This window comes from Aminobacter niigataensis (assembly GCF_014200015.1).
GTDB lineage: Bacteria > Pseudomonadota > Alphaproteobacteria > Rhizobiales > Rhizobiaceae > Aminobacter > Aminobacter niigataensis.
Window position 1 is genome coordinate 667930 of record NZ_JACHOT010000001.1, and the last position, 55522, is coordinate 723451.

General features: G+C 63.2%; 59 protein-coding genes and 1 pseudogene (2 of these 60 running past the window's edge). 31 read left to right on the top strand and 29 right to left on the bottom strand.

Annotated features, from left to right (window positions below; all coding sequences use genetic code 11):
- The 5 genes from GGQ99_RS03325 to GGQ99_RS03345 all read left to right on the top strand — a co-directional run.
- Positions 1-152, top strand: partial view of a L,D-transpeptidase gene (locus GGQ99_RS03325; RefSeq protein WP_108607833.1) — the end only. It extends 274 nt beyond the left edge of the window; the window shows 152 of its 426 coding nt (coding positions 275-426); its start codon lies beyond the left edge, outside the window; its stop codon occupies positions 150-152.
- Between the two features lie 155 nt (positions 153-307).
- Positions 308-1135, top strand: coding sequence for a hypothetical protein (locus GGQ99_RS03330; RefSeq protein WP_183260643.1), 828 nt, complete (start codon positions 308-310; stop codon positions 1133-1135).
- A gap of 194 nt (positions 1136-1329) precedes the next feature.
- Positions 1330-4170, top strand: a complete 2841-nt coding sequence (locus GGQ99_RS03335; RefSeq protein ID WP_183260645.1) for a molybdopterin oxidoreductase family protein — start codon at positions 1330-1332, stop codon at positions 4168-4170.
- Positions 4167-4934 carry a 4Fe-4S dicluster domain-containing protein gene (locus tag GGQ99_RS03340; protein ID WP_183260647.1) on the top strand — a complete coding sequence of 256 codons (768 nt, stop codon included), beginning with the start codon at positions 4167-4169 and terminating at the stop codon, positions 4932-4934. Before GGQ99_RS03335 ends, GGQ99_RS03340 begins: the two co-directional genes overlap by 4 nt.
- Positions 4935-4937: 3 nt before the next feature.
- A complete protein-coding gene (locus GGQ99_RS03345) occupies positions 4938-5858 on the top strand; it encodes a dimethyl sulfoxide reductase anchor subunit family protein (protein ID WP_183260649.1) in 921 nt (306 codons plus the stop codon).
- 14 nt (positions 5859-5872) lie between these two features.
- Here GGQ99_RS03345 and GGQ99_RS03350 read toward each other — a convergent pair whose 3' ends face one another.
- The 6 genes from GGQ99_RS03350 to GGQ99_RS03375 form a co-directional block, all read right to left on the bottom strand.
- Positions 5873-6820: a lipid A biosynthesis lauroyl acyltransferase gene (locus GGQ99_RS03350; protein WP_183262343.1), complete on the bottom strand. Its 948-nt coding sequence runs from the start codon at positions 6818-6820 to the stop codon at positions 5873-5875.
- A 64-nt stretch (positions 6821-6884) separates the two neighbouring features.
- Entirely contained in the window at positions 6885-7913 is a 1029-nt protein-coding gene (locus GGQ99_RS03355) for a zinc-binding dehydrogenase (RefSeq protein ID WP_183260650.1), read from the bottom strand.
- 42 nt (positions 7914-7955) lie between these two features.
- On the bottom strand, positions 7956-9227 hold the full coding sequence (locus GGQ99_RS03360; protein ID WP_183260652.1) for a beta-ketoacyl-ACP synthase: 1272 nt from the start codon (positions 9225-9227) through the stop codon (positions 7956-7958).
- 18 nt (positions 9228-9245) lie between these two features.
- Entirely contained in the window at positions 9246-10433 is a 1188-nt protein-coding gene (locus GGQ99_RS03365; RefSeq protein ID WP_183260654.1) for a beta-ketoacyl-ACP synthase, read from the bottom strand.
- A 17-nt stretch (positions 10434-10450) separates the two neighbouring features.
- A complete protein-coding gene (locus tag GGQ99_RS03370) occupies positions 10451-10759 on the bottom strand; it encodes an acyl carrier protein (RefSeq protein ID WP_183260656.1) in 309 nt (102 codons plus the stop codon).
- A gap of 136 nt (positions 10760-10895) precedes the next feature.
- The gene (locus tag GGQ99_RS03375; RefSeq protein WP_108609862.1) at positions 10896-11441 is read right to left on the bottom strand and encodes a histidine phosphatase family protein; all 546 of its coding nucleotides are present in this window, start codon (positions 11439-11441) and stop codon (positions 10896-10898) included.
- 167 nt (positions 11442-11608) lie between these two features.
- Here GGQ99_RS03375 and GGQ99_RS03380 point away from each other — a divergent pair, with 167 nt between their 5' ends.
- The 4 genes from GGQ99_RS03380 to GGQ99_RS03395 all read left to right on the top strand — a co-directional run bounded on the left by GGQ99_RS03380 (position 11609) and on the right by GGQ99_RS03395 (position 16091).
- Positions 11609-12559: an AEC family transporter gene (locus GGQ99_RS03380; protein ID WP_183260658.1), complete on the top strand. Its 951-nt coding sequence runs from the start codon at positions 11609-11611 to the stop codon at positions 12557-12559.
- A 165-nt stretch (positions 12560-12724) separates the two neighbouring features.
- Entirely contained in the window at positions 12725-14182 is a 1458-nt protein-coding gene (locus GGQ99_RS03385; protein ID WP_183260660.1) for an NAD-dependent succinate-semialdehyde dehydrogenase, read from the top strand.
- Between the two features lie 255 nt (positions 14183-14437).
- Positions 14438-14878 (top strand): FixH family protein, encoded by a 441-nt coding sequence (locus GGQ99_RS03390; protein WP_183260662.1) that lies wholly within the window; start codon positions 14438-14440, stop codon positions 14876-14878.
- A 4-nt stretch (positions 14879-14882) separates the two neighbouring features.
- Entirely contained in the window at positions 14883-16091 is a 1209-nt protein-coding gene (locus GGQ99_RS03395; RefSeq protein WP_183260664.1) for a cytochrome-c peroxidase, read from the top strand.
- On the opposite strand, the gene GGQ99_RS03400 is transcribed toward GGQ99_RS03395, so the two are convergent.
- On the bottom strand, positions 16092-16544 hold the full coding sequence (locus GGQ99_RS03400) for an Lrp/AsnC ligand binding domain-containing protein (RefSeq protein ID WP_183260666.1): 453 nt from the start codon (positions 16542-16544) through the stop codon (positions 16092-16094).
- A gap of 169 nt (positions 16545-16713) precedes the next feature.
- On the opposite strand from GGQ99_RS03400, the gene putA reads away from it, so the two are divergent.
- On the top strand, positions 16714-20319 hold the full coding sequence (gene putA / locus GGQ99_RS03405) for a bifunctional proline dehydrogenase/L-glutamate gamma-semialdehyde dehydrogenase PutA (protein WP_183260668.1): 3606 nt from the start codon (positions 16714-16716) through the stop codon (positions 20317-20319).
- Positions 20320-20336: 17 nt separating this feature from the next.
- On the opposite strand, the gene GGQ99_RS03410 is transcribed toward putA, so the two are convergent.
- Genes GGQ99_RS03410 through GGQ99_RS03430 form a run of 5 tightly spaced genes read right to left on the bottom strand, consistent with a single transcriptional unit; the run spans position 20337 to position 23856 of the window.
- The gene (locus GGQ99_RS03410; protein ID WP_183260670.1) at positions 20337-20708 is read right to left on the bottom strand and encodes a bleomycin resistance protein; all 372 of its coding nucleotides are present in this window, start codon (positions 20706-20708) and stop codon (positions 20337-20339) included.
- 2 nt (positions 20709-20710) lie between these two features.
- Positions 20711-21025: a heme-degrading protein HmuQ gene (gene hmuQ, locus GGQ99_RS03415; RefSeq protein ID WP_183260672.1), complete on the bottom strand. Its 315-nt coding sequence runs from the start codon at positions 21023-21025 to the stop codon at positions 20711-20713.
- Positions 21026-21036: 11 nt separating this feature from the next.
- Positions 21037-21291 carry a hypothetical protein gene (locus GGQ99_RS03420; RefSeq protein ID WP_183260674.1) on the bottom strand — a complete coding sequence of 85 codons (255 nt, stop codon included), beginning with the start codon at positions 21289-21291 and terminating at the stop codon, positions 21037-21039.
- A gap of 59 nt (positions 21292-21350) precedes the next feature.
- The gene (locus GGQ99_RS03425; protein ID WP_246389398.1) at positions 21351-21755 is read right to left on the bottom strand and encodes a hypothetical protein; all 405 of its coding nucleotides are present in this window, start codon (positions 21753-21755) and stop codon (positions 21351-21353) included.
- A 46-nt stretch (positions 21756-21801) separates the two neighbouring features.
- Positions 21802-23856 (bottom strand): TonB-dependent receptor domain-containing protein, encoded by a 2055-nt coding sequence (locus GGQ99_RS03430; protein WP_210307728.1) that lies wholly within the window; start codon positions 23854-23856, stop codon positions 21802-21804.
- Between the two features lie 205 nt (positions 23857-24061).
- Between GGQ99_RS03430 and hemP the strand changes: the two genes are divergently transcribed.
- The 7 genes from hemP (at position 24062) to ttcA (ending at position 30324) form a co-directional block, all read left to right on the top strand.
- Complete coding sequence (hemP, locus tag GGQ99_RS03435) at positions 24062-24286, top strand: hemin uptake protein HemP (protein ID WP_055969023.1); 225 nt, start codon at positions 24062-24064, stop codon at positions 24284-24286.
- Positions 24287-24295: 9 nt separating this feature from the next.
- Complete coding sequence (locus tag GGQ99_RS03440) at positions 24296-25351, top strand: hemin-degrading factor (protein WP_183260678.1); 1056 nt, start codon at positions 24296-24298, stop codon at positions 25349-25351.
- 5 nt (positions 25352-25356) lie between these two features.
- Positions 25357-26262 carry a heme/hemin ABC transporter substrate-binding protein gene (locus GGQ99_RS03445; protein ID WP_183260679.1) on the top strand — a complete coding sequence of 302 codons (906 nt, stop codon included), beginning with the start codon at positions 25357-25359 and terminating at the stop codon, positions 26260-26262.
- 10 nt (positions 26263-26272) lie between these two features.
- Positions 26273-27382: a FecCD family ABC transporter permease gene (locus tag GGQ99_RS03450; RefSeq protein WP_343061677.1), complete on the top strand. Its 1110-nt coding sequence runs from the start codon at positions 26273-26275 to the stop codon at positions 27380-27382.
- Positions 27383-27417: 35 nt separating this feature from the next.
- The gene (locus GGQ99_RS03455) at positions 27418-28209 is read left to right on the top strand and encodes a heme ABC transporter ATP-binding protein (RefSeq protein ID WP_183260682.1); all 792 of its coding nucleotides are present in this window, start codon (positions 27418-27420) and stop codon (positions 28207-28209) included.
- Positions 28210-28398: 189 nt separating this feature from the next.
- A complete protein-coding gene (locus tag GGQ99_RS03460) occupies positions 28399-29295 on the top strand; it encodes a VOC family protein (RefSeq protein WP_404801175.1) in 897 nt (298 codons plus the stop codon).
- Positions 29296-29472: 177 nt separating this feature from the next.
- Positions 29473-30324 carry a tRNA 2-thiocytidine(32) synthetase TtcA gene (gene ttcA / locus GGQ99_RS03465; RefSeq protein WP_183260684.1) on the top strand — a complete coding sequence of 284 codons (852 nt, stop codon included), beginning with the start codon at positions 29473-29475 and terminating at the stop codon, positions 30322-30324.
- Here the strand turns inward: ttcA and GGQ99_RS03470 are convergent.
- The 12 genes from GGQ99_RS03470 to purC all read right to left on the bottom strand — a co-directional run bounded on the left by GGQ99_RS03470 (position 30318) and on the right by purC (position 38862).
- Complete coding sequence (locus GGQ99_RS03470; protein WP_210307729.1) at positions 30318-31583, bottom strand: multidrug effflux MFS transporter; 1266 nt, start codon at positions 31581-31583, stop codon at positions 30318-30320. The genes ttcA and GGQ99_RS03470 overlap by 7 nt on opposite strands.
- A gap of 93 nt (positions 31584-31676) precedes the next feature.
- Entirely contained in the window at positions 31677-32012 is a 336-nt protein-coding gene (gene grxD, locus GGQ99_RS03475) for a Grx4 family monothiol glutaredoxin (RefSeq protein WP_108607855.1), read from the bottom strand.
- A 162-nt stretch (positions 32013-32174) separates the two neighbouring features.
- A complete protein-coding gene (locus GGQ99_RS03480) occupies positions 32175-32399 on the bottom strand; it encodes a hypothetical protein (protein WP_183260686.1) in 225 nt (74 codons plus the stop codon).
- A gap of 70 nt (positions 32400-32469) precedes the next feature.
- Positions 32470-33216 (bottom strand): class I SAM-dependent DNA methyltransferase, encoded by a 747-nt coding sequence (locus tag GGQ99_RS03485; protein WP_183260687.1) that lies wholly within the window; start codon positions 33214-33216, stop codon positions 32470-32472.
- A 21-nt stretch (positions 33217-33237) separates the two neighbouring features.
- On the bottom strand, positions 33238-33471 hold the full coding sequence (locus GGQ99_RS03490) for a BolA/IbaG family iron-sulfur metabolism protein (RefSeq protein ID WP_108607858.1): 234 nt from the start codon (positions 33469-33471) through the stop codon (positions 33238-33240).
- Positions 33472-33485: 14 nt separating this feature from the next.
- The gene (gene purL / locus GGQ99_RS03495; protein ID WP_183260689.1) at positions 33486-35711 is read right to left on the bottom strand and encodes a phosphoribosylformylglycinamidine synthase subunit PurL; all 2226 of its coding nucleotides are present in this window, start codon (positions 35709-35711) and stop codon (positions 33486-33488) included.
- A gap of 11 nt (positions 35712-35722) precedes the next feature.
- On the bottom strand, positions 35723-36367 hold the full coding sequence (locus tag GGQ99_RS03500) for a Pr6Pr family membrane protein (protein WP_183260691.1): 645 nt from the start codon (positions 36365-36367) through the stop codon (positions 35723-35725).
- 3 nt (positions 36368-36370) lie between these two features.
- Entirely contained in the window at positions 36371-36778 is a 408-nt protein-coding gene (locus GGQ99_RS03505; RefSeq protein WP_183260692.1) for a YajG family lipoprotein, read from the bottom strand.
- A 57-nt stretch (positions 36779-36835) separates the two neighbouring features.
- A complete protein-coding gene (gene purQ / locus GGQ99_RS03510; protein WP_108607862.1) occupies positions 36836-37510 on the bottom strand; it encodes a phosphoribosylformylglycinamidine synthase subunit PurQ in 675 nt (224 codons plus the stop codon).
- Positions 37507-37761 carry a hypothetical protein gene (locus GGQ99_RS03515; protein WP_183260695.1) on the bottom strand — a complete coding sequence of 85 codons (255 nt, stop codon included), beginning with the start codon at positions 37759-37761 and terminating at the stop codon, positions 37507-37509. The genes purQ and GGQ99_RS03515 overlap by 4 nt, the downstream gene beginning before the upstream one ends.
- A 19-nt stretch (positions 37762-37780) precedes the next feature.
- A complete protein-coding gene (gene purS / locus GGQ99_RS03520) occupies positions 37781-38023 on the bottom strand; it encodes a phosphoribosylformylglycinamidine synthase subunit PurS (protein ID WP_108609867.1) in 243 nt (80 codons plus the stop codon).
- A 71-nt stretch (positions 38024-38094) separates the two neighbouring features.
- Positions 38095-38862 carry a phosphoribosylaminoimidazolesuccinocarboxamide synthase gene (gene purC, locus GGQ99_RS03525; protein WP_108607864.1) on the bottom strand — a complete coding sequence of 256 codons (768 nt, stop codon included), beginning with the start codon at positions 38860-38862 and terminating at the stop codon, positions 38095-38097.
- Positions 38863-39148: 286 nt separating this feature from the next.
- Here purC and GGQ99_RS03530 point away from each other — a divergent pair, with 286 nt between their 5' ends.
- Both GGQ99_RS03530 and GGQ99_RS03535 read left to right on the top strand, forming a co-directional pair.
- On the top strand, positions 39149-39469 hold the full coding sequence (locus GGQ99_RS03530) for a DUF1476 domain-containing protein (protein WP_108607865.1): 321 nt from the start codon (positions 39149-39151) through the stop codon (positions 39467-39469).
- A gap of 105 nt (positions 39470-39574) precedes the next feature.
- Positions 39575-40345 carry an HpcH/HpaI aldolase family protein gene (locus GGQ99_RS03535; RefSeq protein ID WP_183260696.1) on the top strand — a complete coding sequence of 257 codons (771 nt, stop codon included), beginning with the start codon at positions 39575-39577 and terminating at the stop codon, positions 40343-40345.
- Between the two features lie 10 nt (positions 40346-40355).
- Here GGQ99_RS03535 and GGQ99_RS03540 read toward each other — a convergent pair whose 3' ends face one another.
- Together GGQ99_RS03540 and rirA are read right to left on the bottom strand one after the other, a co-directional pair.
- A complete protein-coding gene (locus tag GGQ99_RS03540) occupies positions 40356-40910 on the bottom strand; it encodes an RBBP9/YdeN family alpha/beta hydrolase (RefSeq protein ID WP_183262345.1) in 555 nt (184 codons plus the stop codon).
- 84 nt (positions 40911-40994) lie between these two features.
- Positions 40995-41456 (bottom strand): iron-responsive transcriptional regulator RirA, encoded by a 462-nt coding sequence (gene rirA, locus GGQ99_RS03545; RefSeq protein ID WP_108607867.1) that lies wholly within the window; start codon positions 41454-41456, stop codon positions 40995-40997.
- 244 nt (positions 41457-41700) lie between these two features.
- On the opposite strand from rirA, the gene GGQ99_RS03550 reads away from it, so the two are divergent.
- From GGQ99_RS03550 to GGQ99_RS03570, 5 genes are all read left to right on the top strand, one after another.
- On the top strand, positions 41701-42273 hold the full coding sequence (locus GGQ99_RS03550) for a GNAT family N-acetyltransferase (protein WP_183260698.1): 573 nt from the start codon (positions 41701-41703) through the stop codon (positions 42271-42273).
- A gap of 108 nt (positions 42274-42381) precedes the next feature.
- Entirely contained in the window at positions 42382-43653 is a 1272-nt protein-coding gene (locus tag GGQ99_RS03555; protein ID WP_246389489.1) for a DUF445 domain-containing protein, read from the top strand.
- Positions 43654-43724: 71 nt separating this feature from the next.
- The gene (locus GGQ99_RS03560; protein ID WP_108607869.1) at positions 43725-44156 is read left to right on the top strand and encodes a phasin family protein; all 432 of its coding nucleotides are present in this window, start codon (positions 43725-43727) and stop codon (positions 44154-44156) included.
- A gap of 225 nt (positions 44157-44381) precedes the next feature.
- A complete protein-coding gene (locus tag GGQ99_RS03565) occupies positions 44382-45890 on the top strand; it encodes a helicase HerA domain-containing protein (protein ID WP_183260701.1) in 1509 nt (502 codons plus the stop codon).
- An 86-nt stretch (positions 45891-45976) separates the two neighbouring features.
- Entirely contained in the window at positions 45977-46462 is a 486-nt protein-coding gene (locus GGQ99_RS03570; protein WP_183260703.1) for a MaoC/PaaZ C-terminal domain-containing protein, read from the top strand.
- Between the two features lie 8 nt (positions 46463-46470).
- Here the strand turns inward: GGQ99_RS03570 and GGQ99_RS03575 are convergent, their stop codons facing one another.
- Complete coding sequence (locus GGQ99_RS03575; protein WP_343061680.1) at positions 46471-47166, bottom strand: fumarylacetoacetate hydrolase family protein; 696 nt, start codon at positions 47164-47166, stop codon at positions 46471-46473.
- Between the two features lie 273 nt (positions 47167-47439).
- On the opposite strand from GGQ99_RS03575, the gene GGQ99_RS03580 reads away from it, so the two are divergent.
- From GGQ99_RS03580 to GGQ99_RS03605, 7 genes and pseudogenes are all read left to right on the top strand, one after another.
- Complete coding sequence (locus GGQ99_RS03580; RefSeq protein WP_108607873.1) at positions 47440-47940, top strand: (2Fe-2S)-binding protein; 501 nt, start codon at positions 47440-47442, stop codon at positions 47938-47940.
- A 122-nt stretch (positions 47941-48062) separates the two neighbouring features.
- On the top strand, positions 48063-50414 hold the full coding sequence (locus GGQ99_RS03585) for a xanthine dehydrogenase family protein molybdopterin-binding subunit (protein ID WP_183260707.1): 2352 nt from the start codon (positions 48063-48065) through the stop codon (positions 50412-50414).
- A 120-nt stretch (positions 50415-50534) separates the two neighbouring features.
- Positions 50535-51332 (top strand): FAD binding domain-containing protein, encoded by a 798-nt coding sequence (locus GGQ99_RS03590; protein ID WP_183260709.1) that lies wholly within the window; start codon positions 50535-50537, stop codon positions 51330-51332.
- Positions 51333-51400: 68 nt separating this feature from the next.
- Positions 51401-51748 (top strand): VOC family protein, encoded by a 348-nt coding sequence (locus tag GGQ99_RS03595; RefSeq protein ID WP_183260711.1) that lies wholly within the window; start codon positions 51401-51403, stop codon positions 51746-51748.
- Between the two features lie 146 nt (positions 51749-51894).
- Positions 51895-53037, top strand: coding sequence for an alpha-hydroxy acid oxidase (locus tag GGQ99_RS03600; RefSeq protein ID WP_183260713.1), 1143 nt, complete (start codon positions 51895-51897; stop codon positions 53035-53037).
- A 36-nt stretch (positions 53038-53073) separates the two neighbouring features.
- Positions 53074-53311: pseudogene (locus tag GGQ99_RS26055) on the top strand (biliverdin-producing heme oxygenase); the annotation flags it as partial.
- Between the two features lie 16 nt (positions 53312-53327).
- Positions 53328-53783 carry a YbaN family protein gene (locus tag GGQ99_RS03605; RefSeq protein ID WP_199914477.1) on the top strand — a complete coding sequence of 152 codons (456 nt, stop codon included), beginning with the start codon at positions 53328-53330 and terminating at the stop codon, positions 53781-53783.
- Positions 53784-54003: 220 nt separating this feature from the next.
- Here GGQ99_RS03605 and GGQ99_RS03610 read toward each other — a convergent pair whose 3' ends face one another.
- Both GGQ99_RS03610 and GGQ99_RS03615 read right to left on the bottom strand, forming a co-directional pair.
- Entirely contained in the window at positions 54004-55014 is a 1011-nt protein-coding gene (locus GGQ99_RS03610) for an HlyD family secretion protein (protein ID WP_183260715.1), read from the bottom strand.
- 10 nt (positions 55015-55024) lie between these two features.
- A protein-coding gene (locus GGQ99_RS03615) for a glycosyltransferase (protein WP_183260717.1) crosses the window boundary here: on the bottom strand, positions 55025-55522 show its final stretch. 780 nt of this gene lie beyond the right edge of the window; 498 of the gene's 1278 nt are visible here — the last part of the coding sequence; the start codon falls outside the window, past its right edge; the stop codon is at positions 55025-55027.

Genomic DNA, 55522 nt, shown 5'->3' on the forward strand with positions numbered 1-55522 from the left:
GCTATGCCATCCACGGCACGGGCGCTGTACGCCAACTCGGCCGGCCGGCATCGCATGGCTGCGTCCGGTTGCAGACAGCCAACGCCGCCAGGTTCTATGCCTTGGTCAAGGAAGTTGGCGCGCGCAATACGAGAATCGTCGTCACCAATTAGGATGCTGTCGTTTCAAGCAGCCTGTAGCTTATGTTGCGGATTTGCCGCACAGGAGGCCCAAATGTGCTTTGCAAGTCGGCAAGATCATACTCATTTTCTCGACTGCCTGCTAATGTGACTGCAACTCAGGCTGGAATTTCTTTCGAGGGGATTTCATGAAACGGGTTCTGGCGGCAGCTTTCCTGGCGCTCACTTCTTCCGCAGCATTCGCAGCAGACGTCGTCCAGCCGATCGTAGAGGAGCCAGTTGTTGCTGGCCCACGCGTCTCCGGACATATCGAAGCCTATCTCGGCGGGATTTGGCTCGACGCTGACGGCGGCAACCTGGATGGTTGGGTTGCCGGCGGTGCCGCAAGATTGAATTATCCGATCGATGCGCGCTGGAACATCCAGGGCGACCTCTTTGCCGACGGGCTGTGGATCGATGAAGGCGACGCGAACAGCTATGGCGGCGCGTTGCATGCCTACTGGCGCGATCCCAGCCGCTTCGCGGTAGGCGCCTTTGCCACTATCAATGGCTATGGTGGCGATACCGGACCAACAGATCTCTATAGTTTCACGGTCGGCCCGGAAGCTCAGGTCTATTTCGACAACGTGACCCTGTATGGACAGGCTTATTATGGCCAGTTGCGCCAATCCGGCTTCTCCGAGCACGCCGACATCTGGGGCGTTCGCGGTGTGGCGCGCTACTTTGCGCAGCCAAATCTGCGGTTTGATGGCGAAATCGGCTATCGGTCGGTCGATCTTCCGGGTGCGGAAGGTGACACGGTAACACTTGCCCTGCAGGGCAACTACCGCTTTGACAACACCCCCTGGACAGTGTTTGGCCGTTACCAGTTCGATCACCTCAGCACGTCCAGTGATGTCAATATTCACAAGCTGGTTCTTGGCATCCGCGCCACATTCGGTGCCGATACGCTGCTGGACGAGGACCGCAATGGCGCGACGATGGATACGCAGCGGTCGAGCTATCTGTTCTTCTAGACCCCATTTCGCAGAGACGGGCCTGCGACGGCCGGGGAGTGGGGGCTCCCCGGCCTTTTCATTTGCAGCACGACATGAGGCGCTCGAACTAAGTTGCTATCAGTAAATAGACAAATTTTGCCGTAGAGAGCCGTTTTCAAGCATTTCCTTTCGGTGTTGGCCTCGCTAGGACTCTTGCCTAGGGAGCCCGCCGAATGAAATCAGAACCGCATGTAGCGCTTTCGGAGCCCGTCTCCGATGAGGTCCGCAAGACCACATGCTACATGTGCGCCTGCCGCTGCGGCATCGACGTCCATCTCAAGGACGGCAAGGTCCGCTACATCGAAGGCAACCGCGACCATCCGGTCAATCGCGGCGTGCTCTGCGCCAAGGGCTCGGCCGGAATCATGCAGCACTACGCGCCGGCGCGGCTGCGCGCACCGCTGCTCAGGACCGGGCCGCGCGGCTCGGGTCAGTTCAAGGAAATCTCCTGGGACGAGGCCCTGGCTCTGGCCACCGACTGGCTGGACGGCGTCCGGCAGGACGATCCGAAGAAGCTCGCCTTCTTTACCGGGCGCGACCAGTCGCAGTCGCTGACCGGGTTCTGGGCGCAGCAGTTCGGCACGCCGAATTATGCCGCCCATGGCGGATTCTGCTCGGTCAACATGGCGGCGGCCGGCATCATGACCATTGGCGGGGCGTTTTGGGAATTCGGTGCGCCCGACTGGGACCGGACCAAGCTCTTCGTCATGTTCGGTGTCGCCGAGGACCACGATTCCAATCCGATCAAGATCGGCATCTCGAAGCTCAAGAAGCGCGGCGCGCGTTTCGTCTCGGTCAATCCGGTGCGAACCGGCTATTCCGCCGTCGCCGACAACTGGATCGGTATCCGGCCCGGCACCGATGGCCTGCTGATCCTTGCGGTGGTGCACGAACTGCTCAAGGCGCGGAAGATCGATGTCGACTACATCGTGCGTTATTCCAACGCGACCTGGCTGGTACTCGACGCGCCGGGAACCGCCGAACACGGGCTTTTCGTCCGCGACGACAACGGCAAGCCGCAGGTCTTCGAAACGGTGACCGAGCACGTCGTGCCACTGGGCACCAGGGGCGCGCGGGCGGCCTTGTCGGGCCGGGTAGAGCTACCGGATGGCCGCTTCGCCGTGCCGTCATTCCAGCTCCTCGCCGAAAAATACCTCGATCCACAATATGCGCCGGAAGCGGTCGCCAAGGAGACCGGCATTGCTGCCGATGTCATCCGCGGACTGGCGGCCGAGATCGCGCGCGTCGCCTTCGATGAGGCGATCAGCATCGACCAGCCCTGGACCGACATGAATGACGAGCGCCACGAGGCGTTTGTCGGCCGGCCGGTGTCGTTCCATGCCATGCGCGGGCTTTCGGCCCACTCCAATGGCTTCCAGACGGCGCGCGCGCTGCACATGCTGCAGGTGCTGATCGGCGCCGTCGACTGCCCGGGCGCATTCCGTTTCGAGCCGCCTTATCCCAAGCCGATCGAAGCGCATCCGACGCCGCACGGCAAGGCCGAGCATTTCGGCTCCAACAAGCCGCTTTCGGGCCCGCATCTCGGCTTTCCCCGGGGGCCGGAAGATCTGTTGCTCGACGCCGAAGGCAAGCCGATGCGCATCGACAAGGCGTTTTCATGGGACGCGCCGATCTCGGCTCACGGGCTGATGCACATGGTGATCGCCAATGCGCATGCCGGCGATCCGTACCCGATCGACCTGATGTTCCTCTACATGGCCAACATGGCCTGGAACTCGTCGATGAACACGGCCGGCGTCATCAAGATGCTCGAGGACAAGGATCCTGATACCGGCGAGTACCGCATCCCGAAGATCATCTATTCGGATGCCTATTCCTCCGAGATGGTGGCTTACGCCGACCTCGTGCTGCCCGACACGACCTATCTCGAACGACATGACTGCATTTCGCTGCTCGACCGGCCGATTTCCGAACCGGATGCCGTGCAGGACGCGATCCGCTGGCCGGTGGTCGAGCCAGATCGCGACGTGCGCGGTTTCCAGTCGGTGCTGATCGACCTCGGCGCGCGGCTCAGGCTGCCCGGCTTCGTCGATAGCCGCGGCAAGGCGCTCTACAAAGACTACGCCGACTATATCGTGCGCCACGAGCGGCGGCCTGGCATAGGCCCGCTGGCGGGCTTCCGCGGCAGCAATGGCGACCGCACCGGGCGAGGGGCGATCAATCCGGAGCAGCTCAATCGCTATATCGAGAACGGCTCGTTCTTCTCAGTGCACATCCCGCTCGAAGCCCAGTTCTTCAAGCATGCCAACAAGGCCTACCAGGATTTCGCCGTCCGTATGGGCTTCTTCGACGAGCCGAAGCCGGTAACCTTCCAGCTCTACCAGGAAACGCTGCAGAAATTCCGGCTCTCGGCAGAGTGCCTGCGCGAGCCGGTGGCACCTGAGACGCATCGCGAACGCATCCTCGCCACCTTCGATCCGTTGCCGGTGTGGTACCGGCCGTTCGAGGAGGCCGCCGTCAGCCGCGAGGAGTATCCCTACCACGCCATTACCCAGCGTCCGGCGGCGATGTATCATTCCTGGGGCTCGATGAACGCCTGGCTGCGCCAGATTCATACGAAAAACCCGCTCTACGTGCCGGGTTCAATCTGCGACGAGATCGGGCTGGTCGACGGCGACTGGGTCTGGGTGATTTCGCATCACGGCCGCATCAAGGTCGAGATAGCGCGGATGGAGGCGGTCAACTCAAGTACGATCTGGACCTGGAATGCCATCGGCAAGCGGGAAGGCGCATGGGCCCTCGACAAGGACGCGCCGGAAGCCAAAAAAGGCTTCCTGATGAACCACTTGATCCATGAACTTCTACCGCCGAAGGGCGACGGAATGCGCTGGTCGAACTCCGATCCGATCACCGGCCAGGCGGCTTGGTACGACCTCAGGGTTCGGATCGAGAAGGCCGAGCGAGCCGAGGTCAGCGAACCGCATTTTGGTGCGGTAGCACCGGAGCGCGCGCAAGCGGAAGAACTCCGCTACGGCCAGGAGTGGGCGAAATGACCCTGCTGCCGTCGTCGCCAACGCCTAGGAAACTCGGGCTCGTCATCGACCTCGATGTCTGTGTCGGCTGCCATGCCTGCGTCATCAGCTGCAAGGAATGGAATACCGGCGGCTATGGCGCCGCATTGTCGGATCAGGACCCCTATGGTGCTGATGTCTCCGGTACCTTCCTCAACCGCATCCACACCTTCGAGGTCCTGCCGGAGGGCGGGCAGGTGATCGGCGAGGCGGGCGAAGCGCGCATCGTGCATTTCCCAAAATCCTGCCTGCACTGCGAGGACGCGCCTTGCGTCACCGTGTGCCCGACGGGCGCCTCCTACAAGCGCGCCGAAGACGGCATCGTTCTGGTCGACGAGAGCAAATGCATCGGCTGTGGGCTGTGTGCCTGGTCCTGCGCCTATGGCGCGCGCGAAATGGACCTCGCCGCAGGGGTGATGAAGAAGTGCACGCTGTGCGTCGACCGCGTCTACAACGAGACGCTGAAGGAGGTCGACCGCATTCCGTCCTGCGTGCGTACATGCCCGGCCAATGCCCGGCACTACGGCGATCTCGGCGATCCGGGCTCGGATGTCTCCCGCATGGTGGCCGAACGCGGCGGCTACGACCTGATGCCGGAACAGGGGACACGCCCGACCAACAAATATCTGCCGCCGCGTGCGCGCAAGCCACTCGCCGCAAGTGCCGGTTCGGCGGTGCTCGCTGAAAACACCGACGGCGCCAAGGGTTTTTTTGCCTGGCTCGACGGCATGCTGGACCGAATCTGAAACATGCATCCCGCACCTTCCATCATCCTGTTCACGACGCTTTCCGGGCTCGGCTACGGCCTGGCGGCGGTGCTGGGTCTCGGCCTGCTCGACGCTTCAACCTTGTCGGTGAAAATTGCGCATCTGGCTGCGCCGGTGATGATTGCCGGCGGGCTGCTGTCGTCGACTTTGCACCTCGGCAACCCGCAGCGCGCCTGGCGGGCGCTGTCGCAATGGCGGTCAAGCTGGCTGTCGCGCGAAGGCGTGATGGCAATACTGACCTTCGTGCCACTGATGATTTCCGCCTGGTTTTCGGTAATCGAGGGGCGGTACCTTCCGGCTGCCGGTCTGATCGGCACGGCCATGTGTGGCATCACGGTCTTTTGCACAGCGATGATCTATGCCTCGCTGCGCTCGCTCCAGGCCTGGAACACCGGGTTTACGCCACTTTGCTACCTGTTGTTCGCCGCCGCAGGCGGCTTCCTGCTTGCAGCCGTCGCCGGGTACTCATCCGGCACGGGCGGCACGGTTTGCGCCGCAATCGCGGCTCTGTTTGTCGTGGCGGCGTGGATTGCCAAGCACCAATGGTGGACACGCTTGCGGACACTCGTGCCCCTGTCGACGCCCGAGAGTGCCACCGGGCTCGGCAATATCGGCCACGTTCGGCTGTTCGAGCGGCCGCACATCAACGATAACTACCTGACCCGTGAGATGGGCTTCAAGGTCGCCCGCAAGCACGCACTGAAGCTGTCGAAGATTGCGGTGATTGCCGGCGGCGCCGTGCCAGTGTTGCTGCTGGTGGTCGCGATGCTCTCAGGCGTGGGCGCCGTGACCATCGTCGCATCGGTACTTGCCGTTGGGTTCTATGCGCTTGGCCTGGTCGTTGAACGCTGGCTTTTCTTCGCCGAGGCTCGTCACGCCGTCATGAACTATTACGGCGGGTAGCGCGTCGGCGAGGCTCAGGAATCGGCAGCCAGCTTGTCGGTCTTGTTGGCCTTCCGGCGCTTTCCCTTGGAAAGCGTCCAGCGCTTGTGGAACCACATCCACTGCCCCGGATCCTCGCGAATCCAGCGTTCGACGGCATCGTTGAGCATCTGGGTGGTCGCTTGGACGTCGACCGCGCCGTCGGCGCGGCGCGGCAGCGTCAGCTTTTCCTCGACGGACAGGCGGTAGCGGTTGCCTGGAAGCCGGACGCAATGGGCGGGATAGACGTCGCACTCATAGTGGCGCGCCAGCATGGCGAGCACCGGATTGGTTTCGCATTCGCGACCAAAGAAGGTCGTCCGCAGGCCGCGGTTGAATTTCTGGTCGACAAGAACCCCAACGTTGCCGCCGCGGTCGAGGATGCCTGCCAGTGCAAATGATGCGCCGCGCTGCGAGGCCAGCAGGTCGCCCATGTTCGACGTGCGCGTCGAGAGGATGTACTCGGCGAGATAGGGATTGTTCGGAGGCCTGAACAGCGCCGTGATCTTCATGCCGAAGGTCGCGGCGGCAATCGGCAAGAGCTCGAAATTGCCGAGATGTGCGGTGAAGAGGATATGCGGCTTTTCCTCGCCGGCGATCTCGGCGAAATGCTCGTCGCCCGCCACTTCGATGCGGCCGGGCGTGCTTGCCTTGGGATCGAAATCGAAGATTTGCTCGAGGAAGATGTACTCCGCGCCTAGCCGGCCCATATTGCCCCACATGTCGAGGGCGATGGCTTCGATCTCGGCTTCGCTCTTTTCCGGGTAGGCATTGCGCAGGTTGGAGAGGGCAACCCGATGGCGGCCGAACCACGGGCCGACGGTACGTGCCGCGCGGTCGGCGAAGTTCAGCGCCTTGTCGACCGGAAAGAGGCGAAGCAGCTTGAGCACCACGAGAGCCACCTGTGCGACCAGCCAGTAGTTCAGCATGCGCAGCCGCCCCATGATCCGAACGACCGTGGGGTTGGGTATCTTGCTGGCCTTCTTGCGGGGCAACTCCGGCAAACCCTCAGTCGATACGGAGGATGATCTTGCCGAACACGTCACGACCTTCCATCCGCTTCAGTGCGGTGTCGATGGAGGTGAAGTCCACCTCGGTGTCGATGATCGGCTTGACGAGACCGGCGGCCATCTTCTGCATGGCGTCGGCCATGTTTTCCATGCGGCAGCCGAAGGAGCCGAGGATCTTCAGCTGCTGCTGGAACAGCATCATCAGGTTCATGTCGGTGGAAACGCCTGATGTCGAGCCGCAAGTCACGAGGCGGCCGCCACGCTTCAGGCTGAACATAGAGCCAGCCCAGGTGTCCTTGCCGACGTGCTCGAAGACGACGTCGACGCCCTTCTTCCTGGTCAGCTTGCGCACCACGCCTTCGAAACGGTCTTCGCGGTAGTTTATGACATGATCGGCGCCGAGAGCCTTGGCCTTCTCGATCTTGTCGTTCGAGCCGACAGTGGTGATGACGGTGCAGCCCATCTTCTTGGCTAGCTGGATCGCTGCCGAGCCGATGCCCGAACCGCCGGCGTGGATCAGGATCGTCTCGCCCGGTTCAAGCTTGGCGTTGTCGAACAGCATGTGCTCGACGGTACCAAAGGTGACCGGGGCGACTGCAGCACCAATGGCGTCGACGCCGGGAGGGGCGGGGACGAGCAGTCGTGCCGGCAGGTTGATTTTTTCCTGGGCAAAGCCGTCGAGGTGGAAGCCGTGCACGCCCGAGACGTGCTCGCAGAGATTGTCACGACCCTCGCGGCACGGGCGGCACAGGCCACAGGTGCGGGCACCGTAGATCGAGACCAACTGACCGGGTTTGAGACCGGTGACGCCGGGGCCGACCTCATCGACCTCGCCCGAGGCTTCGGCGCCGATGACCAGCGGCATCTTGCGCTTGGCAAAGGCCATGCCGCGCCAGCCCCATACGTCGATGTGGTTGAGCGCCACGGCCTTGATGCGGAGCGTGACTTCGCCGAGGCCGGGTGGCGGCGGCGGAGCGATGTCCACCTGCTCGAGCCGGCGGTCCTCGACGAGCTGCAATGCGCGCATGATGTCGCTAAATCCTTGTCTCTGGAACGTTGAGACGGTCGCTTAGACCGGTTCCCGCGCCATGACAAGGCAGGTGTTCTGGCCGCCGAAGCCGAAGGAGTTGGAAAGCACGGTGCGAACTTCGGCCTTCCGCTTCACATTCGGCACCACGTCGAGCTCGATCGAAGGATCGGGATTGTCGTAGTTGATGGTCGGTGGAATGACGCCCTCGCGCATGGTCATCAGCGAGAATGCCGCTTCGATGGCCCCTGCTGCCGACAGCGTGTGACCGATCATCGACTTGTTGGAAGAGACGGGAATCTTGCGGATGCGTTCGCCGAACACAGTCGACAGCGACAGGTGTTCCATCTTGTCGTTTTCAGGCGTCGACGTGCCATGGGCGTTGACGTAGTCGATCTCGTCTTCGCGGAGGCCTGCGTCGGCGAGGGCGGCCTTGACCGCGCCGATGGCGGGCGAACCGTCCGGCTTGGAGCGGGTACGGTGGAAGTCGTCCGACTTTTCGCCGCAGCCGCGCAGGATGCCGAGGACTTCCGCTCCGCGGGCGAGCGCGCTTTCGAGCGATTCCAGCACCAGCGCTGCGGAGCCTTCCGCCAGCACGAAGCCGTCGCGGTCCTTGGAGAATGGCTTGGAGGCCTTTGCCGGCACCGCGTTGTTGGTTGAAAGCGCCGAAAGCAGCGAAAAGCGGATCAGCGCCTCGGCGGTAGCTGAGCCGTCGGCGCCGATTGACAGCGCGCGGTCGCATTCGCCGCGGCGGATGGCCTCGACGCCAAGCTGGATCGCGGTGGCACCCGACGCGCAGGCGGTCGAGAGCGTGATCGGCAGGCCACGCGTGCCGAACAGGTCGGCAAGACGGTCGGCGATGGAGCCGAACTGCGCCGTTTCGAACATGTCGAGCGAGTTCTGGCTGCGCGCCACCTTAAGCAGGCGCTCGTAGCCGGAGCCTTCCTTGTCGCCGGCATAGAGCGCGAGGCGGTCGGCCCAGTCGAGCTCGACCGGCGGCGAGGCAAGGAACAGCGGGCCATCGAAATCCCCGGTGTCCAGCCCAGCCTCGGCCACGGCTTCCTTGGCGGCCGTCTCCGCCAGTTCGTATGTGAGGGCGCTGGAACCCTTGGTGCTCGACGGCAGGAAATCGATCATGCCCGAAATTTGGGTGTTGAGGAGAGCGACCGGGAAGCGGGTGATCGGGTGAATGCCCGACTTGCCCGATGTCAGCGCCGCCCAGTTTTCGGCCTTGCCGACGCCAAGCGAGGTGACGACACCGATGCCGGTGACGGCGACGACGGGTCTGCCGAGATGATCCTTCAGATTGGCCATGTTTTGTCCTGACACCCTTCAGCGCGGCGCGGAAACGAGCGCCATGCCTTCGAATTGGTGATAGCCGACCGCAGTTGCCAGCACTGATGCGGGCTTTCCGGCGAATGCCTTCTCGCCGGCCTCGAAGGCCGGATAGCCGGCGCCGCGGCTGACGGCGAGCGCGGCAAGCGCCACCGCGAACGGGAACTGCGCTTCCTTCATGTGTCCGGTGAGCGACGAAAGGGCGCGGGCTGCAATCGCCGGGTTGGCTTCCAATGCCGCCTTTTCGGCGGCTGTGGCGGCATGCGCGCCCGAGGCGCCAGAAATTGCCAGCAGCTCGCCGCCGGGCAGTTCAGTCCTGGAAATCAGCTCAGCAATGCCTGCTTCGAGCCCGCCATTGCGACGCCTGGTACGACCCGAAACGACTGGGCCGAGCTGGGCGTAGATATTCTGGCCGCGGGCTTCGGCATGTTCGCGCGCTTCCAGCACGAGGAAAGCGCCGCCGGAGCCGGTGACCACGCCGCCACCTTCCGAGCCCTGCCTTTGCCAGACGGGCTTCCAGGGCCCGCGGTGCAGATAGCGCCCGAGTTCGTAGCCGAGCAGCATGTCGGGGTGCTCGGTCTGGAACGAGCCGCCGACCAGCACATGCGTCGACTGTCCCGACCGGATGCGGGCCGCTGCGGTCTCGATGGCGGCAACGCCTGCGCCTTCTTCGCCCATGAAAGTGCGGGAAGAGCCCGTGACCTTGTGGACGATCGAGATGTTGCCGGCGAGCAGATTGGAAAGCTGTGCCAGGAAAAGCGTAGGCCTGAGTTCCGTGGTCAGCTTCTCATTGAGCAGCACGTCGCGGTCGGTGCGGTTTTCGGATGCCGCCAGCACGCCGGCGTCGACCGCTTCGTCGCGCTCGCCGCCGCCGGCGGCCACAACCATGTCCATGGTCGCGGTGAGGTCATCATTGCCCTTGATGCCGGCATCGTCGAGCGCCATGCCCGCCGTATAGGTGCCAAGCCGCTGCCAGGTTTCCATCTGCCGCTGGTCGCCGCGCTTGGCGATCTGCAGGCCCCAATCGATCTCGGGCAGGGGATGCACGACATAGGGATGAAAGCGCTCGGCGTCGGTGACCGGTGCCACGCCGGGCGCGGTCATCTTGTCCCAATGGGCATCGCCGCCTTCTCCGAGCGAGGAGACAAGGCCGATGCCTGATATGACGACGTCGCGGTTGACCATGGGTGGCTTCAGCGTGCTCAGGCGTTCTTGGCGGCGACGAGTGCGTCGATCTTGGCGCAGAGGTTCTTCATGACGAAGTACTCGTCGGTCGAAGCCTTGCCGTCGTTGACTTCCTGCGTCCACTTCTCGAGCGGCACCTTGATGCCGAATTCCTTGTCGATGGCAAAGACGATGTCGAGGAAGTCGAGGCTGTCGATGCCCAGATCGTCAATGGTGTGGCTCTCGGGCGTGATGGTGTCGATGTCGATCTCGCTGGTTTCGGCAATGATCTTGGCGACTTTCTCGAATGTCGTGGACACGTTTTTTCCTTTGATGAGGGCGGTCATGAATCCGGGACAGATTCTGCGCGCATAGTTTTGAGGGGCTGTCTAATCGGTTTTTCCGGGCAGGAAAAGGCCCAATCCTGCGGCTTGGTTGACGCAACCGGCTGGGCAGGTCGGGGCAAGCAAGGGCAGCGCGCCACTAAAAGACGATGCGGCCGAGCACATGCAGCCTTTCTCCTTGCAGGCCGACGATCAGCGCTTCGCCCTCGCGCGCCGCCGCTCCGGTCAGCGCCTGGATGTTCTCCAGGTGGGTCACAAGCACGAGATTGTCCGAGCCGGAATAGTTGCGGATTATCTCCAGGATTGCGGCGACATCGACCTCCGCGGTTGCCTCGGTGGGTTTGTCGAGCGCGGCCAGCGGTTCAACCACCTGGTCATTAAAGGCGAGGCGGGCGGTTTCCAGCGTCCGGCAGAACCGGCTGGCCAACACCTTTTCGACGGGGGCTGCGCGGGCGGCGAACAATGCGCCGATCTTGCGCGCCTGCTGGCGACCGCGGTCGGACAGATTGAGCTGGGTCGCACATTTTTCGATGTCGAAGTTTGGCGGTTCGACAGTGCCGGTGGTCATCGCGTTGCGCAGCAGCACGACATGGCCGCCGTTGCGCAGCAATGCCCAGCCGGCTTCGGTGGCGTGGGCAGGCAGCGCGCCGAACAAAAACATGACCGCAATGGCAATTCTAAGCATGAATGATCCCGAACAGGCGACGCGGATATAGGGATGCCAAAGCCGAATGAAAGGCAAGGCGATGCCAAATGCTGGTGAGAGCTTCAACTCGCCGCATGGGAGCTTGATCGGAGCCGGTCAGGGAGCAATGCTTTGACAAGCCGATTCCCGAATTCGCCAGAGTGCCGATGTCACCGCTTGCTGAAACAGTACTCTTCGTCTTCGGCCTCGTGGCCTTGGGATATATCTCAGGCGTTACCGGCTACCTGCGAACTGAAACCGGCGATGCGCTTTCAGAGTTCGCCATCGGCGTGGCTCTGCCGCTCTTGCTGTTCCGCACCATGATCGGGGCTAACTTCCATGGCTCGGCGCCGTGGGCGCTGTGGGCGACCTATTTCATTGCCGTTGCCGTGGCCTGGACCGCCGGCCATCTGGCGACAACCCGTTTGTTCGGCCGCGACGGACAGGCGGGCGTGGTCGGCGGCGTCTCATCGGCCTTTTCCAACCTGGTGTTGCTCGGCATTCCGTTCATGCTTGGCGTCTTCGGCCAGCAGGGGTTCGAGATCCTTTCGCTGATCGTCTCGGTGCATTTGCCGACGATGATGATGGCCTCGATCATTCTTTTCGAGATGTTCGGTCCCAGGCGCAACGAGCCGGTGCATCCGCTCGCCATCGTCCGCGATTTCCTGCGCAAGATGTTTACCAACCCGTTGATTATCGGCATTCTGGCAGGCCTTGCCTGGCGTGCGACCGGTTTCCCGCTGCCCTCGCTCGCGATCCGCTTCGTCGATGCACTGGCCAATATCGCAGGCCCGGTCGCGCTGTTTGCGATGGGGCTGGGGCTTAGGAAGTTCGGCATTTCCGGCAACATCAAGCCGGCACTGGCACTGTCGGTGCTCAAGTTGATGCTGATGCCGGCGGTTGCGCTCGCCTTTGCATGGCTGTTCGGGCTGCCGCCATTGTCGGCCAAGGTGGCGGTCGCGGCGGCGAGCCTGCCCTCGGGCGTCAATTCCTATCTCATCGCCACGCAGTTCGGCACCGGCCAGGCACTCGCATCCAACCAGATGACCATCGCGACCGCCTGCGCCGTGGTGACGACCGCTTTCTGGCTGACGATTGCAACGATGGTGTTCGGCTGAGGGCGGGACATTCGATTGAGGCTGGACCAGCATGTCCATGCCATAATGTGGTTGATCGCCTGGCTTTCGGCGCGCTACTAATTTTCGCACAAGCGCGCCGGGCATTGGCCGATCCGAAGGCGGACGCTTCCCGCGTCCCGCCGGCGCCATATCAGGAGGTGAGCCATGCTCCAGAAAGCCAGTCAGTTCATGCGGCAGGCCAATCTCATCAATGGCGAATGGGTGCAGGCCGATTCCGGCAAGACCATTGACGTCATCAACCCGGCAACGGGGCTGAAGATCGGCACCGTGCCGAGATCCGGGGCTGCGGAAACCCGTCGCGCCATCGAGGCGGCCAACGAAGCCTTCAAAACCTATCGCAAGACCTCGGCGCTCGAGCGCTCGAAGCTGCTGCGCAAGCTGCACGACGCCATCATGGACAATCAGGATTCGCTCGCCGAACTGCTGACCATCGAGCAGGGCAAATCGCTGACCGAATCCCGCGGCGAGGTTGGCTCGTCGGCGGCCTATGTGCTGTGGTTCGCGGAGGAGGCGCGCCGGACCTATGGCGACGTGGTGCCGTCGCCCTGGGCCGACCGGCGCATCCTCGTCACCAAGGAGCCGGTGGGCGTCATCGCGGCGATCACGCCGTGGAACTTCCCGTCGTCGATGCTGTCGCGCAAGCTCGGACCGGCGCTTGCCGCCGGTTGCACGGCAGTCGTCAAGCCGGCGTCGCAGACGCCCTATTCGGGTCTTGCCTGGGGCGCGCTGTGCGAGGAGGTCGGCTTTCCCAAGGGCGTGGTCAACGTTCTGACCGGCTCGGCTGGCGAGATAGGCGACGAGATATGCGCCAATCCGCTGGTCAAGAAGATCACCTTCACCGGCTCGACCGAGGTCGGCAAGTTGCTGATCGAAAAGTCGGCCGCGACGGTCAAGAAGGTGTCGATGGAACTCGGCGGCAATGCGCCGTTCCTCGTCTTCGACGACGCCGACCTCGACCGTGCGGTCGAGGGCTCAATCACGGCAAAATACCGTAATTCGGGCCAGACCTGCGTCTGCACCAACCGCTTCTTCGTGCAGGCCGGCATCTATGACAAGTTCGTCGAGAAGTTCGCAGCGGCTTCCAGCAAGCTGAAGGTCGGCTCGGGCCTCGACGAAGGCGTGCAGCAGGGCCCGCTGATCGACGTAAAGGCGGTCGAAAAGGTCGAGGAATTCATCTCCGACGCCACCGCCAAGGGCGGCAAGGTGGTTGCCGGCGGCAAGCGACATGCGCTCGGTGGCTCGTTCTTCGAGCCGACGGTGATTGCCAATGCGACGACCGAGATGAAGTTCATGAAGGAGGAGATTTTCGGCCCCGTGGCGCCCGTCTTCCGCTTCGAGACCGAGGAGGAGGCCATCGAACTCGCCAACAACACAGAGTTCGGCCTGGCAAGCTACTTCTATACCGGCAATCTCGGCCGCGCCTTCAGGGTGATGGAAGGGCTGAAATACGGCATGGTCGGCGTCAACGAGGGCCTGATCACCACGCCCGAGGCGCCGTTCGGCGGCGTCAAGGAATCGGGCCTGGGCCGCGAAGGTGGACATCAGGGCATCGAGGACTATCTCGATACCAAATATGTCTGCATCGGCGGCCTCGGGCTTTAAGGCTTGATCCAGCTTCATCGAAAACGCGCGGCATGTCCGCGCGTTTTCTTTGCCAAGATTTCTGAGGAATTGAGTCGGGAAAGACAAACAAGCCATTGTTTCAGTTGCGTTTTGTTGGGTGTAGGCCGCAGCTGTCTCTCCGTCGCTTCCTGAATGGTATTCCGCCCGCGACTGCGCCATGTTGCGGCCTGTGAATCGGCGGCCTGGGACGGATCGGCTGACCGCAATCGTTGACAGCAAAGGTGCGGAGGGCAGATGGGTTCGACAGGGCGCATGGTAGTCGGGGCATTCGGCCTTGTGGCGCTGGCCGTTGGGTTTCTGGCGGTCGTCTTCCTGACCGCGCCGGCGGCACCGGGGCCGGACCTTGCACGGGCGAAGACCTCCGTTAAGGGGCTCTATTCGGTCGCGATCGCCCCGGAAACCAGTGAACCGAGGCAGGGCGACCTGCATTCATGGATCGTAACGGTGACGACGCGGCAGGGCACTCCGGTCGACAATGCCAGCTTCACCATCGGCGGCGGCATGCCCGAACATGCCCATGGCCTGCCGACCAGCCCCGAGGCGACAGCCTATCTCGGCGATGGCCGCTACCGCATCGAGGGCATGAAGTTTTCTATGACCGGCTGGTGGCAGCTGAAGTTCGGCATCACGGCGCCAGTTGGGGCCGACGAAGCCACGTTCAACCTTGTGCTGTGAGGCGATGAAGGGCCGGCTGCTCACCAAACTCATTGCGGCAGCAGCGCTTGCTGCTGCGATGGCGGGCTGCAGCGATGCCGATTTCACCGACGCGGAAAAGCGCACGATAGCGTCGATGGCGCTTTCGGCTTTGGCGCCTCTGCCCGCGGACCCCACCAACCGTTTTGCCGACAATCCCGGAGCCGCGGCCCTTGGCGCCACGCTGTTCTTCGACACCGGGATGAGCCGCGACGGCAATGTGGCCTGCGGCACCTGCCACAAGATCGACCGCCAGTTCCAGGACGATCTGCCGCGCGGCATCGGCGTGGCGCAGACCAATCGGCGCACGATGCCGCTGGCGGGCGTGGCGCGCGATCCATTCTTCTTCTGGGACGGCCGCCGCGACAGCCTGTGGTCGCAGGCGTTGGTGCCGCTCGAGAATCCGTTGGAGCACGCCGGTACACGCACCTCTTATGCGCATTACATCAAGCGTCGCTTTGGCGAGCGTTACGAGCGGATCTTTCGGCCTTTGCCTGACCTCGACGGGCTGCCCACAAGCGCCGGGCCGTTCGGCACGCCGGCGGAGCAGGCGGCGTGGAGGGCGATGACGGTTCAGCAGCGCGATGGCGTCGATCTTGTCTTCGCCGACATCGGCAAAGCGATGGCGGCATTCGAACGCTCGCTGGTCCATGCGCCGACGCGCTTCGACCGGTTCGCCGATGCTCTTGCCAAGGGCACCGCACCGGCAGGCGATGCAGTGCTCTCCGAGGAAGAGGAGGCCGGCCTGCGACTGTTCATCGGCAAGGCCAATTGCTCGACATGCCACACCGGGCCGCGTTTCACCGACAACCACTTCCACAATACGGGCGTTCCTCCCGTCGCGGGCCTGCCCGTCGACCGGGGCCGCATCGCGGTCGTCGACGAGGTGCGGGCCGATCCCTTCAATTGCCTTGGAAAATTCCGCGACGGCGGCGAGGAGGCGTGCGGCGAACTGCGCTTCATGCAGAAGAGCTCGCCGGAACTGGTCCGAGCCTACAAGACGCCTTCGCTGCGCGGCGTGGCGGATCGGCCGCCCTACATGCATGCCGGCCAGTTCGCTACGCTCGAGCAGGTGGTCGACCACTACGTTAGGGCTCAAGCGAGCGTGGAAGGCGAGACGGAAATCCACCCGCTCCAGCTCTCCGACCGTGAGCGCGCCGCCTTGGTGGCGTTTCTCAAGACACTGTCGGACTGATCAGCGGTCCTTGACCGTTTCCATCGCCACAAACGTCGACGTCTGGGCAACATGGGGCAGGGCGGAGATGCGTTCGCCGAGCACGCGCCGGTAGGCGGCGATGTCTTTGGTGCGCACCTTGAGCAGGTAGTCGAAGCTTGCCGCCATCATGTGGCACTGCTCGATTTCGCGCACGGCGTGCACCGCGCGGTTGAAATCGTCGAGCGCGGCCGAACGCGTATCCGACAACTTGACCTGGACGAAGGCAACGTGGCCTTCGCCCATGCGCTCGCTGTCGATCACCGCCTGATAGCCCTTGATGTAGCCATCTTTCTCCAGCCGCTTGACCCTTGCCTGCACCGGGGTCTTGGAAAGTCCGACTTTTGTGGCAAGCTCTGCCATCGACAGGCGGCCGTCGCGCGATAGTGCGAACATGATGTTGCGGTCGATGCGGTCCAAATGGTCTTCAATCATCGAAATGGCAGCTTTGATGAATGGTGGGCTGGCAAATCCGTAGACGATTTGAGCTGCAAAGTCGAATTGTTTGGACCGGCTATATCTTGGGTGTTGTGCTAGTTTTCGACAAAAGGCTCGGCAGCGAGTTTCCCGCCGGGCATAGCCTCAACCGCTCGACAGGAACACCATGCTCGCGCTCGACGCCATCCGCCAGGAAATCCGCGCCAACTATCTCCCCGACGAAGCCGAGGCGCTGAAAAGACTTTCGGCAAGCGCCAATCTTTCGGTTGAAGACCGCAAGGCGATTTCCGCCCGCGCCGCCGACCTTGTGCGTGCAGTACGCGGCTCGACCGACCCGCGGCTGATGGAGGTTTTCCTCTCCGCCTACGGCCTTTCGACCAAGGAAGGCGTGGCGCTAATGTGCCTGGCCGAAGCGCTGTTGCGCGTGCCCGATACCGAAACCATGGACGACCTGATCAAGGACAAGATCGCGCCGCACGACTGGTCGTCGCATTCGGGTGGTTCGAGCTCGATTTTCGTCAACGCGTCGACCTGGGCGCTGATGCTCACCGGCCGCGTGCTCGACGAGGGCGAGGGGTCGATCGAACGTACGCTGCGTTCGATGGTCCGCCGCCTCGGCGAGCCGGTCATCCGCACGGCGGTCGCGGCGGCAATGCGCGAAATGGGCGAGCAGTTCGTGCTGGGCCGCACCATCACCGAGGCGGTCAAGCGTGGCCGCTCGATGATCCAGAAGGGCTATCTCTATTCGTTCGACATGCTGGGCGAGGCCGCCCGTACCGAAGCCGACGCGCTGCGCTATCATCGCGCCTATGCCGAAGCGATCTCGTCGCTCGACAACGGCACCAACGGCCCCGACATCCGCTACAACCACGGCATCTCGGTCAAGCTTTCGGCGCTGCACCCGCGCTACGAGGTCTCGCACCGGGACGAGATGCTGCCGGTGATGGCCGATCGGCTTTTGTCGCTGTGCCTTGCCGCCAAGCATGCCCGCATGGGCCTCAACATCGACGCCGAGGAGGCCGATCGCCTGGATCTGTCGCTCGACGTGATCGAGCGCGTTCTGGCCGATCCGCAACTCGAAGGCTGGAACGGGTTCGGCGTCGTCGTGCAGGCCTACGGGCCGCGCACGGCCTTCGCCATCGACTGGCTCTACGCGCTTGCCAACAAGCTCGACCGCAACATCATGGTGCGCCTGGTCAAGGGCGCCTATTGGGACACCGAGATCAAGCGCGCCCAGGCGCTTGGCCTGCCGGGCTATCCGGTGTTTACCCGCAAGGCCAACACCGACGTCTCCTACATGGCCTGCGCCCGCAAGCTGCTGTCGATGACGGACCGCATCTATCCGCAGTTCGCCACCCACAATGCGCATACGGTGGCTGCCATCCTGTCGATGGCTAACGACCGCACGTCGTTCGAATTCCAGCGCCTGCACGGCATGGGCGAGGCGCTGCACGAGACGGTGCGCAAGGCCGAGGGCACGCGCTGCCGCATCTACGCGCCGGTCGGCGCGCATTCCGACCTGCTCGCCTATCTCGTCCGCCGCCTGCTCGAAAACGGCGCCAATTCATCCTTTGTGCATCAGCTGACCGATGAGGACGTGGCGCCGGAGGACATCGCCCGCGATCCCCTCGACACCGTGGAGATGCAAGGGCCGGCCTCCAACCCGTCGATCCCGGTTCCTGCCGCGATCTTCGGCGCCGGCCGCAAGAACGCCAAGGGCTGGGACATCACCGACACGGTGACCCTGGCCGCACTCGACAAGGCCAAGGACAGCTTCAAGGGCCCCGACAGGTGGACGGCAAAGCCCGTCACGCGCGCCGCCGGCTATGGCGCGTCGCGCAAGGTGATCAACCCGGCCAAGCCGGGCGACATCGTTGGCACAGTGACCGAGGCCGCGGCCAAGCAGGTGCCTACAGCCGTGCGCTTCGCCATCGAGGCGCAGCCGGCCTGGGCCAAGAAGCCGGTGGCCGAACGCGCTGCGATCCTGCGCCGCACCGCTGATCTCTACGAGGCGAATGCCGCCGAGTTCTTTGCCCTTGCCACTCGCGAGGCCGGCAAGTCGCTGGCCGATGGCGTGGCCGAGGTGCGCGAGGCCGTCGACTTCCTGCGCTACTACGCCGCCGAAGGTGAGAAAGCCGAGGCCGGCACCGAGGCGCGCGGCGCCATCGTCTGCATTTCACCGTGGAATTTCCCGCTCGCCATCTTCACCGGCCAGATCGCGGCGGCACTCGTCACCGGCAATTCGGTCATCGCCAAGCCCGCCGAACAGACGCCGCTGATCGCCGCCCGCGCGGTCGCCTTGATGCGCGAAGCCGGCGTGCCGGAAGACGTGATCCAGCTTTTGCCCGGCGACGGCCCCAATGTCGGCGCGCCGCTGACCGCCGATCCGCGCATTGCGGGTGTCTGCTTCACTGGCTCGACCGAGGTTGCCAAGCTGATCGAGAAGCAGTTGGCCGAGACCGCGGCCCCCGATGCGATGCTGATCGCCGAGACCGGCGGCCTCAACGCGATGATCGTCGATTCCACCGCATTGCCCGAGCAGGCGATCCGCGACGTGCTGGCCTCGTCGTTCCAGAGTGCCGGCCAGCGCTGCTCAGCGCTGCGCGTGCTTTATGTCCAGACCGACGTCGAAAAGAAGATGGTCGAGATGCTGAAGGGCGCGATGGATGCGCTGACCGTCGGCGATCCATGGCAGCTGTCGACCGATGTCGGTCCCGTCATCGACGAGGAAGCGCAGACATCGATCCGCGATTACTGCGCGAAGATGGAAGCCAAGGGCAAGCTCATCGCCAAGCTGGATGCGCCTGCCGACGGCCGCTTCGTCGCACCGCATGTCTTCCGCGTGAAGGGCATCGAGGAAATGGAGCGCGAGGTGTTCGGCCCGGTGCTGCATGTCGCGACCTTCGAGGCCGATGAACTCGACAGCGTCATCTCGGCGATCAACCGCAAGGGTTACGGCCTGACCTTCGGCCTGCACACGCGTATCGAGGGCCGCGTCCAGCACATGGTCGACCGCATCCACGCCGGCAACATCTACGTCAACCGAAACCAGATCGGCGCCGTCGTCGGCTCGCAGCCCTTTGGCGGCGAGGGGCTGTCGGGCACCGGCCCCAAGGCGGGCGGGCCGCACTATCTCAGGCGCTTCCGCAAGGCGCCGGAAGCAGGCACTGCACTGCCGGAAGGGCACAAGGTCACGGCGACGGAACTGGTCGACAACCTTGTCGACGCCGGCGAATGGGCAACGCGGCCGGACCGCATCGCCATCCTGCGCAAGCATCTGCGCGGCAAGGGCGCGGCTGCGATTGCCGCCGCGGCGAGCATCGACTTCGGCCAGGTCGACCTGCCCGGACCGACGGGAGAGGCGAATACCTTGTCGCTCAACCCGCGCGGCCGCGTTCTCTGCCTCGGGCCTGACGCCGATACGCTTCTGGCCCAGGCGATCCAGGCGCTTGCTGCCGGCAATGCGGTTCTGGCGGTTGCTCCCGGCGCGCCGGCGGCGCTCCAGCCGCTGCTCGGCAAGGGCTTGCCGATCGCGGCGATCGATGGCCGGCCCGATCCGGTCGAGACCCGTGCGCTGGCTGTCGATGTCGTCGCCTATTCGGGTACGGAAGAGAGCATGCGCATCGTCCGCAAGGTGATCGCGGAGCGCAAGGGGCCGATCGTGCCGCTGGTGAGCGAGGTGATCTACCCCGCCGCCTATGCCCATGAACGCGCCGTTTGCGTCGACACCACCGCGGCAGGCGGCAATGCCAGCCTGCTGGCGTCCGCCTGAAACGAAAAGGGGCAGGCCTAGGCCTGCCCCTCGATCTCTTCCGGCGCGCAGCCGAAACGCAAAAGATTGCCGTGCGGATCGTGGATGTGGAATTCCTTCATGTTCCACGGCCGAACGGCAAAATCGCTGAGCTTCTGGATCCCGCGGGCCAGGAATTCCGCGTGGAGCGCCGGCACTTCGCCGCCCCTTATGTAGCAGGACGACACCTCCGGCAGCTTGCGGTCGTCCGATCTCCAGAAATGGATCTCGATCTCGCCGCGACGGACGATCAGGTAGTCGTTCATTTCAGGCCCGACGATCTCGAAACCGAGCCTGTCGCGATAGAAGTCGCGGCTCTCGCCGATGTCGGGCGAGGGCATGACAGGAATGCTGCGGGCGAGGTCGGTCATGTTCAGGCGCCTTCGACGACCGAAAAACCTTCGAACTGCGGGTGGCCGACATAGGACGCCTTGGAGGAACCGGCGTTCTTGTGGGCGGCGCGGAAGTTTTCCGACTTGGTCCAGGCGACGAAGTCGTCCTGGCTGGCCCATACCGTATGCGAAGCGTAGAGCGTGTAGCCCTCAGCCTCGTTGACCGGACCGCGCAGCAGATGGAATTCGCGGAAACCCTTCATCTCGCTGAGCGAAGAATCGCGGTTCTTCCAGACGTCCTCGAAGGCCGTCTCGGAGCCGTTCTGCACCTTGAAGCGGTTCATTGCGATGTACATGGCATTTCCTTTCAACGGGTCTTTCGTTGCGTTTGTAACTTGTATTGAACGCTGCGTAGCGACACGACATTGGGAGCGGACCTTTCCGCGGCCACAGCCGGGTTTGGCCCGGACTGACTTCTCGACTGATCGCGATAGTCTGCCAGTTCGGTGACGTTGGCGCTTGCCCTGATGCTCGCCAGCCGTTCGAAAAGCTCGCGCATTTCCGGCAGCAGGCCGTCGCCCGGGCGTTTCACCATCTGATCGAATTTGTTCAGTCCGAGCATGCGCCTGTGCCTTTCGATGCGTCTTGCGCCAGATGACGGGAGTTTCGGCAAGGCTGTCCTCAGATTCCGAAGGCGATGCCGGATTTGGATTCGGTGCGCAGTGACTTGAGGCAGGCCGCGCTGGCAATGCCGGGACCGGTGCAATCGGTCGCCTGGTTGATCAGTACGCGGCTGACCTTGGCGCAGTCGGTGCCCGACAGGTCGAAGCGCGTGACCTTGGTCTTGCCGGCCGGCAGTTCCTTGAAGTCGAGCACGGTCAAACGGTCGACCACGCCTGAATCGTTGAACAGCGCGATCTCGAACGCCGCCTTAGACAATTCGGCGCCGAGGTTGTTGGTCACCACGAAGGTGAAGCGGCAGCCCTTGTCGGAAGGCTGCGCCGCGTTGAGTTCGAGCACTAGGGCAGGGGCCGGCGGAGCGCTTTGCGCGCCCGCCGAGCCCGCTGCCGCGAGCAGAACAACCATAGCCGCGGTCAGAGGACGGCCGTTCCTTGCTCGTCTGGTCATAGCCTCACCAATCCAGCTGCTTGGCGAGCGTGAGCTTGAAGGTGCGGCCCTTGCCGGCCGTGCCCGAGAGGAACTCGCGGTACTGTTCGTTGAAGATGTTGTCGACGCGGAAGTTGGTCTCGAAGCCCTTCAGCACTCCATCCTGCGGCTTCCAGGTCAGGAAGATGTCGTGCGTGGAAAAGGATGGCGTGGGCAGGCGCATGTTGGGCAGTTCGCTGACCCGATCCTGCCCGGCCACGAAGCGGCTCGTCCAGCCGAAGGACAGATGGCGATCGGGCATGCGACCGCCGACTGTGAAGGCAAATTCGTGCGGCGCCACGGTGTTCAGCGCCGTGTCGTTGAGCAGGTCTTCGCCGATCACATAGGAGTAGGCGGCATTGCCGAACACATAGTCCGAATCGTAGCCCAGCTCGACCTCGGCGCCGTAGATGCGGGCATGGCCGATGTTGGTGAAGCGCGGATTGGCAAGACGGCCGTTGTCGGTGATCAGGTCGGTGATGTCATTGTAGAAGCCCGTGGTCTTCAACTGCAGGGCATCGCCCTGCTGGGCCAGGTCGTAGAGCGAGACAGCGACGCCCGCTTCATAGTTGTTCGACAGCTCCTTCTTGAGGTCGGGTCTTCCGATCTGCGCCGTATCGAAAACTTCGTCGATGGTCGGCACGCGTTCCGTGTGGGCGATCGAACCGAACACCGCGAACGTGTCGTTGAGCTTGTAGTGCGCTGCGATTTTGGGCGAGAAGGCCGTGTGATCCTTGGCCGTGGCAGCTGCGATGTCGGTCGGCTCTAGCCTTTGCCAATCAAGGCGCGCACCAGCGATGAGCGTCAGGCGCTCGTCCCAGATGAACTCGTTCTGCACAAAGGCGCCTGTGCCGGTGCGCTCGCCCTGCGGGTGCGTGCCGGACAGCGACTTCAGCGTGGTGCGCTCCTGGTAGTTGCTCTGCGAGCCGACCGTCAGGTGGTTGACGAAATTGTCGCCTTCATAGTCGAAGGTGTTCTGGATGTTGAACTGATAGGTCTTGTAGCCGAACGTGCGATTGAGCGAGGCCAGGGTCGCATCCGACTGGTCGTTGACCGTGTCGGAGAAGGAGGCCTGTACCTTGAGGTCGAGCCAGGGATTGTCCGAGGCCGGGTTCTCATAGGAGATGATCGCCGTCTTGTCGGTGACCTTGCGGTCGACAGTGCCGAAGCCGGGCGGAACGTCGATGCCCGTCTGGTTGTAGTACTGGTCGTCCTCGTCGGTCTGCCAATGCATGTAGGAGGCGCGCAGCGCCTGCTCGTTGTTGTCGCCGAAGCGGTAGGTTCCCTTGAGCAGGCCTGACGGCGCGCCGATCTCCGAACCGGGGATTTCGGTGCCATCGCCTGAGGTATACGCATTGGCGTAGCGGTAGTTGCCCGCAGCCAGGACCTCGAAATTGTCGTTCAGCCGGGTCGCCAGGATGGCCGAGCCCAAGGCGCCTTCTGAATTCGAATCGAATGCGGTCTTGAGCCGCAGTGCGGCCTTCTGGCCGTCGGCCAGGAAGTCGGATGCATCCTTGGTGGTGAAGTTGATCACGCCACCCAGCGCGCCGGAGCCATAGAGCGTCGATGACGCCGGCCCGCGCAGCACTTCGACGCGCTTGTAGAGTTCCGTGTCGGTGAACAGGCCGCCCATGCGGTACTGCTCGTAGAACTTGGTCGCGCCATCGACATTGACGATGATGCGGCCTTCTTCGCCACCGCTTTCGGGGCCGCCGATGCCGCGGATGTTGAAGGTCTGGCCAAGCGTACGGTCCGAGCCGGATACGTTGACGCCGGGGATGGTCTTGACCAGTTCGCCGATGGTTTCGGCCTGCTTCTGGTCGATGTCTTCCTGGTTGATGACGGAAACCGACTGGGGCGTGTCGATTGCCACCTTTTCAGCGCCCGCACCAAAGATCAGCCGCTGCAAGATCGTTACGCGGCCCTTCTTATCCTGTTCATTCGTTTGCGCTTCCTGCGCATTGGCGGCGTGCAGTCCCACCAGCAACGCCATCGCCGCTCCGCCCAAAAGAGCGGCCTTGTTCCGAGCAACCAGCCCCATGTCCCAACTCCAAAAATGTCCCGTGCTGGCTCGCGTCGCGCTCGCTTGCATTTTTCGCCTGCCCGGTGCGTCTTAAATCTTGACTAAGTCACTCCGGTATTGCACTGACTAGTAAACATGAATGTGTGAGTCAACTAATAGATTTGCACATCATGGCCTCGACGGGCTGGTCCGGCGCGGCGAACGGACAAAGGAGTGCAATGAGATGAATTCGCACAATCCGAACCATTTCCGTTCCGGGCAATTTCGCCACGGATACCGCCGGCCGGAAGGCCAGGTTGCGGCACGTCCCATCGCCGGTTCGCTGGCGGTCAGGACGCTGACCAGCGATTCGCTGTTTCTCGGCGATTTCGAGATCGGCATCGACCATGGCGGTTCGCTCTACCGCCTGAAGATTACCCGACAGGGCAAACTCATTCTCAACAAGTAGGTGTTTCAAATGGACCAGCGCGTAAGGCCCAACCCAACCGAAATCAGGCGGGCGCGAACCGACAACCCGAAGATGCGCGAGCGCGACCTCGCCAGCCAGCTCGGCGTTTCCGAAGCTGAACTGGTGGCCGCGCATTGCGGCGAGGGTGTCGTTCGCATCGAACCGCGCGTCGCGGATTTTCTTGCAGGCCTCGAGGCAGTCGGCGAAGTCATGGCGCTGACCCGCAACGAAAGCGCCGTGCACGAGAAGATCGGCATCTACGACAAGGTCGTGCCGGGCAAGCAGGCATCAATGGTGCTGAGCGAAAACATCGACCTGCGCATTTTCCCGAACGCGTGGGCCCATGGCTTTGCCGTGGAGAAACGCGACGGCGATGAAATCCGCCGCAGCCTGCAGTTCTTCGATGCGGCGGGCACGGCTGTGCACAAGGTGCATCTGCGCCCCACGTCCAATCTCGGCGCCTATCAGAAGCTGGTGGAGACGCTGGGCACCGACAACCAGGATCCGGCGATCGCCATCGTTCCTTCTGTCGCCGAAAAGCCGGCCAATGACAGCTCGGCGAGCGTTGACGAATTGCGGCAGCGCTGGAGCACGATGACCGACGTGCATCAGTTCTTCGGCATCCTGCGCTCGCTCAAGCTTGGACGCCAGCAGGCCATGCGCATGGTCGGTCGCGACTATGCCTGGACGCTCGACAGGGAAGCGCTGCCGACCATGTTCAATCAGGCCGCGGCAAGCGAGCAGCCGATTATGTGCTTCGTCGGCAATCATGGCTGCATCCAGATACACTCGGGGCCGGTGAAGAACATCAAGCCGATGGGGCCGTGGATCAACGTGCTCGACGAGACCTTCCACCTGCACCTCAGGCTCGATCACGTCCAGGAGCTCTGGGCGGTGCGCAAGCCAAACACGGATGGGCACGTCACCTCGATCGAGGCCTATGATGCCAATGGCGAGATGATCATCCAGTTCTTCGGCAAGCGGAAGGAAGGCCAGGGCGAGCGCGAGGATTGGCGCAACCTTGTCCAGCAATTGCCCAGCGCCCCGCAGCAGAGCGCGGCGTAAGGAGGATGGCGATGTCGATTACCCACTCGCTGGCGCGTGCGGCAGCGTTAGGCATTTTGGTCCTGCTTGCGACGACTGTCGCAGGCATGTCTGCCGAAGGAGCAGGCGTGCTGCCAGATCGCTCGCGGGTCGCCGCGGTCGGCGGCTCGATCACCGAGATCGTCTATGCGCTCGGCGAGCAGGGCGCATTGGTCGCGCGCGACTCAACGAGCGTCTATCCCGAAGCGGCATTGAAGCTTCCCGACGTCGGCTACATGCGCCAGCTGTCGCCTGAAGGCGTCCTGTCGGTCAATCCGTCGGGTATCCTGGCGCTTGAGGGCAGCGGGCCGAAGGAGGCGCTCGATGTCCTGAAGAAGGCGAGCGTTCCCTTCATTTCCGTTCCCGAAGGCTTCACGCACCAGGGCATCGTCGACAAGATCCGTATCGTCGGCAAGGCGCTCGGCGCCGATGCCAAGGCTGAAACGCTTGCGACCGATGTCGACAAGCAGCTCAGCGATGCCGAAGCGCTGACCAAGGCCATTCCGCAGGGCGAGCGCAAGCGCGTGCTGTTCATCCTGAGCCTGCAGGGCGGCAAGATCCTTGCGTCGGGCAACAGCACCGCGGCCGACGGCATCATCGCCCTGGCTGGCGGGGTCAATGCTGTGGAAGGCTTCTCCGGCTACAAGCAGCTGACCGACGAAGCAGCGATCACGGCCAAGCCCGACATCATCCTGATGATGGACCGCGAAGGTGAGCTCGCCATCGACAATGCCGACCTTTATGCCCATCCGGCGATCGCATCGACGCCGGCCGGCCAGAACAAGCAAGTCATTCGCATGGACGGCGCCTACCTGCTCGGCTTCGGCCCGCGCACTGCCGGCGCCGTGAAGGATCTGGCCGTTGCGCTCTATGGCGACGCGGTCAAGAAATAAGGTCGACGCTGTGGTGGATGAAACGATCGCCGGCGTGGCCGGCGTGAACCAGGGCGACCGCTACGTCAGTGGCGACCGCTCGGGCAGGGCGTTGTTCGTCATTGGCGCTTTGACGGTGGCCCTGGTGGTGACGGCGCTGGTCAGCCTGACCTGGGGCGCGTCCGACGCTTCGGCACTGGGTCTCGTCGGCAACTGGCTGTTCGGTGCTGTGCCCGGCCAGGAGGCCTTGTCGGCGCGCGACAGCATCATCGTCTATGACATTCGCCTGCCGCGGGTCATTCTGGGCATGCTGGTGGGCGCGGCGCTCGCCGTTTCCGGAGCGGTGATGCAAGGCCTGTTCCGCAACCCGCTCGCCGATCCCGGCCTGGTCGGCGTGTCCGCAGGTGCGGGCCTCGGCGCGGTGTCGGTGATCGTGCTGGGCGGAACATTTCTTGCGCCGTTCACGGCGCTGCTGGGCAGCTACGCGCTGCCGCTCGCCGCGTTTGCCGGTGGCCTTGTTACGACGATTATCCTCTATAACGTCGCGACGCGGCAGGGCCGCACGTCGATCGCCACCATGCTGCTGGCCGGCATTGCACTTGGTGCGATGGCGATCGCGCTGACCGGCATCCTCGTCTACATGGCCGACGACCGGCAGCTGCGCGACCTGACCTTCTGGCAGCTTGGCTCGCTCGCCGGAGCGACGTGGCTGAAGATCGCCGCCGCAGGGCCGATCATCGCGCTTGCGCTTGCGGCAACGCCGTTCATGGCCAAGGGCCTCAACGCCCTGGCGCTGGGCGAGGCGACGGCTAGCCATCTCGGTGTTCCGGTACAACGGCTGAAATATGTGGCGATCGTAGCCGTCTCGGCGGCCATCGGCGCCTCGGTGGCGGTCAGCGGCGGCATCGGCTTCATCGGCATCGTCGTGCCGCATCTGCTGCGCCTGGCGATCGGCCCGGACAACCGCTACCTACTGCCGGCTTCCGCGCTTCTGGGCGCCTGCCTGCTGCTGCTCGCGGATGCCGTCAGCCGCACCATCGTGGCACCCGCTGAACTGCCGATCGGCATCGTCACGGCTGCCGTCGGCGGCCCGTTCTTCCTGTGGATACTGCTGCGCAAGCGCGGCATCGTCGATCTTTGACGGCGTCGCCGCAGAGGCATTGTAAGGGTAATAAGATGATCGAAGCGCGCCAGGTTTCAGTGTCCATCGGCAGCAAGCGCATCGTCAGCGATGTCGATTTCACCGTCCGCCCAGGCGAACTGGCGGCGATCGTCGGACCCAACGGCTCCGGCAAGACGACCTTCCTGAAGGCGCTGACGGGCGAACTCGCCTATACCGGCGACGTTTCGCTCAACGGCCGTAACGCGGTCTCGCTCAAGCCATGGGAGGCAGCTGGCATACGCGCCGTGCTGCCGCAGTCGACTGCGCTTTCCTTCCCCTTCACCGTCCGCGAGATCGTCAAGCTCGGCGTGACCAGCGGCAGGTCGGGCGTGTTGCGCGGCGAGGACGGCCGGCTTCCCGAGCGGGCGCTGGCGCGTGTCGATCTCGAGGGTTTTGCCGGCCGGTATTACCAGGAGCTCTCCGGCGGCGAGCAGCAGCGCGTGCAACTCGCCCGCGTTTTGTGCCAGGTGTGGGCACCCGTGCTGGACGGTCAGGCACGCTACCTGTTCCTCGACGAGCCGGTATCCAGCCTCGACATCAAGCACCAGCTGATCATCATGAACATCGCCCGCGATTTCGCGCGGCGTGGCGGCGGGGTGGTCGCCATCCTGCACGACCTCAATCTGACGGCTATGTATGCCGATCAGATTTGCGTCATGCATCGGGGCAGGTTGGCCGCAGCAGGTTCGCCGCAAGAGGTGCTGAGCGACGATCTGATCGAGAAGGTTTTCGGCTGCCGCCTGCGTGTCGGTGCCGTGCCTGCAGCCAATGTACCTTTCGTGCTGCCACAGTCGGCTGCCGCCTGAACTTCACATACCTCGTCAGCGCAGCCGATGCCGGCTTGATGGCCGCCGGTCAGGGCAACAATCGGGCTATTCTGGACGCTTGATATCGAATCGGTGAACGCCGTGTTCGGTCTTTGCCGTCTTGTGTGAACGCTGGTTCCGGCCGATCTATCCAAAATCGCAACAGCCGTGTTGGCCGGAGAATGGATTTTGGAACTGACACGTCGCAAACTGGTGGGTAGCGCTGCACTCCTTGCACTGGGAGCAACCGCAGGCGTTGGCCGCACGGAGCCCAAGATGAGCAACATTCCCTTTGCCGCGACGACGCCGATCAGCGTTTCCCGCGTCGGCCTGAAGGCGCGCGACGCCGTGGCGCTGGCGAATTTCTATCGCGACGTCGTCGGCCTGCAGGAGCTTGGCCGCGACGGCGAGACAATCACGCTTGGTGCCGGTAGCAGGGCGCTGCTCGACATCGAGGCCGACAAGGCGGCGCAGCCGGACGACCCGCGCAGCGCGGGCCTGTTCCACACTGCGTTCCTGCTGCCGACACGCGCGGACCTCGGGCGCTGGATCAAGCATGCCATCGACAAGCGCATCCCGGTCGACGGCGCATCCGACCACCTTGTCAGCGAGGCGCTTTATCTCACCGATCCCGAGGGCAACGGCATCGAGATCTATTCCGACAGGCCGCATGAGCGCTGGAAATGGACCGGCTCGCAGGTCGACATGGCAACCGAGCAACTGGACATCGCTTCGATCGTGGCCGATGCCGGCGACGCCGGCTGGCAGGGGGCGCCCGACAACAGCATCGTCGGCCACGTCCATCTGCGGGTGGGCGATCCGGCGCTTGCAGCGGAATGGTGGAACAAGGAGTTCGGCTTCGACACGGTGGCAAAATACGGCAGCAGCGCCGTGTTCCTGTCGTCCGGCGGCTACCACCACCATATCGGCGCCAACTCCTGGCAGAGCCCGCGCGCAGGCAAGCGCGACTTGTCGCGCACCGGGCTTGCCTGGGTTGAAATGCGCTCGGCCGACGCCACGACGGAAACCAGCCGCGAGGATGCCTGGGGCACCGTCATTCGTACCGTTCCCGGACTGCCGGGCTGATCGACGATCCGACTCGAGAAATAGTGTGAACAGCGAGAGCAGCCGGCAACGGCCGCTCTTGTCGCATAGACGCTGCTGGCAGTGCGTCTTGCGCCCCAGCTGTTTTTACGAAATATCCCCCTTCAATGGCGTGTGCCACAATGACTGCACCGCACTAGAATTGAAGGACGAACCCCGATGGGCATTCACGAACAGGACGCGCTGTCCGAGCCGGAAGGGATTTCCTTTCCGCTCTACCGTGATGCGCCGTCTTCGGTGGAGTTCAACAAGCTGCGCAAGCGGCTGCTCAGACTGACCCGCCAGGCGATCGAGGACTATGCCATGGCAAAGCCCGGCGAACGCTGGCTGGTGGCGCTGTCGGGCGGCAAGGATTCCTACGGGCTGCTGGCGGTCCTGCTCGATCTCAAATGGCGCGGCCTGCTGCCGGTCGACCTGCTCGCCTGCAACCTCGACCAGGGCCAGCCGAACTTCCCCAAGAACGTGCTGCCGGACTATCTCAACGCCAACGGCATCGCCCACCGCATCGAGTACCGCGACACCTACTCGGTGGTCACCGACAAGATCGCCGAGGGCAACACCTATTGTTCGCTGTGCTCGCGGCTCAGGCGTGGCCATCTTTACCGCATCGCGCGGGAGGAGGGCTGTTCGTCGCTGGTGCTCGGCCACCACCGCGAGGATATCCTCGAGACCTTCTTCATGAACATGTTCCATGGCGGCCGGCTCGCCGCCATGCCGCCCAAGCTGATGAACGACGACGGTGACGTCATGGTGCTGAGGCCGCTGGCCTTGTGCGCCGAGGCCGACATGGCCAAGTTCGCCGACGGCATGAAGTTCCCGATCATCCCGTGCGACCTGTGCGGCAGCCAGGAAGGGCTTCAGCGCAACGCCATGAAGGCGATGCTCGACGACATCGAAAAGCGCATGCCGGGCCGCAAGGACACGATGCTGCGGGCGCTTGCCAACACGCGCCCGTCGCACCTGCTCGACCGCAAGCTGTTCGACTTTGCGAGCCTGTCGCCGGCTCAGTGAACGTCGGTCACGACCGGCTTGACGTCATGCTGGCCGCGGAACAGCTTGCCGCGTTCGGCAATAAGCACCATCACGAGGCCAAATGCAGCCACACCGCAAAACCCGGCCGCCAGGGGCGTGGTCGTGCCGTCGAACGACTGGCCGATCGCGGCGCCGATCAGCCCGCCGCCCATCGTTTGCATGAAGCCCTGGACCGACGAGGCCGTACCGGCGATGTGGCCGAGCGGTTCCATGGCGATGGAGTTGAAGTTCGAGCCGATCCAGCCGAACTGGAACATTGCCAGCGCAAACAGCACGATGAAGGCTGCAAACGGCACCGGTCCCGTCAGCGACCAGGCGAACCAGACGGCGCTTACCAACAAGAAGCCGATCAGCGCACCATGCGACAGCCGCCGCATGCCGAGACGCACCACCAGCCGCGAATTGAGGAACGACGACAGCGACATCATGCCGGCAATTGCCGCGAAGACGACCGGGAACCAGACACCCAGGCCGTAGATGCCGACATAGACCTGCTGTGCCGAATTGATGAAGCCGAACAGCGAGCCGAAGACGACCATCGAGGCGAGCGTGTACCATAGTGACATGCGCGTGGTCAGCACGGTACGGAAGGCTTGTGCCACCGACAGCAAGGACAGCGGCCGCCGGTCTTCAGGGTGCATCGTCTCCGGCAGGCGGATTGCCGCCCACAGCATGATGGCCATTGCCGAAAGCGCCATGACGATGAAGATCATGTGCCATTCCGCAAACAGCATGATGATCTGGCCAATGCCCGGCGCCACGACCGGCACGATCATGAACACCATGAAGACAAGAGACATGATCTCGGCCATCTGCCGCCCACCGAAGCGGTCGCGGATGATCGAAACGGCGATTACCCGGGTCGATGCCGCACCGACACCCTGGACGAAGCGCAGGGCCAGCAAGGTCTCGAAGGTTGGGGCGAAGGCCGCAGCGAAGGCCGTGAGCACATAGACGCCCAGGCCGAACATCAGCGGCGCACGCCGGCCGAAGCGGTCGGAGATCGGGCCGTAGCCGAGCAGCGCGAGCGCGAGGCCGGCGAAATAGGCGGTGACCACATACTGCCGGTGGTTTTCGTTCTCGACACCGAGGCTGGCGCCGATCTCCTGAAGGCCGGGTAGCATGATGTCGATTGCCAGCGCATTCACGGCCATCAGGGCTGCGGCGAGTGCGATGAATTCCCAACGCGGAATCGGGAATACGCCCTGCTGGGCGCTCGGGGAGACTTTCTGTTCCATTGAGGAATCCAATTCAAACGGAAATGCGCCGGCAAGCCGGCGCATTTGCCACAAATGGGACCCCGGAACAGGCCGGAGCCGGTACTTTTTAGGTCAGGCGGCGCCCTTGACGCTGACGCCCTTCTCCTGAAGGAACGACTGCAATTCGCCGGCCTGGAACATCTCGCGGATGATGTCGCAGCCGCCCACGAACTCGCCCTTGACGTAAAGCTGCGGGATCGTCGGCCAGTTGGAATAGTCCTTGATGCCCTGGCGAAGTTCGTTCGAGGTCAGGACGTTGACGCCCTTATAGTCGACACCGAGATAGTCGAGAATCTGCGCGACCTGGCCGGAAAAGCCGCATTGCGGAAAACCGGGCGTGCCCTTCATGAAAACCACGACATCCTGGCTCTTCACTTCGCTATCGATGTATTCGTTGATTCCGCTCATGGCGACCTAAACCTCAAATCTGGCCGGAGTGACGTTCCGGCAATGTTCGTTAGACTGCTAGCACTTGCTACTATGTGGTTCAAGAGTCGAGCTTTCCAAGCGGCTTGTCGACCCGAAAACCAGGATGTGGGGACTCGGGCAATTACGCCGCTGTTCTGCAAGCTAGGCGCGGCGCCGAACCTTCGATCTCGACCGTACCGTGCGCTTGCGGCTCGTTTGCTTCTTGGCTGGCCTCAAAAGCTTCTCGATCTGGCGCAGCGTCGCCGAGCTGGTCGACGTCGTGCGCTTGCGCCTGCGGGTCCGCTTCGACGTGCCTGTGGTCTTTTTCAGGATGTCCTTCAGCGCACCGTCGACGACGCCTTCGACAAGATCGGAAATGAAGGACATGGGCTGGCTCGCAGGTTCTCGGGTCGGACTGGCCGATGAATAAAAGACTGCCCGGCCGATGTCGAGACGGCTACTTGATTGCCCGCACGCAGATGAAGGCGGGCGAGAAGTTCAATTCTTCGAAATGCTCGGGGTCTGCCGCTTCCATTTCCGCGACGGGCAGTGGTTCGACAAAGCGATCGAGCCGCCAGCCGGCATCGGCCAAGCCATTCAATATGTCCTGCAAAGGGCGTCGGTAGGACTCGACATACGGGTTGGGAAGGCCGAAGCCGCCCCAATGCAGGCCCCAGAGATTGGTGGCGAAGTAGTTGGCGTCACCGCGTGCGCGGAGATCGGCCCAATCGCGCATCGGATGGCCCATCGAAAAGACAAGGTGGCCTCCCGGTCGTACAATCCGGTGGAACTCGGCGAATACCGGCTTGAGGTCCTCGACATAGTCCAGCGCCAGCGAGCACAGGATCGCGTCGGCGCTGTCGCTGGAAAGCCAGTCGAGCGGCTTGCCCAGGTCGCCTTCGCGGATATCGACGTCGAGACCGGCGCAACGCTTCCGTGCCAAATCGAGCATTTCGGGCGTGACGTCGAAGGCGCGGACGCGAGCACCGCTGCGGGCCAGCTTCTCCGTGCAGATTCCGGAGCCACAGCCGGCGTCGACCACGTCGAGTCCGGCAACATCGCCCAACAGCGAAAGCGAGGCCGGCCGCTCGTAGAGCGCATTATGCGGCTTGGTCGGCGCGGCAGCGTCATACCGCTCGGCGAAGGAGCCATAGGCGCGCCGCGCAATCTGCTCGCTTTCGGGAGAGGCTGGGCGGCGCGACATTGTTGGCAAGGCCCGGCGACCTTACTCCGGAATGCTTGTCTGCAGGGCGAGCGCATGCAGCACACCGCCCATATTGCCCTTCAGCGCATCGTAGACCATCTGGTGCTGCTGCACGCGGGTCTTGCCGCGGAAGCTTTCAGACACGACCTCGGCGGCATAGTGGTCGCCGTCGCCGGCGAGGTCGCGAATGGTCACCTTGGCGTCCGGAATGCCTTCCTTGATCAGTTTTTCGATGTCGTGGGCATCCATTGCCATGTCGGTATTCCTACTCAGTTATTCATGAACCGAGGGAACCAGGATTCGTGAGCCGAGGTCAACTCGTCCACGCTCACGGCCCGTGCCTCGCCCAACTTCAGTTCCTTGCCGCCGGTCGTCCCGATCCACGGAGCGTGGATGCCGAGCGCCTTGGCTTCATTCCACAACTCCTGCATGTCGGCCGACTTCGGGTCAAGCTTGACGGTGACAAGGTAACGGCCCTGGTCTTCGCCGAAGAACACCGGGATCGGATTGGTGCCGCTGAGGCCGGGAATGGTGGCGCCGATGCCCGAAGCCATCGCCATTTCGGCCAGAGCCACCGCCAGGCCGCCGTCGGACAGGTCGTGGACCGCCGTCGCCGTGCCGTTGCGGATCAGCTTGCGGACGAAATCGCCGGCCTTCTTCTCGTGCTCGAGGTCGACTGCCGGCGGTGGGCCGTCGGTGCGGCCGTGCACGTCGCGCATGTAGATCGACTGCGCGAGGTGGCTGCCCCACTGGGCCGGGCCGCCGACCAGCAGGATCACTTCGCCTTCACGGGCAAAACAGGCCTTGGCCATCTTCGACCAGTCGTCGATGAGGCCGACACCGCCGATGGTCGGCGTAGGCAGGATGCCCTGGCCATTGGTCTCGTTGTACAGCGACACGTTGCCCGAAACGATCGGGAAGCCGAGCGCGCGGCAGGCATCGCCGATACCAGACACTGCCTTGACGAACTGGCCCATGATTTCGGGGCGTTCGGGATTGCCGAAGTTGAGATTGTCTGTTGCAGCCAGCGGCAGGGCACCGGTCGCCGTCAGGTTGCGCCAGCATTCGGCCACCGCCTGCTTGCCGCCCTCGTAAGGATCGGCCTCGCAATAGCGCGGCGTCACGTCCGACGAGAACGCCAGCGCCTTGGTGGCATGGCCCTCGACGCGCACCACGCCGGCGTCACCGCCCGGGCGCTGTAGCGAGTTGCCCTGGATCATCGTGTCATACTGCTCATAGACCCAGCGGCGCGACGACAGGTCGGGCCCGTCCAGCATCTTCAGCAGCGCATCGGCGACATCGGCCTGCGGCACATCTTCTGCGGCCAGCGGCGCGCGCGCTGTCGGCTCGACCCACGGGCGGTCGTATTCGGGCGCTTCGTCGCCAAGTTCCTTGATCGGCAGGTTGGCGACTTCCTTGCCCTGGTGGAGGACGCGGAAGCGCAGGTCGTCGGTGGTCTTGCCGACGATGGCGAAGTCGAGGCCCCACTTGACGAAGATCGCCTCGGCTTCTTCTTCCTTTTCGGGCCGCAGCACCATGAGCATGCGCTCCTGGCTTTCCGACAGCATCATCTCGTAGGCGCTCATGCGCTCTTCGCGCACCGGCACCTTGTCGAGGTCGAGCTCGATTCCGAGATCGCCCTTGGCGCCCATCTCGACGGCAGAGCAGGTGAGACCAGCTGCGCCCATGTCCTGGATGGCGATGACGGCGCCCGAGGCCATCAGCTCGAGGCAGGCTTCGAGCAGGCACTTTTCGGTGAACGGGTCGCCGACCTGAACGGTCGGGCGCTTCTCGTCGATCTTGTCGTCGAACTCGGCCGAAGCCATGGTCGCGCCGCCGACGCCGTCACGTCCGGTCTTGGCGCCGAGATAGACCACGGGTAAGCCGACGCCCTTGGCCTGCGACAGGAAGATGCCATCGGTCCTGGCGAGCCCCGCGGCAAAGGCATTGACCAGGATGTTGCCGTTGTAGCGGGCATCGAAATTGACTTCGCCGCCGACGGTCGGCACACCGAAGGCATTGCCGTAGCCGCCGACGCCGGCGACCACGCCCGACACCAGGTGGCGGGTCTTGGGGTGGTCCGGCGCGCCGAAGCGCAGCGCGTTCATGGAGGCCACCGGCCGCGCGCCCATGGTGAAGACGTCGCGCAAGATCCCGCCCACGCCGGTCGCAGCACCCTGGTAGGGCTCGATGTATGAGGGGTGGTTGTGGCTCTCCATCTTGAAGACCACGCAGTCGCCGTCGCCGATGTCGACCACGCCGGCGTTTTCGCCCGGGCCCTGGATGACGACGTCGCCCTTGGTGGGCAGCGTGCGCAGCCACTTCTTCGAGGATTTGTACGAGCAATGCTCGTTCCACATCGCCGAAAAGATGCCGAGCTCGGTGAAGCTCGGCTCGCGCCCGACAAGGTCGAGTATGCGCTGATACTCGTCCGGCTTGAGCCCGTGCGAGGCGATGAGTTCGCCGGTGATCTTCACGTCGTTCTGAATGGTCATCGGTTTTCCCGTCAGTTCGGCCTTGCGGCCTTCCTAAAGCTTGAAATGCCGTGGTCCGCAACAACCGCGATGACGCACAGCACAAGAAACAGCAGGGTCATCATCAGCGACGTCAGCGCGACGCTCGTTGCACCCTTGGTGGCGATGTCGAGGAACGGGTAGGGGACCTCGCCCGCAATCGGCGCCCGTGCCAGAGCATAGATAAGATAGAGCACCGGATAGACAACCCAATAGGGGATGTCGCTCCATCTGGTCGAGCCGTCCGCACCGGCGGCCAACCACCAGGCGAGATAGAGGATCGGGGTGACGTAGTGCAGCAGCACGTCGCAGAGCAGGAACAGGCCCTCAGGCTGCCAGAGCGGCGCCAGGATCGTGACGTAGACGATCATCACCAGCGCAATGGCGACGGCCACGCCGCCACGCGCGCGCGCGCCGGCAAACAGGCCGAGCAGCCCGGATTTCGCGTCGCGCAGCGCCGCCAGATACACCAGAACAGCGCCGATATTGGTCAGGATGGTGAAGAAGCTGAAATAGAACACGGCCGAGCCGAGCACGGTGCGGCCAGCGGCAATCGACGCCGGCATGGTGATCGCAAACTGCAGCATCAGGCCGACCAGACCGATCGCCAGACCCGCAAATTGCAGGAACCGTGCCATGCCTCAGGCGGCTCCGCCGCAGGAGGCGTCGCCGGTGCGCCAGCGGTTGATGTCGGAGCCGATACGCGCGCCGAGCGCCTCGTCCATCAGCGGGCCGAACACCTCGACCTGGCTGGAGGCGCCACGGGCCTGCACCACCAGCAGCGGGCGGGCGCCATATTGCTTGGCTGGTACCAGCAAGAAGCGCGGCGTGCCGCCAAAGTTGTTGAGTTCATTGGCCATCTGGTACTTCTTGAAGGCCGGGTCCTTGCTGGCAAACCAGCATCTGTGCGCGGCGATGGCCACCTGTTCCATCGAGCGCAGCGACGCGCTCTTGCCCGAGCCCGAGGGGGCTGGTGTCTTCGGGCCGGAGTTGCAGGCGGCGAGGCCGATGACAGCGGCTGTTGCCGCCAGAATCCGGAGTGACTTCATTCGCCGATGCCCGCCTTTTGCGATGGATGACTGGAGAGAATGCCGGACGTTTGCCGCTCAGGCCGCCTTGGAAAGGCCGAGCGCACTTTCGAACAAGGCGCGGCCGTCTTCGCCGCCATGTGCTGCCTCGATCAGGTTTTCCGGATGTGGCATCAAGCCGAGCACGTTGCCCTTGTCATTGATGATGCCGGCGATGTCGTTGACCGAACCGTTCGGGTTGGTGCCCTCGGCGTAGCGGAAAACCACCTGGCCTTCGCCTTCGATGCGCTTCAGCGTATCCGGATCGGCGAAATAGTTGCCGTCGTGGTGCGCCACCGGGCAGCGGATGACCTGGCCGGCCGAATAGTTGCGGGTGAAGGCCGTGTTGGCGTTGGCGATCTCGAGCTTGACCTCGCGGCAGACGAACTTGAGCGACGTGTTGCGCATCAAGGCGCCGGGCAGCAGGCCGGCCTCGACCAGGATCTGGAAGCCGTTGCAGACGCCCACGACCTGCACGCCCTTGGCGGCCTTCTCGGCCACCGCGCGCAGCACCGGCATGCGAGCAGCAATCGCCCCGCAGCGCAGGTAGTCGCCGAAGGAGAAGCCACCGGGAATGGCGATCAGGTCGACTTCGGGAATCTCGGTGTCCGTCTGCCAGACGGTGACGGGCGCCTTGCCCGAAATCTTGGTCAGCGCCGCAATCATGTCGCGGTCGCGGTTGAGGCCAGGGAGGAGGACGACAGCTGATTTCATCTCGGTTCGTAAGGCCTCTGGGGTTCGGCAAGTTCACGCAATTCTGGGCGACGCTCGATGCGCTCGAGCCGCTCGTCGTGGCGCGCGAGAACACCGTAGATATTGTGGATGTCACTCTGAATCCCGACCATGTGGCCGCGAATGACATTAAGTTCCCTTTTGACCTCGGACACATCCTGGCGAAGTTCGGACAGGTCGTGATTCATCCGCTTCAGCAGTTCGTACACCAGGTCGTTGGTGACTTCTGCCACTACACCCTCCGATGCAACCTCAGATAAGCGTCACACTATAATTCTCAATCACCGTGTTCGCCAGAAGCTTCTCGCACATGGCATTGAGGTCAGCTTCCGCTTTGGCCTTGTCTGCGCCTTCTATCTCGACGTCGAAGACCTTGCCCTGGCGCACCGAGCCGACACCGCCGAAGCCGAGGCCGTCGAGCGCATGTTCGATCGCCTTGCCTTGCGGGTCGAGCACGCCGTTCTTGAGGGTGACGGTGACGCGGGCCTTGATCACGGGCATTTCACTCCGGGGTCGAAATTGGAAAACTTTCGGGCGCGAAGTTACTCGCGCCCGTGGTTGATGCTTCAGTGCTTGACGAGGACCGGGCCGGTCGGGCGCGGGGTCTCGTTTTCGTTCATGATGCCGAGGCGGCGTGCCACTTCCTGGTAAGCCTCGACCAGTCCGCCCATATCGCGGCGGAAACGGTCCTTGTCGAGCTTGTCCTGGGTGGCGACGTCCCACAGGCGGCAGCTGTCCGGCGAAATCTCGTCGGCAACCACGATGCGCATCATGTCGCCCTCGAACAGGCGGCCGCATTCGATCTTGAAATCGACGAGCTGGATGCCGACGCCCATGAACAGGCCGGAGAGGAAGTCGTTGACGCGGATGGCGAGTGCCATGATGTCATCGATTTCCTGCGGGCTTGCCCAGCCGAACGCGGTGATATGCTCTTCCGAGACCATCGGGTCGTCGAGCGCGTCGGCCTTGTAGTAGAACTCGATGATCGAGCGCGGCAGCACCGTGCCTTCTTCGATGCCGAGGCGCTTGGCTAGCGAGCCGGCGGCGACGTTGCGCACCACGACCTCGAGCGGGATGATCTCGACTTCCTTGATCAGCTGCTCGCGCATGTTGAGCCGGCGGATGAAGTGGGTCGGAATGCCCATCCGGTTCAGATGGTTGAAGATGTGCTCGGAGATGCGGTTGTTGAGCACACCCTTGCCGTCGACGACCTCATGCTTCTTCTTGTTGAAGGCGGTGGCGTCGTCCTTGAAAAACTGGATCAGGGTGCCCGGCTCGGGGCCTTCATAAAGGATCTTGGCCTTGCCTTCGTAAATGCGGCGGCGATTCTTCATTTGAATGATTCTCTGGTTGGAAGGGTGGACGGCAAGCTACCGGTCCCTTTCTCACGCCGCAAAGCCGCGGCGGCTGTGGGTTTCAAGGCCGGTCTCTATCTTAATCGGACCCATTGCTCAATCATCATTTCCCGCCAATCAACTCCTTTTGGTACGGAAATGCCGCACCGCACACGCAAACAGAGCAAAAGAGAGATATTGACCGGGCGGCGGGCTTTTGGTTTGAGGAAGTCGATATCATATGCACCGGAAGTCGAATCGATTTCCCACTCCCTGGAGGATTGCCATGAGCAACATGAAGGACCGCGAAGAAGGTTTTGAGCGCAAATTCGTCTTTGACGAAGAGCTGCGTTTCAAGGCGAATGCGCGGCGCAACAAGGCGCTCGGTCTCTGGGCGGCTGAAAAGCTTGGCAAATCGGGCGCCGATGCAGAGGCCTATGCGAAGGAAGTCGTCGTTTCCGACATTGAGGAAGCCGGCGATCATGACGTGTTCCGCAAGGTCCGTGCCGACTTCGATGCTGCTGGCGTTGACCAGTCCGACCATCAGATCCGCCGCACCATGGACGAACTGATGGCCCAGGCGATCGAGCAGATCAAGAATACCTGATTTTCCCAGTGTCGCTGGGCCAACGAACCGCCCGGATTCCGGGCGGTTTTTGTTTGCGACTTCGGTCGCTTCCGGGTGAAATGACGCCCGATCAGGAGAGAAAAAATGTCGCTTGCCGAGAGACTGAACGCCAACGAGACCATCATCACTGCCTGGTCGGGCGTGCCCGATGCGTTGACCGTCGAAATACTTGCCGGGCAAGGGTTTGATGCCGTCACCCTCGACATGCAACATGGCGGCCACAACGAAGACAGCGTGTTGCGCTCGTTGGCTCCGGTCCTGCGCGCAAACAAGCATGCAATCGTCCGGGTTCCGGTCGGTCGCTTCGATATGGCTAGCCGTGCGCTCGACTTCGGCGCAGAGGCCGTCATCGCGCCGATGGTCAATTCGGTGGAGGACGCGCAACGCTTCGCTGCCGCGATGAAGTATCCGCCGTTGGGCGAGCGTTCCTGGGGGCCGACCTTCGCTGCGCCCCGCCAGGGCAGCAAGGACCCTGCCAAGTGGCTCAGGGAGAACAACGCCCGCACCGTCTCTTTTGCGATGGTCGAGACGCATGCCGCGGTCGCAGCTCTCGATGACATCCTGTCGACTCCCGGTATCGACGGCATTTTTGTCGGGCCCGGCGACTTTTCCATCGCCTGGACCAACGGCGAGACGATCAACGGGACGCTCGAAGGCATGATGGAAACGGTGGCTGAAGTCGCCAAGCGCACGCGGGCCGCCGGCAAGCATGCCGGCATCTATGTCACCGATCCGAAGATCGCCGGGCGCTTTGTCGAGATGGGCTTCCAGCTACTCGCCACCGGCTCGGAGCACCAGCTGATCTCGGCCGGCGCCGCCGGCCTGCTGGCCGATCTCAGGAAATCGCTCGGCTGACGAGTCCTCGTCAGCCCTCCAGGCGCGACAGGAACTGGGCGAATACCATCGATCCTTCCGGCCACGGCCCGTGGCCGGAATCCGAATTGATGTGACCGGATTCGCCGGCATCGACGAACATCGACCCCCAGGCGGCCGCGATGTCTTCCGCGACATCGAGTGCACAGTAGGGATCGTTGCGGCTGGCGATCACCACCGAGGGAAACGGCAGCGGATCGCGCGGGTAGGGGCCGAAGGTCATCATGTGTTTCGGCTTGATGGCTGGGTTGGAAACATCGGGCGGGGCAACAAAGAACCCGCCGGCAACACGTTTCGTGAACCCCGGAATGGCGTGGATCGCAGTCGGTATGCCGAGCGAGTGGGCAATCAGCACCACCGGCCGCTCGGCCGCGTTCACGGCCTCGATGACCTTTGCCGTCCAGTCCTCACGTAGCGGCTTCGACCACTCGTCCTGCTCGACGCGGCGCGCGGTCGATAGTTTTTCTTCCCAACGGCTCTGCCAGTGGGTGGGCCCGGAATTGGTGTATCCGGGGACGATGATGATTTCGGCGTCCTTGACTTTCATGCCGCGCATGTAGCGATCCGGCTGCGCCGGTGCAACCACTCCGAACCACCTTCGCGGCCGGAAGATTGCGATACCGGTCTCGCGCTAGCCGGCCAGCGCGTGCGGCTCGGGAAAATGGATGCCGAGCAGATCGCGCATGTTGGGACGTGCGGCGACCAGATCGGCGATCGTGTAGCGGGCCAGGACCTCGAAAAACGCATTCAGCGCCTCACGAAGCGCAGAATTGAGCCCGCAGCTGTCGACCAGCGGGCATTCGGCCGCGTCGGTCTCGAAGCATTCCGCCATGGCAAAGCTCTCTTCGGTGACACGTACCACGTCGAACAGCGAAATCTGATCGGCAGGCTTCGCCAGTCGCACGCCGCCATTGCGGCCACGGACGGTTTGCACCAGCTTGGCCTCGACCAGCGGCTGCAGGATCTTGAACAGGAACAGCTCCGACACCGTGTAGGCAGCGGCGATCTCGGGAACCCGGCTCAGTCGGCCCTCATTGGCCGCGCAATACATCAGGATGCGCATGGCGTAGTTGGTTTGGCGGGTAAGGCGCATTGGTGATTCCTCGCTGTGGCGCGGACGGGCTTCTTATATGGCCTACACCTTAGAACAATTCCAGACAAGCGATCTCAAGAATCTGGACAAGATATATCAAGAAACCGCGCTGCGGTCCCGCATCTGGCGCAAGCCAGCCCTGCATTCCTGATCGGGCTCACGGGTTGAAGTTGTTGCTGCGTTGCACAATATTGGTGGCGTCGGGAGTCGAAGACTCTGGGGAGGAACCCAAGAGGACTACGACATGGAACAGATCAAACATGCCCAACGGCCGCTGACGGGGATCATCCGCCAGCTCAGGCCATCCGATCTGCCCCGCTTTGCCGAACATCTCCTGAGACTGGACGCCCAGAGCCGGCGCGACCGCTTCAATGGCCTGACCGACGACGGTTTTCTCCGGTCATATGCCGAGCGCAGTTTCCACGACGGCGTGACTGTCATTGCCTATGTCGAGGGCGACAAGGTTCTGGGCGCTGCCGAACTGCATGAACGCCCCGAGGAGCGCGAGCCGACGGCGGAGATCGCCTTCAGTGTCGAGCGCCAGTTGCAGCACAGAGGAATCGGCGGCCGCCTGTTCCGGCGGATCATCGCCCAGGCGAAGGGGCTCGCCTATACGCGGCTGCAGGTGACCACGCACGCCAACAATTCGGCGATGAAGGCCCTGGCCCGGCGCTTCAACGCCAAGCTGAGCTTCGCACAGGGCGAGACCAACGGCATCATAGAACTCGACGCGGACGGAGCGGCCGATCATGATTTGGGATTTTTCGCCCCGGCCGATTTCGGACGGCGCAACGTCGGCAAGGCCATCGCCGCCTAATTCAGCTTTTCGAATTGAAGCGGCGAAAGCCGTCGCCGATATAGTTCCTGTGATGAACAGGGAAGGCGACCGATGTCCTCACCGCAAAGCCAGGCCTTTCCGGCCGGCATGACACCTTCCGCCAATGCCGTCGATGCCGAAAAGCTGGCAGCGCTGCGCAGGACCAAATTTCTGGCGACTGCCGCCCTGGTCGTGTGTGTTTGCGTGTTCGCGATCGCAAAATCGCTGCAAGGACGCTGGCTCTGGCTTGGCTTTGTCGCCGCCTTCGCCGAGGCCGCCACCATAGGCGGCCTGGCGGACTGGTACGCCGTCGTCGCCCTGTTCAAGCGACCGCTCGGACTGCCGATACCGCACACGGCCATTATTCCCTCCAACCAGAACCGGATCGCCGAAAATCTCGGCCGCTTCATCGAGATCAACTTTCTGGCGCCCGAGCCGGTGCGGCAGAAGCTGAAGGAAGTAGATTTTGCTGCGCTCGTCGCCGACTGGCTGTCGGACCGCAGCCGAGCGGAAGGGTTGTCGCGCTTCGTCGGCCGGCTGGTGCCGCAGATGCTGCAGGCGATCGAAGGGTCGGGCCTGCGCGAGTTCGCCACGCGCCGCATGCTCGATCGCCTCGGCAAGATCGAGGTGGCGCCGTTGGCGGCGGAACTGCTGTCCGCTTTCACGGACGATCGCCGGCATCAGCGGCTGCTGGACGAGTTCACCAAGATAATCGGCAATTTCTTGAGCGACGAGCAGGCGCTGGCCGTGCTGCGCGAAAAGATCAGGGAGGAACTGCCGTCCGTCTTCAACCTGTTCCGCGCCGATGCCTATCTGCTCAAGCGCATCGTCTCGTCCGCGGCCACACTGCTGGAAGAGGTCCGGGCCGATCCCGACCATCCGCTGCGCGGCGAGTTCGACCGCTTTGTCCACGGCTTCATCGATCAACTTCGCCATTCGCCCGACTATGCCAAGCGCGCCGAACAGGTGAAGCGCAATTTCCTCGCCCGTCCCGAACTGCGCGGGCTGGCCCACGACGTCTGGAAGAGCATGCGCGGATTTATCGAGCAGGATGTCGCATCGCCGGATTCGATGACGCGAAAGCACCTGACCAACCTGTTCGTCGAGGTTGGGCAGAATCTGGCGCGCGATCCGCAGATCCGTGCCGACATGAATGCCGGTTTCGTGGTCGCGCTTGCCTCCTTCGTAGAGAGCCAGAAGAGCGGCGTCTCCAGTTTCATTGCCGAACAGGTCAAGCGCTGGGACCTTGGCCAGCTGACCCGGCTGATGGAGATCAACATCGGCCGGGACCTGCAGTATATCCGTTTCAACGGCATGCTGATCGGCGGCCTTGCGGGCCTTGTGCTCTATTGTGCTGAACTGCTCCTGGTGGCGAATTGACCATGCCCCTGGCTTCTCTATTCTGACACTTGCGACCTCCGGGAAGGCCCGGAGCCAAAAGGGAGCGAGCCATGGCCAAGAAACCAGAACCGGAATCCTTCATGGACATGTTTTCGAAGTTCGGCCGCGATCTGAAGATGCCCGCGGTCGATGTCGACGACATCGTCAGCCATCACCGCAAGAATCTCGAGGCGCTGGAAAAATCGGTGAAGGCGAGTGCCTCGGGGGCTTCGTCGCTGGTAGCCAAGCAGCGCGAAATGATCCAGAGCGCGTTGCAGGAGGTGACCGAGGCCGCGCAGGGATTGCGTATGCCGGGCAATCCGCAGGAGATGCTCAGCAAGCAGGCCGATTTCGCCAGGCGATCGTTCGAGGCAGCGCTCAAGAATGCCGGCGAGGTTGCCGATATCGTGCGCAAGTCGGGGTCGGAATCGGTCGAGGTCCTGCGCGAGCGCATCCGCGAATCGATGCAGGAAATCCGCGACAGCTACGACAAGAAGAAGTAGCTTTTCCAGGCTGACGCATCGGCAGCCCACCTCTGTTGTGGGTTTCGCAAGACGGGCCGCGCATTGCCAGGCCTCGGATGCTAAGGAAGGCAGATCACCATTGGAACGCAGTGCGTCCGTCTGGATGCACAATTGCGTCTTAACGCATTGAATCTGCGTATTGTGCCTGCCGGGAATCAGATTTGATGCCCGGGCTGGTGCGTCAGGATTCGACCGGGGAAAAGGATGAAGGTAGGCATCGAGATGGGGGCGGCGTCCGGCGGGACGAAGGCTCAACTTGATCTCGAAGAGCTGCTGGCGACCCGATTGCTGGTTCAAGGCAATTCGGGCTCGGGAAAGTCGCATCTCCTGCGCCGCCTGCTCGAGCAGAGCGCGCCTTGGGTGCAACAATGCGTCATCGATCCCGAAGGCGATTTCGTAACCCTTGCCGATCGCTTCGGCCATGTCGTCGTCGATGCCCAGCGCACCGAGGCTGAACTGACTCGCATCGCCGGCCGCATCCGCCAGCATCGCGTTTCCGTCGTGCTCAATCTGGAGGGCCTCGACGTCGAGCAGCAGATGCGCGGCGCGGCCGCGTTCCTGAACGGCATGTTCGATGCCGAGCGCGACTTCTGGTACCCCGTGCTCGTGGTCGTCGACGAGGCGCAACTGTTCGCGCCGGCGGTGGCTGGCGAGGTGTCGGACGAGGCGCGCAAGATCTCGCTCGGCGCGATGACCAACCTGATGTGCCGCGGCCGCAAGCGCGGGCTCGCCGGTGTCATCGCCACCCAGCGCCTGGCAAAGCTCGCCAAGAACGTTGCTGCCGAAGCGTCCAACTTCCTGATGGGCCGCACCTTCCTCGACATTGACATGGCGCGCGCCGCCGATCTGCTCGGCATGGAACGGCGTCAAGCGGAGATGTTCCGCGACCTGGCGCGGGGCAATTTCGTTGCGCTCGGACCGGCGATGTCGCGCCGGCCGCTGCCGGTAGCCATCGGTCCCGTCGAAACGTCGGCGCGTTCGGTCAGCCCCAAGTTGATGCCGCTGCCGGATGCCAGCGATGATACCCGCGAGCTCATTTTCGCACCCGCTCCGCTGGAGGCGCGTCACCCGGTGCGGCGTCCGGTGCCGCCAACGCCGACACCGACGGCCGACATCATCGCCCAGCTTTCCCAGGTGCGCGCCGAGGCATCGGCGCCGGTGGCCGAGCCGATATTCCCGCTGTTCGACGAAGCCGAGCGTGAGGCGCTGATCGACACCATCGTGCGCGAGATGGTGGAGGACCCGGATGCGGCTTTCCGCACCGACGCCGTGCTCTACCAGGACTTCCTGGTTCGCTGCCGCATCAAGCGCATGCAGGGGGAGGCACCCGCATTGTCGATCTTCCGTCGCCGCTATGCGGTGGCGCGCTCTGGCATCGACGACGAGACGGCCTCGAGCGACACCTGGCAGCAGGCGCTCGGCATGTCCGCCGCACTGCCGGAGGACCTGCAGGCGGTATTCCTAATCGTCGCGCAGGCGGCGGTGAAAGGCGCGCCTTGCCCATCGGATGCGGCAATCGCACACGCCTATGGCAGCCATTCGGCGCGCAGGGCGCGGCGCCTGCTTACCTATTTCGAGGAGCAGGGGCTGGTTGTCGTGCGCACCGATTTCCATGGCAAGCGCTCGGTGGCTTTTCCCGAGCTTGGCTGCGAAACCGCCCTGGGCGATCCCGAGAGGACGGACGACGTCGCCGAACGCGAGGCAGCCGAATAGCACTCAGGGCGCCTGCCAGAGGTTGACAAGAGCGCTCCCTTCATGGTCCCCACGGGCAAAGTGTTGCCTGACACGGGGGAGAAAACGTGTCGGAACCAATCGAAACCTATGAGGAGTTGCGCGAGAAGATCGGGCAGGAACTCGGCGTTTCCGACTGGATGGTCGTCGATCAGGGACGTATCGACGGCTTTGCGGAATCCACGGGCGATCGACAGTGGATCCACGTCGACCCCGAGCGCGCCCGGCGCCAGAGCCCCTTTCGCACGACGATAGCCCATGGCTTCCTGACGCTGTCCATGATCGGGGCGTTCATCCAGGACATGGGCGTCATTCCGGTAAACACCCAGGCTGCCTTCAACTACGGCCTAGACAGGGTCCGCTTCGTGACACCGGTGAAGGTCGGCTCGCGGGTGCGCATGCGCTCGGTGCTGATATCGATGGAAGACAAGGGGCCCGGGCAATATCTGCTCAAGGGCGAGAACACCATCGAGATCGAGGGCGAAGCCAAGCCGGCGCTTGTCGCCGAGACGCTGATCATGCTCTACGAGCGGCGCAAGAAGGCCACGGCCTGAGCCCCTGCCTATCGGGCGGCGATTGAAATCGCGATCTGGCCGACACCATCGACGCCGCCGGTGATGCGGTCGCCGGGCCCAACAGCGCCGACGCCTGCCGGCGTACCAGTGAAGATCAGGTCGCCTGCCTTCAGTTCCATCGACTGGCTGCAGATGGCAACGATCTCGGGAACCGACCAGATCATGTCGGCGAGGTCGCCCTGCTGTTTGGCCTCGCCATTGACGGCGAGCCAGATGCGCCCCTTCGCGGGGTGCCCGATCTCGGATGCACGGACAAGCGGTCCGCAAGGCGCCGAGCGGTCGAAACCCTTGGCCCAGTCCCAGGGGCGGCTGAGCTTCTTGGCCGTGTCCTGCAGGTCGCGGCGGGTGAAATCGATGCCAGTGCCGTAGCCCCAGACGTGATCCAACGCCTCAGCTGCATTGATGTTGGAGGCGCCGCGACCGACGGCGACCACCAGTTCGATCTCATGGTGCAGGTCGTTGGTGAGCGGCGGATAGGGGATCGTGACGCCGGAATCAACCACGGCGTCGGCGGGCTTGCCGAAGAAGAAGGGCGGCTCGCGATCCGGGTCGTTGCCCATTTCGCGCGCGTGCGCTGCGTAGTTGCGACCGACGCAGAAGATGCGCCGGACCGGAAAGCGCTCGGACGATCCGGAGATCGCAACCGAAGCTGGCGCGGACGGAGCGAATGCGAAAGTGGCCACGGGCAGCCTCCTATCAATGTGATGCAGGCTTTTGGCATGATCCAACCGTGCATTCCACTTCCAATCGACATCCGCGACGCCTGCCGTTGCTGGTTTGCGCAAGACGCCGCAAGTCATGCCGGTGCCAAACAATCTTCATTTTCTTCGCTGGCCTGCACGCATTGCGTGTCTGGACCCAAAAAGTCGCTTGCAGCCTTGATTTGCGGGGATAGGATTTGCTCACCTGACAGGGCGGGGTCTGCCTGGCCGGTCGCGGCAACAGTGGGAGGTTTCATGTCGGAGGTATCTTTGGTCGTCAATGGCCGAAAGGTCAGCGGCGCGGTGGAGGACCGCACGCTTCTTGTCCATTTCCTGCGCGAGCATCTGGGTCTGACCGGCACCCATGTCGGGTGCGACACGTCGCAATGCGGCGCCTGCGTCGTCCATGTCGACGGCAAGGCAATGAAATCCTGCACCATGCTTGCAGCGCAGGCCTCCGGGTCGACCGTCACAACCATCGAAGGGCTCGCCAACGGCGCTGACCTGCATCCTGTCCAGGCCGCTTTCAAGGAACATCATGGCCTGCAATGCGGCTTCTGCACGCCGGGCATGATCATGACCGCGACCGACATGATCCGCCGGCATCCCGAAGGGCTCGACGAAGCCACCGTGCGTGCGGAACTCGAAGGCAACATCTGCCGCTGCACCGGCTACCACAACATCGTCAAGGCGATCCTCGCCGCTTCGAAGACGATGTCGAAGGCATCGAAGAGCAAGGCGAAGAAGGCTGCGTGAGGAAGGGGGGCGAATAGGGAGTAGCGAATAGCGAATAGGGATATCCCGCCGCTTAAGCGCACTGCTCAAATCGCCAACCACTACATTCGCTATTCGCTTTTTGAAATTCGGGAGGAATTCAGATGGGAATCGAAGGCATTGGCGCGCGTGTCGCGCGCAAGGAAGACAAAAGGTTCATCACCGGCGCGGGGCGCTACGTCGACGACATGGTCGTGCCCGGCATGAAGCACGCGGCGTTCGTGCGCAGCCCGCACGCCCATGCAGACATCAAGAAGATCGACGTCAAGGCGGCCGAAGCCATGCCGGGCGTCATCGGCGTGCTGACCGGCAAGCAGCTCAAGGCTGACGGCATCGGCAACCTGATCTGCGGCTGGATGATCCACTCAAAGGACGGCTCGCCAATGAAAATGGGCGCATGGTCGCCTCTCGCGGTCGACCGGGTGCGCTATGTCGGCGACGCGGTCGTCGTCGTCGTTGCCGAGACCAAGGGCCAGGCGCGCGACGCGGCGGAAGCTGTCGAGATCACCTACAAGGAGCGCAAGTCGGTGTCGGACGCCGTCGAGGCGCTGGGCAAGGGCGCACCACAGCTCCATCCCGAGGCGGACGGCAACCTGATCTTCGACTGGGGCATCGGCGACGCCGCGGCAACTGACGCCGCGCTCAAGACGGCGGCGCATATCACGCGCGTCAATATCGTCAACAATCGCCTAGTTCCCAACGCGATGGAGCCGCGTGCAGCCCTTGGCCACTACGACAAGGCCGAGGACCACTACACATGCTGGACGACGTCGCAGAACCCGCATGTCGCTCGCCTGGTGATGAGCGCGTTCTACAATGTCGCTCCGGAAAACAAGCTGCGCGTCATCGCACCTGATGTCGGCGGCGGTTTCGGCTCCAAGATCTACATCTATCCCGAGGAAATCGTCTGCCTGTGGGCCTCCAAGAAGACCGGTGTGCCGGTCAAATGGGTGGCCGACCGCACCGAAAGCTTCCTCACCGACGCCCATGGCCGCGACCATCACACCACGGTTGAGATGGGCTTCGACAAGAACAACAAGATCGTCGGGCTCAAGGTCGACACGATCGCCAATCTCGGCGCCTACATGTCGCTGTTCTCCTCGGCGACGCCAACCTATCTCTACGCGACGCTGCTGTCTGGCCAGTACAACATCCCTGCGATCTACGGCAATGTGCGCACGGTCTACACCAACACCGCACCGGTCGATGCCTATCGCGGGGCAGGGCGGCCCGAGGCTACTTTCGTGCTCGAACGCACGATGGAGATCGCCGCGCGTGAGTTGGGTGTCTCACCGGCCGAGCTCCGGCGCTCGAACTTCGTCACGGCCTTCCCGCACCAGACGCCCGTCATCATGTGCTATGACGCGGGCGACTACGGCACCTCGCTCGATGCGGCGATGAAGCAGGCCGACTATGCCGGCTTTGCCAAGCGCAAGGCGGCGGCAGCCAAGAAGGGCAAGCTGCGCGGCATCGGCATGAGCTGCTACATCGAGGCTTGCGGCATCGCGCCTTCGGCTGCGGTGGGTTCGCTCGGCGCCGGTGTCGGCCTGTGGGAATCGGCCGAGGTGCGCGTCAACGCTGTCGGCACCATCGAGGTGCTGACCGGCTCGCACAGCCACGGCCAGGGCCACGAGACGACCTTCGCCCAACTGGTCAACTCGCGCTTTGGCGTGCCGCTCGACAGCGTGTCGATCGTGCACGGCGACACCGACAAGGTGCAGATGGGTATGGGCACCTATGGCTCGCGCTCGGGTGCTGTCGGCATGTCGGCGATCGTCAAGGCGCTCGACAAGGTCGAGGCCAAGGCCAAGAAGATCGCCGCACACCTGCTCGAGGCCGACGAGGGCGACATCGTCATCGAAAACGGCCAGCTCAAGGTCGCCGGCACCGACAAGAACGTGCCGTGGTTCCAGATGGCGCTCGCTGCGTATACCGCGCACAACCTGCCGCAAGGCATGGAGCCGGGACTGAAGGAAACGGCGTTCTACGATCCGTCGAACTTCACCTTCCCCGCCGGCTGCTACATCTGCGAGGTCGAGATCGATCCGGAGACCGGAAAGACCGACATTGTGCAGTTCGTGGCAGCCGACGACTTCGGCAACATCATCAACCCGATGATCGTCGAGGGCCAGGTGCATGGCGGCATCGCGCAGGGCGTCGGCCAGGCGCTGCTCGAAGGGGCCATCTATGACGGCAGCGGGCAGCTTTTGACGGCAAGCTACATGGATTACACCATGCCGCGCGCCGACGACCTGCCGTCGTTCCAGATCTCGACGTCGAACACGCCTTGTCCGGGCAATCCGCTTGGCATCAAGGGCTGCGGCGAGGCCGGCGCCATTGGTTCGCCGCCGGCGGTCATCAACGCCATCACCGACGCGCTCGGCCACGAAAACCTGACCATGCCGGCGACGCCCCAGAAAGTCTGGGCGGCGTTGCGCAGTGGTTCGAAGCACTGAGACAAGCGAATAGGGAATAGGGAGTAGCGAATAGGGAAGAGAGAGCGACAGCGCCGGGAAAGAAACCTACTCGCTATTCGCTACTCCCTGTTCGCTCTTTCCCCGAAGGGAGAAAGATAAATGTATTCCGTCAACTATCATCGCGCCACCTCGGTCGTGGACGCTGTCAAGAAGATCAAGACCGGTGACGCCAAGTACCTATCGGGCGGCATGACGCTGATCCCGGCGATGAAGACCCGCCTCGCGGCCCCGTCCGACCTGGTCGACCTGAACCACATTGCCGACCTCAAGGGTATCAAGGTCTCGGGCAAGACCGTCACCATAGGTGCTGCAACGACGCATTTCGACGTCGCCAATGACGAGAAGCTGATGAAGGTCTGTCCGGCGCTGTGCGCGCTTGCCAGCCACATCGGCGATCCGGCGGTGAGGCACCGCGGCACGATCGGCGGTTCTGTCGCCAACAACGATCCGGCGGCCGACTATCCCTCGGCTCTCCTGGCGCTTGGGGCGACTATCGTCACCAACAAGCGCCAGCTTGCGGCCGACAAGTTCTTCAAGGGCTTGTTCGAAACCGCGCTCAAGGATGACGAAATTGTCACCGCCGTCACCTTCTCCGCACCGGCCAAGGCCGGCTACGCCAAGTTCCCGAACCCTGCGTCACGTTACGCCATGACCGGTGTGTTCGTGACCAAGGGCAAGGAGGGCGTGCGGGCTGCGGTAACCGGGGCAGGCGATGACGGCGTGTTCCGCTCCAAGGAGGTCGAGGCGGCGCTGACCAAGAAGTTCGAGGCTTCCGCGCTCGAGGGCGTTTCGGTGCCGTCGAAGAACCTGATGGCCGACTTGCATGCTTCTCCGGAATACCGCGCCAATCTGGTGGTGGTGATGGCCAAGCGTGCGGTCATGGCGGCCAATGCCTGAACGAGCTGCATGATTATGGGAAGGGGCCTTCGGGCCCCTTTTCCATATGCTGCCAGAGAGGAGCCGACGTGACCGTTCGACGTATTGTCGCAAATCTGTACGCATCCGACCCCAATGCGGCTCGGGCATTTTATGGCGATCTGCTGGGCCTTGATGTTGTCATGGATCACGGCTGGATGCTGACATTCGCGACGGACGGTGCGATGTCGCCACAGCTCAGCGTTGCCAGCGAGGGCGGTTCGGGGACGCCGGTGCCGGCCTTGTCAATCGAGGTCGACGATGTGGATGCGGTCTATCGGCGGGCCAAGGCGGCGGGCTGCGAGATCATTTATGAGCTCGTCGACGAGCCCTGGGGCGTGCGGCGCTTTTACATGCGTGACCCATTCGGCAATGTGATCAATATCCTTTCCCACTGAGCCTTCGGCGAAAGTCTGTGGGCGCTTGAGGCAGATAGAGGTTAGAAGCATGCGCGCCGCGCTGCAACCTCTTGGCATCCGCAGCGAAGGCGGCTTACATGCCGCGCGCAGGCTTGGAACATCAACAGAATTTGGAGCTTACACGAATGGCGCGTCCGATAACTTCGATTGCCGATCTTCGCGCAATCGCCAAGCGCCGCGTGCCCCGCATGTTCTACGATTATTGCGATTCCGGTGCCTGGACCGAAAGCACCTATCGCGAGAACGAGAGCGACTTCGTGCCGATCAAGCTGCGCCAGCGCGTCGCCGTCGACCTGCGCAACCGCACGCTCGAAACCACGATGATCGGCGAGAAAATCTCGATGCCGGTGGCGATCGCGCCGACCGGCCTGACCGGCATGCAGCATGCCGATGGCGAGATCCACGCCGCGCGTGCGGCCGAGAAAGCGGGCATCCCTTTCACGCTTTCGACCATGAGCATCTGCTCGATCGAGGACGTCGCCGAAAACACCTCCAAGCCGTTCTGGTTCCAGCTCTATGTCATGAGGGACCGCGATTTCGTCTCGCGGCTGATCCAGCGCGCCAAGGCGGCCAAGTGTTCGGCGCTGGTGCTGACGCTCGACCTGCAGATCCTCGGCCAGCGCCACAAGGACATCGTCAACGGCCTGTCGACGCCGCCGCGCATGACGATCCCCAACATCATCAACCTGGCGACCAAGCCGCGCTGGTGCCTGAACATGCTGCGCACCAACCGCCGCACGTTCCGCAACATCGCCGGCCACGCCAAGGGCGTCACCGACCTGCGCTCGCTGTCGTCGTGGACAGCCGAACAGTTCGACCCGGCGCTGAGCTGGGACGATGTGAAGTGGATCAAGGACCAGTGGGGCGGCAAGCTCATCCTCAAGGGCATCCTCGATCCCGAGGATGCCGAAAAGGCTGCGGCAAGCGGAGCGGACGCACTCATCGTCTCCAATCATGGCGGCCGCCAGCTCGACGGGGCGATATCATCGATCTCGGCGCTGCCGGCCATCGTCGACGCCGTCGGCGACCGCATCGAAGTGCTGATGGATGGCGGCATCCGCTCCGGCCAGGACGTCCTCAAGGCTGTGGCCCTGGGCGCCAAGGGCGTGTTCATCGGCCGCTCGTTCCTCTATGGCCTTGGCGCTGGCGGGGAGGCGGGCGTGACCACCTGCCTCGACATCATCCGCAAGGAGCTCGACATCACCATGGCCTTCTGCGGCCTGCGCGACATCCAGGACGTCGACAGCCGCATCATCGCGCGTCGCTGAGTCTGGAAGCACGACCGCGCGCGCGGCGAAGAGTCCAAAGGATCGAATCTCGGCGCGGCTTTCTTTTGAAGGAGGCGGCCAAGCTTGGGCTTTCCCAAACCTTCGGTGCAAGGCATCTTGCGCCGGCGCCTGGAGGCGCGGTTTGCACGGGCGTACGTTCAAGGCCGCACTCGATGCGCTGCAACTGAGCGACGAAGAGGAAGACCGCGTCGTCGCCGGGGCAGAGTCCGCATTTCGCCGCGTGCATGGGCCGGTAAGGGAGACTTTCGGATGAAGGCTATCGTGAGGGCATGTCTGGCAGGATGACGTCGTTGTTTCGCCGCGTGGCCAACGGCGCGGCCTTCAATGCGCGACGGGCGGGCTTGATTGCGCTGGGCATCCTGATGCTTGCCCTCGGCATCATCGGCGCGTTCTTGCCGGTCATGCCGACGACCATCTTCCTGATCCTGGCGGCATGGTGTTTCGGTCGTTCGTCGCCACGGATCGAGGCATGGATGCTCGATCATCCGCGATTCGGTCCAGCTTTGCGGGCCTGGCGCGAGGAGGGTGCCATCCCGCGCAGGGCCAAGATCATGGCCTGGCTCGGCATGGCGCTTGGTTACGGACTGTTCCTGCTTGGAAGACCTGACGTGCTGGTCGCCACGGCAGTCGCGATTTTCGTCGCCTGCGGTGCCTTCTATGTGGCGACACGGCCGGATCCAAAGCCGAAGCCGGAATTCGCGACCCTTCGCAGGGACGATGACTGATGTCGGGAAGTTCGGCGACGAGAGAAAACCTGGCATGACCAGAGCGATTTGGCGTCGACAGTGGCAGGTACTTGCAGGCCAGCCGTAGAAACCGACTCTTCCCACCGACGTCATGTAGTCCGGGACAGGCTCACTCCGATCTCGTCGCGTTCGTTCTGGCCGACGTGAGCGGTAGCCTACGCTGGGGCCCTTTCCGCCACGAGAGAGGCCGGTGCTGCTTTCATTTTACCCAGCACCATCCGAAAACGCAGCCACGCACCACGACTTTCTGGGAAACAGCGAATGGATTCGCATGGGGCAATGCAATGCGGATCAGCCTGGAACGATCCCTTGGTCGCAGCATATTTTGAAACTCTGCCGGTAGGGCATCAGCAATCTGGAGCACTTTTTCGACGGTGCCTTCGCTGCGATCGCTCCCAGCACTGACGTCGACTTTCAATCCTTCGGTGACGGGGAACAAGTACTCATCCGGGAGGTAGGCCAAAATATAGGACCGCCCGCCATTGATCTGAAGAAGTTCGTCGCCAGGCCGTACGAACTGACCGGGAACCGGCACGCGGGAACCAACCACTCCAGCAGTCAGGGCCTCGATTTTTCCGTCATCATATATTTCCTTCAGCCTGGTGACAGCGTTCTCAGCGACTTGTCGTGACGCCTGAACCATCCGGACCTGTGCGTGATTGTCCAGGCTTTTTGCTGTCAGTTCAGCCAGCCTTTGTGTCGCCTGGAAGCTTGTGCTCACGGCGTCATCGCGCGTCCGCATCGGGATCAGCCCCTGCCTGGCTATCTGGTCGAGTCTGGATACCGTCTCGCCGCTTTCGCGCGATGCCCGCTCCGCCAGTGGAAGGAGGGTGGATATCGTCGTCGACTGTCCTTGCAACTCGGTCTCTTTCACCACCATTTCGCTGGAGCGCACCGAGAGGTCGGCGATTTCCTTGACCATTTCGAAGGACTCGAGCTCGACGAGCAGGGCGCCTTTGTCGACAACGTCGCCTTCGCTGACGAGAACCTTGACGATGGTGGCGGGATAGCTCGCCGCCACAACGCGCTTCTCGTTGAGCACGATCCCGTCAGCGGACAGTATGACTAGCGAGCCGGCGAGGTAATACGCAACCAGCAGGAAAAAGCCCGCCAGCAACAGGAGGTAGATCGTCCTGCCCAGGCGCCCCGAGTGCGATCTTTGCTGCTTGTCGATATTATCCAGCAGCGTCCTTTTGCGGATGTGTTGCATCAATGCGTGCTCACCATGGTCTAAGCAGACGCACTTTCGCCGGCACATAGTTGTCGCGATGCGAGCCTGAAGCAAACCATTCGTCGACATAAGCGGTCAGCCGCACAAAGCGCATCACATACGACATGAACAGCGAATAGGCCGGCAGGAAAGGCAAGTTTCGTCCAAAGGCAGCCCGGCGGGTTATCTGGTTTGCCAGGGCGAGCATTCCGGCGTCGAGCAGTAGCAAAGCCAATTGGAGGGATATCAGGATCGGGATGGCTTCGGGCCCGAAATGGGTGGCAAGCCAGAGAAGGTAGATGGGGAATGCGACCGTGCTTGCGACGCTGAAAAGAGCAAAGTCCCATTGGTGAAACGCCTCGGCGGGGCGGAATTTGGTCCCAAAGGGATTGAGCAGCCGACGATGCTTTCTGAATCTGAGCCAGAAAGCGTCCCGTTCCCATCGCAAACGCTGTCGAATGTAGGCGTAGACCGTCTCCGGCACGTCAGTGTAGCACAGCGCATCCGG

Excerpts from the sequence above, each read along its gene's own strand:
- GGQ99_RS03440 (WP_183260678.1), top strand. The coding sequence starts at position 24,296 with ATGGACCAGCGCGTAAGGCCCAACCCAACCGAAATCAGGCGGGCGCGA.
- GGQ99_RS03605 (WP_199914477.1), top strand. The coding sequence starts at position 53,328 with ATGTCTGGCAGGATGACGTCGTTGTTTCGCCGCGTGGCCAACGGCGCG.
- purQ (WP_108607862.1), bottom strand. The coding sequence starts at position 37,510 with ATGAAATCAGCTGTCGTCCTCCTCCCTGGCCTCAACCGCGACCGCGAC.
- GGQ99_RS03395 (WP_183260664.1), top strand. The coding sequence starts at position 14,883 with ATGAAGGGCCGGCTGCTCACCAAACTCATTGCGGCAGCAGCGCTTGCT.
- GGQ99_RS03455 (WP_183260682.1), top strand. The coding sequence starts at position 27,418 with ATGATCGAAGCGCGCCAGGTTTCAGTGTCCATCGGCAGCAAGCGCATC.
- purC (WP_108607864.1), bottom strand. The coding sequence starts at position 38,862 with ATGAAGAATCGCCGCCGCATTTACGAAGGCAAGGCCAAGATCCTTTAT.
- GGQ99_RS03390 (WP_183260662.1), top strand. The coding sequence starts at position 14,438 with ATGGGTTCGACAGGGCGCATGGTAGTCGGGGCATTCGGCCTTGTGGCG.
- GGQ99_RS03535 (WP_183260696.1), top strand. The coding sequence starts at position 39,575 with ATGTCGCTTGCCGAGAGACTGAACGCCAACGAGACCATCATCACTGCC.
- GGQ99_RS03480 (WP_183260686.1), bottom strand. The coding sequence starts at position 32,399 with ATGTCCTTCATTTCCGATCTTGTCGAAGGCGTCGTCGACGGTGCGCTG.
- hemP (WP_055969023.1), top strand. The coding sequence starts at position 24,062 with ATGAATTCGCACAATCCGAACCATTTCCGTTCCGGGCAATTTCGCCAC.
- GGQ99_RS03580 (WP_108607873.1), top strand. The coding sequence starts at position 47,440 with ATGTCGGAGGTATCTTTGGTCGTCAATGGCCGAAAGGTCAGCGGCGCG.
- GGQ99_RS03485 (WP_183260687.1), bottom strand. The coding sequence starts at position 33,216 with ATGTCGCGCCGCCCAGCCTCTCCCGAAAGCGAGCAGATTGCGCGGCGC.
- GGQ99_RS03560 (WP_108607869.1), top strand. The coding sequence starts at position 43,725 with ATGGCCAAGAAACCAGAACCGGAATCCTTCATGGACATGTTTTCGAAG.
- GGQ99_RS03385 (WP_183260660.1), top strand. The coding sequence starts at position 12,725 with ATGCTCCAGAAAGCCAGTCAGTTCATGCGGCAGGCCAATCTCATCAAT.
- GGQ99_RS03400 (WP_183260666.1), bottom strand. The coding sequence starts at position 16,544 with ATGATTGAAGACCATTTGGACCGCATCGACCGCAACATCATGTTCGCA.
- GGQ99_RS03410 (WP_183260670.1), bottom strand. The coding sequence starts at position 20,708 with ATGACCGACCTCGCCCGCAGCATTCCTGTCATGCCCTCGCCCGACATC.
- GGQ99_RS03490 (WP_108607858.1), bottom strand. The coding sequence starts at position 33,471 with ATGGCAATGGATGCCCACGACATCGAAAAACTGATCAAGGAAGGCATT.
- GGQ99_RS03550 (WP_183260698.1), top strand. The coding sequence starts at position 41,701 with ATGGAACAGATCAAACATGCCCAACGGCCGCTGACGGGGATCATCCGC.
- GGQ99_RS03600 (WP_183260713.1), top strand. The coding sequence starts at position 51,895 with ATGGCGCGTCCGATAACTTCGATTGCCGATCTTCGCGCAATCGCCAAG.
- GGQ99_RS03355 (WP_183260650.1), bottom strand. The coding sequence starts at position 7,913 with ATGCGCGCATTGCAGCTCGTCGAGGACCGCCGGCTCGAGCAGGTGGAC.
- GGQ99_RS03590 (WP_183260709.1), top strand. The coding sequence starts at position 50,535 with ATGTATTCCGTCAACTATCATCGCGCCACCTCGGTCGTGGACGCTGTC.
- GGQ99_RS03360 (WP_183260652.1), bottom strand. The coding sequence starts at position 9,227 with ATGGCCAATCTGAAGGATCATCTCGGCAGACCCGTCGTCGCCGTCACC.
- GGQ99_RS03565 (WP_183260701.1), top strand. The coding sequence starts at position 44,382 with ATGAAGGTAGGCATCGAGATGGGGGCGGCGTCCGGCGGGACGAAGGCT.
- GGQ99_RS03500 (WP_183260691.1), bottom strand. The coding sequence starts at position 36,367 with ATGGCACGGTTCCTGCAATTTGCGGGTCTGGCGATCGGTCTGGTCGGC.
- GGQ99_RS03380 (WP_183260658.1), top strand. The coding sequence starts at position 11,609 with ATGTCACCGCTTGCTGAAACAGTACTCTTCGTCTTCGGCCTCGTGGCC.
- GGQ99_RS03425 (WP_246389398.1), bottom strand. The coding sequence starts at position 21,755 with ATGGTTGTTCTGCTCGCGGCAGCGGGCTCGGCGGGCGCGCAAAGCGCT.
- GGQ99_RS03335 (WP_183260645.1), top strand. The coding sequence starts at position 1,330 with ATGAAATCAGAACCGCATGTAGCGCTTTCGGAGCCCGTCTCCGATGAG.
- GGQ99_RS03530 (WP_108607865.1), top strand. The coding sequence starts at position 39,149 with ATGAGCAACATGAAGGACCGCGAAGAAGGTTTTGAGCGCAAATTCGTC.
- GGQ99_RS03370 (WP_183260656.1), bottom strand. The coding sequence starts at position 10,759 with ATGACCGCCCTCATCAAAGGAAAAAACGTGTCCACGACATTCGAGAAA.
- GGQ99_RS03610 (WP_183260715.1), bottom strand. The coding sequence starts at position 55,014 with ATGCAACACATCCGCAAAAGGACGCTGCTGGATAATATCGACAAGCAG.
- GGQ99_RS03345 (WP_183260649.1), top strand. The coding sequence starts at position 4,938 with ATGCATCCCGCACCTTCCATCATCCTGTTCACGACGCTTTCCGGGCTC.
- GGQ99_RS03585 (WP_183260707.1), top strand. The coding sequence starts at position 48,063 with ATGGGAATCGAAGGCATTGGCGCGCGTGTCGCGCGCAAGGAAGACAAA.
- GGQ99_RS03340 (WP_183260647.1), top strand. The coding sequence starts at position 4,167 with ATGACCCTGCTGCCGTCGTCGCCAACGCCTAGGAAACTCGGGCTCGTC.
- putA (WP_183260668.1), top strand. The coding sequence starts at position 16,714 with ATGCTCGCGCTCGACGCCATCCGCCAGGAAATCCGCGCCAACTATCTC.
- GGQ99_RS03420 (WP_183260674.1), bottom strand. The coding sequence starts at position 21,291 with ATGCTCGGACTGAACAAATTCGATCAGATGGTGAAACGCCCGGGCGAC.
- GGQ99_RS03430 (WP_210307728.1), bottom strand. The coding sequence starts at position 23,856 with ATGGGGCTGGTTGCTCGGAACAAGGCCGCTCTTTTGGGCGGAGCGGCG.
- GGQ99_RS03505 (WP_183260692.1), bottom strand. The coding sequence starts at position 36,778 with ATGAAGTCACTCCGGATTCTGGCGGCAACAGCCGCTGTCATCGGCCTC.
- rirA (WP_108607867.1), bottom strand. The coding sequence starts at position 41,456 with ATGCGCCTTACCCGCCAAACCAACTACGCCATGCGCATCCTGATGTAT.
- grxD (WP_108607855.1), bottom strand. The coding sequence starts at position 32,012 with ATGAGCGGAATCAACGAATACATCGATAGCGAAGTGAAGAGCCAGGAT.
- GGQ99_RS03330 (WP_183260643.1), top strand. The coding sequence starts at position 308 with ATGAAACGGGTTCTGGCGGCAGCTTTCCTGGCGCTCACTTCTTCCGCA.
- GGQ99_RS03540 (WP_183262345.1), bottom strand. The coding sequence starts at position 40,910 with ATGAAAGTCAAGGACGCCGAAATCATCATCGTCCCCGGATACACCAAT.
- GGQ99_RS03375 (WP_108609862.1), bottom strand. The coding sequence starts at position 11,441 with ATGCTTAGAATTGCCATTGCGGTCATGTTTTTGTTCGGCGCGCTGCCT.
- hmuQ (WP_183260672.1), bottom strand. The coding sequence starts at position 21,025 with ATGTACATCGCAATGAACCGCTTCAAGGTGCAGAACGGCTCCGAGACG.
- GGQ99_RS03470 (WP_210307729.1), bottom strand. The coding sequence starts at position 31,583 with ATGGAACAGAAAGTCTCCCCGAGCGCCCAGCAGGGCGTATTCCCGATT.
- GGQ99_RS03445 (WP_183260679.1), top strand. The coding sequence starts at position 25,357 with ATGGCGATGTCGATTACCCACTCGCTGGCGCGTGCGGCAGCGTTAGGC.
- GGQ99_RS03350 (WP_183262343.1), bottom strand. The coding sequence starts at position 6,820 with ATGGGGCGGCTGCGCATGCTGAACTACTGGCTGGTCGCACAGGTGGCT.
- GGQ99_RS03365 (WP_183260654.1), bottom strand. The coding sequence starts at position 10,433 with ATGGTCAACCGCGACGTCGTCATATCAGGCATCGGCCTTGTCTCCTCG.
- ttcA (WP_183260684.1), top strand. The coding sequence starts at position 29,473 with ATGGGCATTCACGAACAGGACGCGCTGTCCGAGCCGGAAGGGATTTCC.
- purL (WP_183260689.1), bottom strand. The coding sequence starts at position 35,711 with ATGACCATTCAGAACGACGTGAAGATCACCGGCGAACTCATCGCCTCG.
- GGQ99_RS03555 (WP_246389489.1), top strand. The coding sequence starts at position 42,382 with ATGACACCTTCCGCCAATGCCGTCGATGCCGAAAAGCTGGCAGCGCTG.